Source organism: Leptodesmis sp. (assembly GCF_052746595.1).
Genome location: NZ_JBRAGO010000012.1, coordinates 1 through 57,671, shown reverse-complemented (window position 1 = coordinate 57,671; position 57,671 = coordinate 1). Strand labels below are relative to the sequence as shown.

General features: G+C 50.2%; 50 protein-coding genes and 1 pseudogene. 22 read left to right on the top strand and 29 right to left on the bottom strand.

What is annotated here, in order from left to right; translation table 11 throughout:
* Nucleotides 1-166: 166 nt before the first annotated feature.
* Complete coding sequence (gene dxs / locus ACUVQO_RS04460) at nt 167-2,077, top strand: 1-deoxy-D-xylulose-5-phosphate synthase (protein WP_445924690.1); 1,911 nt, start codon at nt 167-169, stop codon at nt 2,075-2,077.
* Between the two features lie 66 nt (nt 2,078-2,143).
* Here the strand turns inward: dxs and kaiC are convergent, their stop codons facing one another.
* The 3 genes from kaiC to ACUVQO_RS04445 all read right to left on the bottom strand — a co-directional run bounded on the left by kaiC (nt 2,144) and on the right by ACUVQO_RS04445 (nt 5,136).
* Nucleotides 2,144-3,694 (bottom strand): circadian clock protein KaiC, encoded by a 1,551-nt coding sequence (gene kaiC, locus ACUVQO_RS04455; RefSeq protein WP_445924689.1) that lies wholly within the window; start codon nt 3,692-3,694, stop codon nt 2,144-2,146.
* A gap of 156 nt (nt 3,695-3,850) precedes the next feature.
* Nucleotides 3,851-4,180: a circadian clock protein KaiB gene (gene kaiB / locus ACUVQO_RS04450; protein ID WP_445924688.1), complete on the bottom strand. Its 330-nt coding sequence runs from the start codon at nt 4,178-4,180 to the stop codon at nt 3,851-3,853.
* Entirely contained in the window at nt 4,177-5,136 is a 960-nt protein-coding gene (locus ACUVQO_RS04445; protein WP_445924687.1) for a circadian clock protein KaiA, read from the bottom strand. Before ACUVQO_RS04445 ends, kaiB begins: the two co-directional genes overlap by 4 nt.
* Nucleotides 5,137-5,500: 364 nt before the next feature.
* On the opposite strand from ACUVQO_RS04445, the gene ACUVQO_RS04440 reads away from it, so the two are divergent.
* Nucleotides 5,501-8,857, top strand: a complete 3,357-nt coding sequence (locus ACUVQO_RS04440; protein ID WP_445924686.1) for an ATP-binding protein — start codon at nt 5,501-5,503, stop codon at nt 8,855-8,857.
* Nucleotides 8,858-8,984: 127 nt separating this feature from the next.
* Here ACUVQO_RS04440 and trpD read toward each other — a convergent pair whose 3' ends face one another.
* Together trpD and ACUVQO_RS04430 are read right to left on the bottom strand one after the other, a co-directional pair.
* Entirely contained in the window at nt 8,985-10,082 is a 1,098-nt protein-coding gene (trpD, locus tag ACUVQO_RS04435) for an anthranilate phosphoribosyltransferase (protein WP_445924685.1), read from the bottom strand.
* A gap of 51 nt (nt 10,083-10,133) precedes the next feature.
* On the bottom strand, nt 10,134-10,559 hold the full coding sequence (locus ACUVQO_RS04430; protein ID WP_445924684.1) for a thiol-disulfide oxidoreductase DCC family protein: 426 nt from the start codon (nt 10,557-10,559) through the stop codon (nt 10,134-10,136).
* Between the two features lie 183 nt (nt 10,560-10,742).
* Between ACUVQO_RS04430 and ACUVQO_RS04425 the strand changes: the two genes are divergently transcribed.
* The 4 genes from ACUVQO_RS04425 to ACUVQO_RS04410 all read left to right on the top strand — a co-directional run bounded on the left by ACUVQO_RS04425 (nt 10,743) and on the right by ACUVQO_RS04410 (nt 12,596).
* Entirely contained in the window at nt 10,743-10,970 is a 228-nt protein-coding gene (locus ACUVQO_RS04425) for an NAD-binding protein (RefSeq protein WP_445924683.1), read from the top strand.
* A 9-nt stretch (nt 10,971-10,979) separates the two neighbouring features.
* Nucleotides 10,980-11,381: a hypothetical protein gene (locus ACUVQO_RS04420; protein ID WP_445924682.1), complete on the top strand. Its 402-nt coding sequence runs from the start codon at nt 10,980-10,982 to the stop codon at nt 11,379-11,381.
* A 110-nt stretch (nt 11,382-11,491) separates the two neighbouring features.
* Nucleotides 11,492-12,085: a tRNA-(ms[2]io[6]A)-hydroxylase gene (locus tag ACUVQO_RS04415; RefSeq protein WP_445924681.1), complete on the top strand. Its 594-nt coding sequence runs from the start codon at nt 11,492-11,494 to the stop codon at nt 12,083-12,085.
* 4 nt (nt 12,086-12,089) lie between these two features.
* On the top strand, nt 12,090-12,596 hold the full coding sequence (locus ACUVQO_RS04410; RefSeq protein WP_445924680.1) for a GNAT family N-acetyltransferase: 507 nt from the start codon (nt 12,090-12,092) through the stop codon (nt 12,594-12,596).
* A gap of 30 nt (nt 12,597-12,626) precedes the next feature.
* Here the strand turns inward: ACUVQO_RS04410 and cobS are convergent, their stop codons facing one another.
* The gene (gene cobS, locus ACUVQO_RS04405; protein WP_445924679.1) at nt 12,627-13,388 is read right to left on the bottom strand and encodes an adenosylcobinamide-GDP ribazoletransferase; all 762 of its coding nucleotides are present in this window, start codon (nt 13,386-13,388) and stop codon (nt 12,627-12,629) included.
* Between the two features lie 316 nt (nt 13,389-13,704).
* Here cobS and ACUVQO_RS04400 point away from each other — a divergent pair, with 316 nt between their 5' ends.
* The 4 genes from ACUVQO_RS04400 (at nt 13,705) to ACUVQO_RS04385 (ending at nt 15,979) form a co-directional block, all read left to right on the top strand.
* Nucleotides 13,705-14,163 (top strand): hypothetical protein, encoded by a 459-nt coding sequence (locus ACUVQO_RS04400; protein WP_445924678.1) that lies wholly within the window; start codon nt 13,705-13,707, stop codon nt 14,161-14,163.
* 587 nt (nt 14,164-14,750) lie between these two features.
* Nucleotides 14,751-15,005: a hypothetical protein gene (locus ACUVQO_RS04395; protein ID WP_445924677.1), complete on the top strand. Its 255-nt coding sequence runs from the start codon at nt 14,751-14,753 to the stop codon at nt 15,003-15,005.
* A gap of 53 nt (nt 15,006-15,058) precedes the next feature.
* Nucleotides 15,059-15,616, top strand: a complete 558-nt coding sequence (locus tag ACUVQO_RS04390; RefSeq protein ID WP_445924676.1) for a hypothetical protein — start codon at nt 15,059-15,061, stop codon at nt 15,614-15,616.
* Nucleotides 15,617-15,631: 15 nt separating this feature from the next.
* Nucleotides 15,632-15,979: a hypothetical protein gene (locus ACUVQO_RS04385; RefSeq protein WP_445924675.1), complete on the top strand. Its 348-nt coding sequence runs from the start codon at nt 15,632-15,634 to the stop codon at nt 15,977-15,979.
* A 107-nt stretch (nt 15,980-16,086) separates the two neighbouring features.
* Here ACUVQO_RS04385 and ACUVQO_RS04380 read toward each other — a convergent pair whose 3' ends face one another.
* Together ACUVQO_RS04380 and psbQ are read right to left on the bottom strand one after the other, a co-directional pair.
* Nucleotides 16,087-17,172, bottom strand: coding sequence for an NAD(P)/FAD-dependent oxidoreductase (locus tag ACUVQO_RS04380; RefSeq protein ID WP_445924674.1), 1,086 nt, complete (start codon nt 17,170-17,172; stop codon nt 16,087-16,089).
* Nucleotides 17,169-17,777: a photosystem II protein PsbQ gene (psbQ, locus tag ACUVQO_RS04375; protein WP_445924673.1), complete on the bottom strand. Its 609-nt coding sequence runs from the start codon at nt 17,775-17,777 to the stop codon at nt 17,169-17,171. Before psbQ ends, ACUVQO_RS04380 begins: the two co-directional genes overlap by 4 nt.
* Nucleotides 17,778-18,029: 252 nt before the next feature.
* On the opposite strand from psbQ, the gene ACUVQO_RS04370 reads away from it, so the two are divergent.
* Nucleotides 18,030-19,268 (top strand): extracellular solute-binding protein, encoded by a 1,239-nt coding sequence (locus tag ACUVQO_RS04370; protein WP_445924672.1) that lies wholly within the window; start codon nt 18,030-18,032, stop codon nt 19,266-19,268.
* Here ACUVQO_RS04370 and ACUVQO_RS04365 read toward each other — a convergent pair.
* On the bottom strand, nt 19,261-19,929 hold the full coding sequence (locus tag ACUVQO_RS04365) for a hypothetical protein (protein ID WP_445924671.1): 669 nt from the start codon (nt 19,927-19,929) through the stop codon (nt 19,261-19,263). The genes ACUVQO_RS04370 and ACUVQO_RS04365 overlap by 8 nt on opposite strands.
* A 191-nt stretch (nt 19,930-20,120) precedes the next feature.
* Nucleotides 20,121-20,333 (bottom strand): annotated as a pseudogene (locus ACUVQO_RS04360) (late competence development ComFB family protein); the annotation flags it as partial.
* 969 nt (nt 20,334-21,302) lie between these two features.
* Between ACUVQO_RS04360 and ACUVQO_RS04355 the strand changes: the two are divergent.
* Nucleotides 21,303-23,102, top strand: a complete 1,800-nt coding sequence (locus tag ACUVQO_RS04355; RefSeq protein ID WP_445924670.1) for a hypothetical protein — start codon at nt 21,303-21,305, stop codon at nt 23,100-23,102.
* 24 nt (nt 23,103-23,126) lie between these two features.
* Here ACUVQO_RS04355 and ACUVQO_RS04350 read toward each other — a convergent pair whose 3' ends face one another.
* The gene (locus ACUVQO_RS04350) at nt 23,127-24,326 is read right to left on the bottom strand and encodes a glycosyltransferase (RefSeq protein ID WP_445924669.1); all 1,200 of its coding nucleotides are present in this window, start codon (nt 24,324-24,326) and stop codon (nt 23,127-23,129) included.
* Between the two features lie 101 nt (nt 24,327-24,427).
* Here ACUVQO_RS04350 and ACUVQO_RS04345 point away from each other — a divergent pair, with 101 nt between their 5' ends.
* The 3 genes from ACUVQO_RS04345 (at nt 24,428) to ACUVQO_RS04335 (ending at nt 28,482) form a co-directional block, all read left to right on the top strand.
* Entirely contained in the window at nt 24,428-26,413 is a 1,986-nt protein-coding gene (locus ACUVQO_RS04345; RefSeq protein WP_445924668.1) for an Eco57I restriction-modification methylase domain-containing protein, read from the top strand.
* 246 nt (nt 26,414-26,659) lie between these two features.
* Nucleotides 26,660-27,400, top strand: a complete 741-nt coding sequence (locus tag ACUVQO_RS04340) for a response regulator transcription factor (RefSeq protein ID WP_445924667.1) — start codon at nt 26,660-26,662, stop codon at nt 27,398-27,400.
* Nucleotides 27,401-27,414: 14 nt separating this feature from the next.
* Entirely contained in the window at nt 27,415-28,482 is a 1,068-nt protein-coding gene (locus ACUVQO_RS04335) for a 1-acyl-sn-glycerol-3-phosphate acyltransferase (RefSeq protein WP_445924666.1), read from the top strand.
* 8 nt (nt 28,483-28,490) lie between these two features.
* Here ACUVQO_RS04335 and ACUVQO_RS04330 read toward each other — a convergent pair whose 3' ends face one another.
* Both ACUVQO_RS04330 and ACUVQO_RS04325 read right to left on the bottom strand, forming a co-directional pair.
* A complete protein-coding gene (locus tag ACUVQO_RS04330) occupies nt 28,491-30,221 on the bottom strand; it encodes an ABC1 kinase family protein (protein WP_445924665.1) in 1,731 nt (576 codons plus the stop codon).
* Nucleotides 30,222-30,663: 442 nt separating this feature from the next.
* Entirely contained in the window at nt 30,664-31,791 is a 1,128-nt protein-coding gene (locus ACUVQO_RS04325; RefSeq protein ID WP_445924664.1) for a DegT/DnrJ/EryC1/StrS family aminotransferase, read from the bottom strand.
* A gap of 108 nt (nt 31,792-31,899) precedes the next feature.
* Here ACUVQO_RS04325 and ACUVQO_RS04320 point away from each other — a divergent pair, with 108 nt between their 5' ends.
* Nucleotides 31,900-32,652, top strand: coding sequence for an ABC transporter permease (locus tag ACUVQO_RS04320; RefSeq protein WP_445924663.1), 753 nt, complete (start codon nt 31,900-31,902; stop codon nt 32,650-32,652).
* A gap of 4 nt (nt 32,653-32,656) precedes the next feature.
* Here ACUVQO_RS04320 and ACUVQO_RS04315 read toward each other — a convergent pair whose 3' ends face one another.
* The 4 genes from ACUVQO_RS04315 to ACUVQO_RS04300 form a co-directional block, all read right to left on the bottom strand.
* Complete coding sequence (locus ACUVQO_RS04315) at nt 32,657-33,010, bottom strand: DUF760 domain-containing protein (RefSeq protein ID WP_445924662.1); 354 nt, start codon at nt 33,008-33,010, stop codon at nt 32,657-32,659.
* Between the two features lie 150 nt (nt 33,011-33,160).
* Nucleotides 33,161-33,661: an SMC-Scp complex subunit ScpB gene (gene scpB, locus ACUVQO_RS04310; RefSeq protein ID WP_445924661.1), complete on the bottom strand. Its 501-nt coding sequence runs from the start codon at nt 33,659-33,661 to the stop codon at nt 33,161-33,163.
* A 116-nt stretch (nt 33,662-33,777) separates the two neighbouring features.
* The gene (locus ACUVQO_RS04305) at nt 33,778-34,692 is read right to left on the bottom strand and encodes an ABC transporter ATP-binding protein (protein WP_445924660.1); all 915 of its coding nucleotides are present in this window, start codon (nt 34,690-34,692) and stop codon (nt 33,778-33,780) included.
* Nucleotides 34,689-36,110: a cation:proton antiporter gene (locus ACUVQO_RS04300; protein WP_445924659.1), complete on the bottom strand. Its 1,422-nt coding sequence runs from the start codon at nt 36,108-36,110 to the stop codon at nt 34,689-34,691. The genes ACUVQO_RS04305 and ACUVQO_RS04300 overlap by 4 nt, the downstream gene beginning before the upstream one ends.
* Before the next feature lie 258 nt (nt 36,111-36,368).
* Here ACUVQO_RS04300 and ACUVQO_RS04295 point away from each other — a divergent pair, with 258 nt between their 5' ends.
* Both ACUVQO_RS04295 and ACUVQO_RS04290 read left to right on the top strand, forming a co-directional pair.
* The gene (locus ACUVQO_RS04295) at nt 36,369-37,772 is read left to right on the top strand and encodes a YdcF family protein (protein WP_445924658.1); all 1,404 of its coding nucleotides are present in this window, start codon (nt 36,369-36,371) and stop codon (nt 37,770-37,772) included.
* 104 nt (nt 37,773-37,876) lie between these two features.
* Complete coding sequence (locus ACUVQO_RS04290; protein WP_445924657.1) at nt 37,877-39,643, top strand: ABC transporter ATP-binding protein; 1,767 nt, start codon at nt 37,877-37,879, stop codon at nt 39,641-39,643.
* Between the two features lie 23 nt (nt 39,644-39,666).
* Here the strand turns inward: ACUVQO_RS04290 and ACUVQO_RS04285 are convergent, their stop codons facing one another.
* The 8 genes from ACUVQO_RS04285 to ACUVQO_RS04250 all read right to left on the bottom strand — a co-directional run bounded on the left by ACUVQO_RS04285 (nt 39,667) and on the right by ACUVQO_RS04250 (nt 48,155).
* Nucleotides 39,667-41,199, bottom strand: coding sequence for a site-2 protease family protein (locus ACUVQO_RS04285; protein ID WP_445924656.1), 1,533 nt, complete (start codon nt 41,197-41,199; stop codon nt 39,667-39,669).
* 298 nt (nt 41,200-41,497) lie between these two features.
* Nucleotides 41,498-42,328: a translation elongation factor Ts gene (gene tsf / locus ACUVQO_RS04280; RefSeq protein ID WP_445924655.1), complete on the bottom strand. Its 831-nt coding sequence runs from the start codon at nt 42,326-42,328 to the stop codon at nt 41,498-41,500.
* A 101-nt stretch (nt 42,329-42,429) separates the two neighbouring features.
* Entirely contained in the window at nt 42,430-43,218 is a 789-nt protein-coding gene (rpsB, locus tag ACUVQO_RS04275) for a 30S ribosomal protein S2 (RefSeq protein WP_445924654.1), read from the bottom strand.
* A gap of 269 nt (nt 43,219-43,487) precedes the next feature.
* The gene (locus ACUVQO_RS04270; protein WP_445924653.1) at nt 43,488-44,672 is read right to left on the bottom strand and encodes an LptF/LptG family permease; all 1,185 of its coding nucleotides are present in this window, start codon (nt 44,670-44,672) and stop codon (nt 43,488-43,490) included.
* A 60-nt stretch (nt 44,673-44,732) separates the two neighbouring features.
* Nucleotides 44,733-45,461 carry an LPS export ABC transporter ATP-binding protein gene (gene lptB, locus ACUVQO_RS04265; protein WP_445924652.1) on the bottom strand — a complete coding sequence of 243 codons (729 nt, stop codon included), beginning with the start codon at nt 45,459-45,461 and terminating at the stop codon, nt 44,733-44,735.
* Nucleotides 45,462-45,573: 112 nt separating this feature from the next.
* Complete coding sequence (locus ACUVQO_RS04260; RefSeq protein ID WP_445924651.1) at nt 45,574-46,167, bottom strand: LptA/OstA family protein; 594 nt, start codon at nt 46,165-46,167, stop codon at nt 45,574-45,576.
* Between the two features lie 172 nt (nt 46,168-46,339).
* Nucleotides 46,340-46,789 (bottom strand): DUF309 domain-containing protein, encoded by a 450-nt coding sequence (locus tag ACUVQO_RS04255; RefSeq protein WP_445924650.1) that lies wholly within the window; start codon nt 46,787-46,789, stop codon nt 46,340-46,342.
* Nucleotides 46,790-46,958: 169 nt separating this feature from the next.
* Nucleotides 46,959-48,155 (bottom strand): DUF58 domain-containing protein, encoded by a 1,197-nt coding sequence (locus ACUVQO_RS04250; RefSeq protein WP_445924649.1) that lies wholly within the window; start codon nt 48,153-48,155, stop codon nt 46,959-46,961.
* Between the two features lie 339 nt (nt 48,156-48,494).
* On the opposite strand from ACUVQO_RS04250, the gene ACUVQO_RS04245 reads away from it, so the two are divergent.
* Nucleotides 48,495-49,700: a type IV pilus twitching motility protein PilT gene (locus tag ACUVQO_RS04245; protein ID WP_445924648.1), complete on the top strand. Its 1,206-nt coding sequence runs from the start codon at nt 48,495-48,497 to the stop codon at nt 49,698-49,700.
* An 84-nt stretch (nt 49,701-49,784) separates the two neighbouring features.
* On the opposite strand, the gene ACUVQO_RS04240 is transcribed toward ACUVQO_RS04245, so the two are convergent.
* A complete protein-coding gene (locus tag ACUVQO_RS04240) occupies nt 49,785-50,996 on the bottom strand; it encodes a DUF4336 domain-containing protein (RefSeq protein ID WP_445924647.1) in 1,212 nt (403 codons plus the stop codon).
* A gap of 309 nt (nt 50,997-51,305) precedes the next feature.
* Between ACUVQO_RS04240 and gshA the strand changes: the two genes are divergently transcribed.
* Both gshA and groL read left to right on the top strand, forming a co-directional pair.
* The gene (gene gshA, locus ACUVQO_RS04235) at nt 51,306-52,442 is read left to right on the top strand and encodes a glutamate--cysteine ligase (protein WP_445924646.1); all 1,137 of its coding nucleotides are present in this window, start codon (nt 51,306-51,308) and stop codon (nt 52,440-52,442) included.
* An 88-nt stretch (nt 52,443-52,530) separates the two neighbouring features.
* Nucleotides 52,531-54,177, top strand: coding sequence for a chaperonin GroEL (gene groL / locus ACUVQO_RS04230; RefSeq protein WP_445924645.1), 1,647 nt, complete (start codon nt 52,531-52,533; stop codon nt 54,175-54,177).
* 83 nt (nt 54,178-54,260) lie between these two features.
* Here the strand turns inward: groL and ACUVQO_RS04225 are convergent, their stop codons facing one another.
* The 3 genes from ACUVQO_RS04225 to ACUVQO_RS04215 form a co-directional block, all read right to left on the bottom strand.
* On the bottom strand, nt 54,261-55,145 hold the full coding sequence (locus tag ACUVQO_RS04225) for a tRNA (5-methylaminomethyl-2-thiouridine)(34)-methyltransferase MnmD (RefSeq protein WP_445924644.1): 885 nt from the start codon (nt 55,143-55,145) through the stop codon (nt 54,261-54,263).
* Between the two features lie 96 nt (nt 55,146-55,241).
* Nucleotides 55,242-55,826: an endonuclease dU gene (locus ACUVQO_RS04220; protein WP_445924643.1), complete on the bottom strand. Its 585-nt coding sequence runs from the start codon at nt 55,824-55,826 to the stop codon at nt 55,242-55,244.
* 4 nt (nt 55,827-55,830) lie between these two features.
* The gene (locus tag ACUVQO_RS04215; protein WP_445924642.1) at nt 55,831-56,349 is read right to left on the bottom strand and encodes a hypothetical protein; all 519 of its coding nucleotides are present in this window, start codon (nt 56,347-56,349) and stop codon (nt 55,831-55,833) included.
* Between the two features lie 454 nt (nt 56,350-56,803).
* Here ACUVQO_RS04215 and ACUVQO_RS04210 point away from each other — a divergent pair, with 454 nt between their 5' ends.
* Nucleotides 56,804-57,622 (top strand): metallophosphoesterase family protein, encoded by an 819-nt coding sequence (locus ACUVQO_RS04210; RefSeq protein WP_445924641.1) that lies wholly within the window; start codon nt 56,804-56,806, stop codon nt 57,620-57,622.
* Nucleotides 57,623-57,671: the final 49 nt, after the last annotated feature.

The following is a 57,671-nucleotide window of genomic DNA, read 5'->3' as shown; positions in this document are numbered from 1 at the left end:
CGGGACTGAAACAAAGTTGCAGACGGGGACACGCTGACGATTGAGAGCAGTCACAATATCAAATCCCGGCCCACGGGACTGAAACGTTTGATTGACAAAGTGCAAATTAGTATGGACAGTGATAAGGGTAAACAAATTCACTGATATGCCATGAGGATATCCCGGTATGCATTTAAGTGAACTGACCCACCCTAATCAGTTACACGGTTTGTCCATTCATCAACTCCAGCAAATTGCTCGTCAAATCCGCGAAAAACATTTGGAGACCGTTGCAGCCACTGGTGGACACCTTGGTCCTGGCTTAGGAGTGGTAGAATTAACAATCGCTCTGTATCAAACACTCGATCTTGATCGTGACAAAGTTATCTGGGATGTTGGGCATCAGGCATACCCCCACAAGTTGCTGACCGGGCGTTATTCTCAATTTCACACCTTGCGGCAGAAAAATGGAATTGCAGGTTACCTAAAGCGCTGTGAAAGCAAGTTTGACCACTTTGGCGCTGGCCACGCTTCCACTAGCATCTCGGCAGCCCTGGGGATGGCTCTGGCCCGTGATATGCAGGGTGAAAAGTTTAAAGTTGTGGCTGTCATTGGTGATGGTGCCTTAACCGGAGGTATGGCTCTGGAAGCCATTAATCATGCAGGTCACCTGCCTAAAACCAACCTGCTAGTCGTGCTGAATGATAACGAAATGTCGATTTCTCCCAATGTGGGAGCGATTCCTCGCTATCTCAACAAACTCCGCCTCAGCCCCCCGGTACAGTTTCTGACCGATAATCTGGAAGAACAGTTTAAACACCTGCCTTTTGTGGGAGATTCCCTGGCTCCGGAGTTGGGGCGTGTGAAAGAAGGGATGAAACGGTTAGCCGTTCCCAAGGTCGGGGCTGTCTTTGAAGAGCTGGGATTTACCTACATTGGACCGATCGATGGTCACAATCTGGAGGAATTGATCAGCACCTTCCAGCAAGCTCATCAACATCCTGGCCCGGTGCTGGTGCATGTGGCCACTGTGAAGGGCAAAGGTTACGAAATTGCAGAACAAGATCAGGTGGGATACCATGCCCAGAATCCGTTTAACTTGGCCACTGGCAAAGCGATACCATCCAGCAAGCCCAAACCGCCCAGCTATTCTAAAGTGTTTGGTGAAACCCTCACCAAGATTGCCGAAAATAACCCCCGTGTCGTCGGCATCACCGCAGCAATGGCAACGGGTACAGGATTGGATATTCTTCAAAAACGAGTTCCTAATCAATACATTGATGTTGGGATTGCGGAACAACACGCAGTGACGCTAGCGGCAGGGTTGGCCTGTGAGGGAATGCGTCCGGTAGCCACCATTTACTCCACCTTCCTGCAACGCGCCTTTGATCAGATCGTTCACGACGTTTGTATCCAGAATCTCCCAGTGTTCTTTTGTATGGATCGGGCCGGAATCGTGGGAGCCGATGGGCCGACTCATCAGGGAATGTATGACATTGCTTATCTGCGCTGTATTCCCAATATGGTGCTGATGGCTCCCAAAGATGAGGCCGAACTGCAACGCATGGTGGCTACTGGCATTCAGTACACCGATGGCCCGATCGCCCTCCGTTATCCCAGAGGCAATGGCTATGGTGTGCCGTTGATGGAAGAAGGCTGGGAGCCGCTGCCGATTGGTAAGGGAGAACTATTACGCCACGGGGATGACATTCTACTGGTGGCCTATGGGTCGATGGTGTACCCCTCGATGCAGGTAGCCGAAATTCTCCATGAGCATGGGATTGGAGCAACAGTGGTCAACGCCCGGTTCGCTAAACCTCTGGATACCGACCTGATCCTGCCCCTAGCGGGAAAAATCGGTCGGGTGGTGACTTTTGAGGAAGGTTGCTTACCGGGAGGATTTGGCTCTGCGGTGGCAGAAGCTCTGCTGGATGCAGATATCATGGTGCCAGTAATCCGTATTGGAGTCCCCGATCAGTTAGTGGATCATGCTAGCCCGGATGAGTCCAAGGCGGATCTAGGATTGCTGCCTGACCAGATGGTCGATCGCATTTTGCAGAAGTATTTCAGCAAACAAGCCACTGCAGCGATCGCCTAATTTCTTAAAAAGCCAAAAGGCAGAGGGCAGAAAGATGGGATTCTAGTATCCTCTGCCCTCGTCTCGTTATTCCTTATCTCGTTGCACCGCTCGAACAATGCGGGACAGTTCCGATTTTTCATCCACAGAAATCCGGGTGGGAGAACCACTGATAATCCGTTCAAAGTTGCGGAAGGAGTCCCTAATTTCGGGGCCATGATCGCTAATCGTGTACTCCCGGATGCCCTTGTCATGCCAGGAACCACGCATCTTAAAGACATTAATGGCACGAGACATTTCACCACGAATTTCCACATACTGCAACATCAAAATTGTGTCGGTAATGGTGGAAATGTGAGAGTCCGTAATGGAGTGCGATCCCATGAATTGATCGGTGGTGTTGGTGAAGAAACCCGTAATTTCTTCTTGCTTGGCGAACCCCGTCACCCCAATAACAAACTGACGAAACGCGTTGTTACTGACCCCTCGGGCTAGAGCTGAGAGAGAATCAATCGCAATCCGGGACGGTTTAAACTCTGAAATTTCCTGCTTAATGATTTGCAGGTGATCTTCCAACCCTGCCGATTCCGGGTATGCACAAAGAATTTTCAGTAGCCCTTTTTGCTCCAGATCTTCAAAATCAATGCCCCAGGAGTAGGCATTCCGAGAAAGCTGGGCACGGGATTCTTCATAGGCAAACAGCATTGCCCGTTCACCCCGGTTGCAGCCTTCCTGCAGAAACTTGCTGACCAGTAAGGTTTTGCCCGTTCCTGTAGCTCCGGTTGCCAGGATGATGGAGTCTTTGAAAAAGCCACCGCCACACATTTCGTCTAGGGTTTTAACACCAGAAGATACCCGCACATTCGACGATCGCTGGGTCAGCCTCATGGCTCCTAACGGGAAGATGTTGATGCCTTGATTGGTAATCGTAAAGGGATATTCCCCTTTCATATGAGTAGTGCCACGCAGCTTGAGAATTTCGATCGTCCGGCGACGGCGTTCTCCTTCCAGCACATTACGGACGATCACCACATTATCCGAGACAAACTCTTCCACTCCGAAGCGAGCGACTGGGCCATATTCCTCTACCCGCTCCGTAGTCATGATAGTAGTGGCTCCGACCTGCTTCAAGCGAGCAACCAGGCGAAAGATCTCGCGCCTCACCACAGAAGCAGCATCGTACTGTTGAAATACGGCAGTCACTGAGTCGATCGATACTCGCTTGGCCTTATACTTACGGATAGCGTATTGGATACGTTCAATCAACGCAGAAAGGTCGAAGTTTCCCACAATATCCTGACCTTCGGGATCGGGCGAGGCATCCAGGATAAACAACTTCCCTTCATCTACGAACTTTTGTAAATCCCAACCAAGACTAAAGGCGTTTTTGATGATATCTGCCGGAGATTCTTCAAAGGTAACAAATACACTAGGTTCATCAAAATAAGTAATTCCGTTATAGAGAAATTGAATAGCCAGCAGGGTTTTTCCGGTACCCGAAGTACCACTCACTAGAGTTGTTCTGCCAACAGGTAATCCACCATGACTGATATCGTCAAATCCCTCAATCATGGTACGAATTTTGTGGACTCCGGATGCATTCATCCCTCCAACGGCGCTTGGGTTAAGTTGATTCATGGTGGTTAAATGACTACTAATTCTAGATTTAATAAAAAAAAGATGTATGAGAAATAAAGGATCAGGGCTGATTCAGAGGGGCTTTCAGTTACTTCAATTTCAGAGCCAAAGGTTCTCTGCTGAAGAAACACCCGTTTTCTGACTGCACTTAATTGATCAGTCAGACTCCTGCTGCATTGTATTTTCTTCGTCCCGCAACTCTTCATAGAGCAAATCAAGGCCAATCAATACCTTTTCTCGATCAGACAGATCTCCAATAATCTTACGGACTGGAGGGGGCAAAATTTTGGCCAGAGTCGGAGTTGCCAAGATTTTATCTTCTTCTGCGAGTTGAGGATTTTTCAAGACATCAATCACTTTCAGGGCATACACCCCTTGAAATTCTTCTTCAAGAATCGTGTTCAAGGTCTTTAAAGCCCGAATAGAGTTTGGTGTATTTCCAGCAACATAGAGTTTGAGGACGTAGATTTTTTTCAGAGGACTCATAGATTCTCGTCTTTAAGATTTCCTGGTATAGAACGTCGATACATTTCACATAGGTGAGCGATGACATCAATCAGGGTCAGGCGATAATCTAGCAGGATTTCCTCGCTACGACCCTCCAATTTTAGCTGCTTGGAAAACTCGTCCATGAGATTCATGTGAATCTCTACAATTTGTGCCGTGGGAATGTCAGCGAAAAAGGCCATATTTACGAAGTTGTCGATCTTTTGATTGAGGGTGCCGTCTTCCAGGAAGTAGCAAAGAACGATACTCCGATAGTCCTCCCTCAGCTTTTCCAGCAATTCCTGCTTTTCGTCGGCAGGAAGATGACGGAGAAAATTTTGCGGATTCCGTTTAAAGTACACGCCCAGGTATCCTAGCCGTTCTTTTAATTTCTCGCTCAATCGGTGCTGCTGCTGCTGCAAAGAAGTTCGCTCCGATTCCGAGCTAACTTCAGCGGTGGGTGTAGCCCTGGTAACATGACAGGCAGGAGACAAGTTGATAAAGCGAGCGATCGCCTGATCAACATAGTGGCTAATATTGTTTGACTCAGTAACAGGCATAGAAACTTCAGCAATGTGGTACGTAAAGAAGCTTTCTTCTGCCTCTGCAGGAGCTTGATCTGGCGGAGTGGCTGGACTCGCGCCGTCTGCTAGGATAATCGATTGATCGATTGAATTTTCCGAGGGAATAATTACAGCCGGAAGTAACGTCACATGGCGATATAACCAGTTCACCAGATAGGGCAGGTTATTGTCTCCTTGCAGGATCAGGCAATCCAGATGCTGCTTCTCTTGTTCAATAAATCTGCAAAATTCTTCATTAGAGCGGAGAATTGTGATTTGGTACTGGACTTCCGTGGTGGAATCAGCTTGCGGTGGGTGACTCAATGCGTCTGAAATCGCCTGAGCCAGAGTATCGGAAAACAGAAGAGCGCAAATTGAAAGTCGGGGATGCAAGGGTCGTTTGGGGAACGAAAGCAAAAAACAAGTGCAAGGATAGAACCAGGTGAAGCAGAAACCTTAATACTTTATTAAGGCCCAACTTTAATTAATTATAATCGTCTTCCGGTAGCCTCTAATTCCAGAGCCATAATTGGAAGTGTCAAACCAAGTCCAGCTAGAGAACGGTTGTTTTCCCATAACAGAAAATACGGCTCTGGATGTGGACAGGGTTTATTTTGGGATCATTTGTCAGAAGCCGTTTGCTGATTGCCACTCGTTCGCCTTTAAAACCAACATTGATAAAACCAACAGTTAGTTATAAAACCAACATTTAGTAGCCGTTCAGTACTTCAGTGCTGTTTCTCACAGCAGGTTGGGCATGATTGCAAGTAATCTCGTCCTCAAAGAATTCATCCAACCGATCCTTACCTGCCCAGGAAACATTAGCGTTAGGGACGTGTTGGATTTGATGACTCGCTATCCAAATCAGCCACTGGCATTGGTCAATGACCGCCAGGAGCCGCTAGGTCTGGTATCGCTTGGTCAGCTATTGAGCTATCTCAAAAGCCAGAAATGGTTTACCTCCAGGCGCTCTCAAATGGCGATCGCGGCTTTGCACACTCCCTTGCAGACCCTCTCCTCCATACTTCTGCAACCTCTGACGGCTGTACCCGCAAGCTGGACATTAGCTCAATTTCTGACTGAACTGCGATCGCAGCAGTCCATAAATTATGTGGCTGTGAACTCAGAGGGACAGTTATTAGGGCTACTAGATGGCTTTACGATTTTGCAACAGCTTGCCCTGCAAGAGTCAGAATCCGCGATCGCAATCCAGCCCGATCGTCAGATGACCTGTTCCCTGGTTCTCCCTGTACTGACTGAGAGAGAGCATCAGGCTTGTACCGTGCAGTTGGAGGACATCCTGCGGCAACGATGGCCCCAGAAAAGTGAGGCTAAGGAATCCTTACAGTTTTCCAATCCCCCCCATGGCTCTGTTGCATCGGCTTTACCATTAGTTTTATTTCATTCCTGGATAAAATTACTGGAGCATCTCCCCCTGCCTGTTATGCTACAAACCAGTAGCGGTCAGGTGCTGATGCAGAATTCTCGCTGGTGCCGTCTGGTTGGAGCCTTATCAGATCCAACCCATCTCCGGCAAGAAGCTGCACCTTGGCTGGAGGGAACAGAAGTCTCGCCTCCCAATGCCGCCGAGCCATCCCTGTGTCATATCGGTTCTACTCCAGACACCTGTGTTTGTGCCTGTGCCTTGAAAAACGGTCAGGAACAGGTCTTACAATTTGTCAAAATCTCCCTGGGTACCCTGCTGCCCGACTGGCGAGTGAACTCGTCTAGTGCAACTTTGGAAACTCAACGCCAGCCAGATATAGACCCCCATCTGGCGGCATCAACCTCTGCACGAGACAGCTTTCGATTAGCTACGTTAACCGCTAAAGAAACACCGAACTTGGACGAGGCTAAACCTGCCGGAGAACCACTCTGGTTGGTCTTAGCCCAGGATTTGACCGAACAACAGCAGTTGGCTAGGGAACTCACAGCTAAAAATGCTGATCTGGTACAACTCAATCGCCTCAAGGATGAGTTTCTGGCCTGTATCAGCCATGAACTGAAGACCCCTCTGACGGCTGTTTTAGGGCTATCTACACTGCTCAAAGACCAGACCCTGGGAGAACTGAATAATCGTCAAGTTCGCTATGCCCAATTGATTTACCAGAGCAGCCGTCACTTGATGGCCGTTGTGAATAACATTCTGGATCTCACCCGAATTGAAACTGGCCAGTTAGAACTGTTGTTTGAGCCAGTCAATATTCAAATCGTCTGCCAGCGAGCGTTTGAGCAAGCCAAGCAGGCTAGGATGATTGAGCACAAAATGGGTGAACCGTTGACAGAAGATGTATTAAATGCTCAGTTCACACTGGAGATTGAACCGGGTCTGGATATCCTGGTGGCAGATGAAGTCCGGTTGCGACAAATGCTGCTGAATTTGTTATCCAATGCCCTCAAATTTACTGAAATTGGCCATCCGATCGGCTTGAAGGTAAATCACTGGGGGGGCTGGATTGCCTTTACCGTCTGGGATACGGGGATTGGCATCGCGGCTGAAAAACAACACCTGGTTTTCCAAAAGTTTCAACAACTGGAAAATCCTCTGACTCGCCAGTTTGAAGGAGCCGGATTGGGGTTGGTGTTAACTCGCCGATTGGCCAGACTGCATGGAGGCGATGTCACCTTCCTTTCCCAGGAAGGCCAGGGCAGCCAATTCACGATCCTGCTCCCCCCAGTTCCCCCGGAGAAAACGCCTCTAGCTCCCACTAGAGAAGATCAGGAGGGAGCCGAAGTGGCTCACTGGACAGCCCGCTACCCTGGGGGACGGGTACCTCTGCACACCCAAACAGGTCTTTCTGGCAATAATCTTTCTGGAGAGCCGATCGCCCCCCTCAGAACAGCCTCCCCCAACCGCTTGGTCTTACTGGTAGAAACGGCTCCCCCCTGTATCGAACTGCTGACCGATCAGCTAACGGGATTAGGTTATCAGGTCGTTGTGGCCCGCTCTGGAACTGAAGCGATCGAGAAAGTTCGCCGTCTTCAACCCTGTGTGATTTTGCTGAATCCAATCCTGCCCCTGCTCTCCGGATGGGACGTACTGACGCTGCTTAAGTCAAAGCCTGATACTCAGCAGATTCCAGTCATCCTCACCGCGATGGGACGGGATGAACAACAGGGCGATCGGAATCAGGCAGATGGTTTTTTGAGTCTGCCTGTCTCTACCACCACTCTCCAACAAACCCTCCAGCAGGTTCTCGCCACAACGGTCAGTCTTCTGGCTACTCCTCGTGCTTCCGCCTATTCCACTATTCTCTACTTTCACTTTGACTTGATCGGCGAAACGGAAGTGTCTCCTGCAGCCCAGTTAACCCAGTTTTTGCAACAGCACCACTTCCGTATCCTGCAATCTGATGATCTGAGGCAGGCTGACCTACTGGCCCGAGTTTGGCAACCCAAAATAATCATGCTAGATCGCTCCCTCCCTGATCCCTCACTTTTTCTGCAGCAGTTTAAGGACTACCCTGGCTTAACCGCCCTACCTCTCGTGACTCTGGATGCAGAAACCACGCGATTAGCCAACCAGATTCCTGGCTTACAGGTCTTTCCCTGTTTAGCCCCTGATGTGTCCAGTCCTGCATTAACGGCAGGCGAATCCCTGGATTACTCAACCTTATTGCAAGTACTCCAGATTGCAGAGGGATGTATGCGACAGTCCCGGATTCTGGCGATCGATCCGGCGGCCCTGTCTGTTCAGCCAGAAGTAAAGAATCCTGCCCATCTGCCTGCTCAAACGCAGCAAGAGTTTCCCCAGGAATCAGAGTGGTTGCAGGCACTCATTCAATATTTGCAAACAGCTGGTTTTAGAGGGTTGCTGGGTCAATCCTGGCAGGACGTTCTGCAACAGGTGAAAGCTCAAAGTGTAGATTTACTGCTAGTTTGCTGGACAGACGCGGCACTACAAACCCTGGTCTTGGAGCGGCTATCTACGCTCAAAACCCAGGATCCCAGACCACCGATCCTGGTGTTGGATCATCGAGAATGCCAGGATACCCCCCTACCTGCTCTACCGTCGGTAATTGAGGAACTTGCGACCCAAATTCTCACCCCACCGATCGCCATGAGCGAGTTATTAGCTCAGATTCATCAAGCATTAGGCGAACAGCAGATGTAGCAGCAGTTAATCTCATTGCTGCTTGCCCTTGCAGGGAAGATGAATTGGTGGACGACTTAAACCAAGTCCAGCTAGGGAAAGGTCGTTTTTCGATCAGAGAAACTACGGTTCTGAACTTGGACAAGGTTTATTTCAGGAAGGCCACCAGTTGTTCCAATTTTTCCCAGGCAGCACCACTGTTTAAAATTTCTTTAGCTAAAGAAATTCCTTTCAGGTAGGGATTTGGCAGATCAGGGAGTGCTTCACCAACCTGAAGGGCCAGGGCGGCATTGAAGGCGACAACATCCTGCTGGGCACGGGTTCCTTTTCCTTGCAGAACTGCTTTCAAAATGTCTGCATTGTGCTGCACATCCCCACCAGCGATCGCACTTAGTGGGGCAGGCTCCAGTCCCAGTTCCGTAGGATAGAGGGTGGCCGTGTGTACCTGACCTGCGGCTAAGACGGCCATATCAGTGGCATCGCCAAGACCCGCTTCATCCAACTGTTCTCGACCATGCAGTACGATCGCTCGTTGAGTGCCAAGTTGATTCAAAGCCTGGGCGATCGTTGCCAGCAAGGCAGAATCAAAGACCCCAATCACCTGGCCAGTCGGACGCATCGGATTTACCAACGGCCCCAGGAAGTTAAACACAGTACGAACTCCCAACGTTCGCCGCATAGGAGCCACCACCTTCAAGGCAGGATGCCAACCCGGTGCAAACAAAAATGTAATGCCAATCGCCTCCACTGCCGCCTGAATCTTTTCTGCTGGAGCCGTCAGATTCACCCCCAGGGCTTCTAGCACATCTGCGGAGCCGACCCGACTGGAGGCCGATCGATTCCCATGTTTAGCAACAGGAATTCCCGCTGCCGCTGCGATAAAGGCAACTGCGGTGGAAATATTGAACGTTCCAGCCCCATCTCCTCCCGTACCACAGGTATCGATCAGGGGGGTGGGGAGTGGGCAGTGGGCAGTGGGAAGACAGGAGGCTTGCTGCTGCAGTACTCTTGCCATCCCCGCTAATTCTTCTGCCGATACCCCTTTGGCCTGAATCGCTGCCAGGATTGCTCCAGATAGAACTGGCGGCACTTTCTCGGTCAGCCACCCCTGCATCAATTTTGCAGCCTGATCGGGGGCAAGAGAGTGACGATCCAGCAGCTGCTTAAGTAACTCAGACCAAATTGTTGGATCCTCCAGCGAGGAGGCGTCAAGAACAATCTCAGACGTTGATGCGCTTTGTACCACAGGTCGAAGGGAAACTAGGAGATAGAAAGCATCCTATCAGAGAGTGGGGGACTAGGAGACCCTTGATCCCATGCGGCAATTTTCAGCGTCACAAACAGGATATTGAGAATGATACGTACGGTCGCGTTTGCCAAACAGGGTATAGCGATTGTCACGCATCTGTTCATAAATGCGATCGCCACTCCACTTCAGACCCGGTAAAGCCCGGTACGCGGCAACAAATAGATTTCCAGCAGGTAGCAAGTTGCCAATTTCCTCAGCCGCCGCACTTCCCTGCCAGCGCCGTTCTGGACGATCAGCATCTAATAGAATCATGCCGCGTTCACAATCCTGAGCCGTAATTTGGAACTGGCCCAAAGCCTTTTCATCTTGCATCGGAATATAGAGAAATCGCTGTCCCCGATCAAAGGTTTCCAGCCATTGCACCAGCGTGACACAGAGATTGCAGTTGCCATCATAAATAACGTAATAACTCATAATAAATAGCGTTTCAGCCAGGAACTCTCTTCTATGGTAAACAGGCTACTCGTGTTTGCGGCTACAGTTCGTTGGCAATGACTGATCGAGAATAATGGTTTACCAGAATAGCGGTTTAAGCAAAGCGTGGGCGATCGGGGAATCTGATGGGAGTGTTTGTGGCTGATTCAGATGTCTCTAGACATGAAATCTAAAATTATTGTTTGTGGCCTGGATTCTACAGGACACAAGGTTTTTCGGTTGTTAAAACAACATGGTGCGTATGTCATTGGTATCCACAACCGTCCCCTTGCAGGAGAAGGAGACGATGTGATTATTGGCGATTTACAGGCGGCTGAGACATTACTGGAGGCGGGGATCCGGGAAGCCCAAACGCTGATTCTGGCCACCAGTGAAGATGGAGTGAATTGAAGTGTGCTAATGCAGGCCAGAGTGCTGAATCCTCGCATTCGGATTATCAATCGCCTGTTTAATACCAGTCTAGGAGAACAGTTGGATGCTATGCTGCCCGACCATATCACCATGAGTGTGGCAGCATTGTCAGCTCCTATCTTTGCCTTTTCAGCCCTGGGTAATGTAGCGATCGGCCAACTGAAACTGTTTAACCAAACCTGGCCAATTCATCAAATTCATATTGATGAATCCCACCCCTGGCGAGGGCGACCGTTAAGCGAGTTGTGGGAAGATCGCGATCGCATGTTGATTTATTACCTGCCCGCCAATGGACACCTGGATTTGGTGAGTGGAGTCATTCAGGGATTATCGTTGCAGGTGGGAGACTGCTTGATCATCGGCACGAAACCCACAGTTCGTATCGGCTAGAGCAACTTTGGCAGGCCACTCCCTCACTGTTTATGCGATCGATGTAGAATCAATCTTTGCTGGATTACCCTGAAATAGAGAGTGGGGAATAAAAAGCAGGGAAGGAAAGAATGACGGCTGGTACTCCGATTAAGTTTCTCAAGCAACCAACCTCAGAAGCCTGGATTGAGCAGGCATTGGCAAATCTGAATACAATTTTGCTGGATCACTCCCACTGTGAGCGCAAAGCGGCTGGAGTTGCCATTAATCTGATGTTTCGCTATCCCTCGAATACCAAACTGGTGCGATCGTTGACGGCGATCGCGCAGGAAGAACTGGAACACTTTGATCAGGTAAACCAGATCCTGGAGCAACGGGGCATTCCTCTTGGGCCACTGGCCGCACCTCCCTATGGAGCCAGTTTAAATAAACAAATTCGGCCCCAGGAACCCGATCGTCTGCTGGATTCTCTCTTGATTTCCGGTCTGATTGAGGCCCGCAGCCATGAGCGATTGGGACTGCTAGCCAGTCATTGTCCCGATCAGGAATTGACCCGCTTCTATCGTGGCTTAATGGCTTCGGAAGCCCGCCATTATGGCATCTACTGGCTGCTGGCAACGACCTATTACGACCGGGATGTGGTCAATCAACGGTTGCAAGAACTGGCCATCGTGGAAAGTGAGTTATTAGCCACCCTACATCCAGAACCCAGAATCCACAGCTAGGGATATGCAGCACTACTATCAAACGTTTTTGATTCGGGACTGGCAACCGGACGATCGTGAACCGGCAGCAGCAGTCATTCATTCTGTCCTGACAGAGTACGGGCTGGCCTGGGAACCAGAAGGAGCTGACCAGGATGTGTTGAACGTGGAAGCCTGCTACCTGAAACGGCAGGGAGAGTTCTGGGTGATTGAGCAGCAGGGAAATCTGGTAGGCACAGGAGCCTATTATCCGATTCACCGGGGATATAAAGCGGTCGAAATTCGCAAGATGTATCTACGGCCAGAAGTTCGGGGGCAGGGATTAGGACGATTTCTGCTGCGCCAGTTGGAAACGGCGATCGCGGCCCACGGCTTTGCTGAAATTTGGGTTGAAACGGCCAGTGCCCTGAAGGAAGCCGTAGTTCTCTATGAAACCAGTGGCTACGAACCAGCAACGAGAGTGGAGACGGCCCGGTGCGATCGAGTATATGTCAAGCGGATCGGGAAATCACAGAGGACAAAGGACAGATGACCAAGGACAACAGAACAGCCCCAAATCCCCTCACCTCAGTAGCACAGTTGCCAAAACCAATACCAGGGCTTCCGTCCATTCAACGATCGCCCCGTAGGTATCCCCTGTTTGACCACCCAGCTTGTAATTGAACCAGGCTCCTGTCAGCAGGGCGATCGTACTGCCACTCAGGGCCATTGCGACTGCCGATTGCCAACTGATAACATGGAACCCTACCAGTAAACCACTCCACCCCAAAAGCAGCAACAATGAAGGAACCGCTTCCCACAGGGAATGAATGGCAGCTTTGTGGAAGGCTCCTTTACCTTCTGGTTTGAGGTAGGGATCACGAGCGATCGCCACCAGTTGTCCCCAGCGGCCCCAGCCTGCGGCTCCCACCAGAGCAAACCAGCGGTCAGAGTCCAGACTGACCAGAGCGGTGGTTTTGAGAAGCAGAATGGCGATCGCGGCCATTACCCCAAAGGCTCCCGTTCGGCTATCGGCCATCACCTCCAACCGGCGTTGGGGATCCAGCACGGCCAGTCCATCTGCGGTATCCATTGCGCCATCCAGATGCAGGCCACCTGTAATTGTCAGCCAGAGCAGAACCAGGATGGCACTTCGTACCAGGATTGGCATTCCTGCCACCTGTAAGATTTGATCGATCGCCCCTAGCGCACCACCGATTCCCAGGCCAATTCCAGGTGCCCAACGAGCAATTCCGTGAAAATTGAGAGGCAGCCGTTGCGGAACAGGTACGCATGTATAAAAGGCCAGGGCACCTAAACCTGTTAAAACGAGCGATCGCAACATTTTCGTTATGGAAGTTTAATCTTCCTACCTTGCTTAAAAGTTGGCAAGCTACATTTAGTGGAAAGAATTTGAAGATATAACCAGATGTAGAGGAAGTTTAAAATCTAGCATTTGACCGACTAATTTCAATTGATCTCGCTGCGGCCAGCCAAAAATCTTGGAGTAAAATTAGTTCATGCGCCATCAACCCCTGCCCCTCACACTATTGCTCCTTACTACATCCTTATTCCTACGTCAACGGCCAGTTTTTTTAATGACCTTGGCTGGGTTTAATGCTCAAGTTTCAGGCTTGTTTTAGTTCAGAGGCTATCTCTCCATGAGTTATGAACACCTTCCTGGCAGTAAGCGATCGATCGCTCCCTGCATTATTGATGCTGGCACAATCGTCAACAAGCAGGATATGCATAGACTTCTTACTGACTTAGGGCGAGTGCGCTACGTACATACCCAGGATGGGATCCTGACCAGTCAGGGAGAGGGTTATATTCTCGAAGTGTTTGCAGATCCCCAGCGTTCTACTCTGGTAGCCAATCATGCCCTCTACTTGAATGTTCATAGTTTTGACTGTTTAGAACTGGGGCAATCTCCTGATCATCAACCCTATTTTGATTTGATTCAGGATAGTCGCACGCTCCGTCTCATTCCCCTATCTAATCCCTTATTGGATCAGCATCAGCGAGAACTCAATGTCGCTGCACTTGAAGCAGTTGTTGCAGAAGTCTTATCTGCGAATTGGGATGTTCAGATTGATGACGATGAGCAGTTCTCTTTCTGAATAGACCGTAAAACTCCTGATTAATTGACAAAACTCACATCCCCTCATTTCTGCCCCTTCTCCCCGTAGAAGAAGGGGCAGCCAATTCAGATTTGGCTCCCGCTCTTGTATGTACAAGGTAGCTCCTGTGGGAAAAGGTAGTTCGGGCGGTAGTTTAACCAGATCTATTCATTGGCAAGTATTTATACCTTTAAGTTATCGACTTTTGTCAAGAATTCATGAAGGTAATATTTTTTACTTAGACGATAGGTAGTATCAAATTTCATCAGGATTCTATCCCCCCTAAGAATGATGACAGTCTTAAGCTTTTCTATCTAAACGAAAGACTGACTTAGAGGATAGTTTACAGTTGCTTCTACTCTGTAAGTAAAATTTTTGGCTTCGACTCGATTGCAATGTCAGTACCTTCTCTTTTCGATACAGCGCCCCCGATTTTTTTGGAGGGCAGCGCTTTAGAGCGTTCACTTCCGTCATCCGAATACTTTTCTAATCCAGGTTTTGATCGGGCTCATTCAATTTCTATCAACCAGCCACTTCAGTTTGGGGCTTCTGGCTTTTCCTGGTGCTCCTGTTCGGCTGCTACCCATTTGCATACAGCACCACCAACTGCTCAATATGCCCGACCGGAGCCACCTGTAGCTAATCTTGTGATTCCGGCAACAGATTCTACTCTTGTCAGTGATCCCAACAGTTCTGAAAGTAGCAAATCTGAAACCGATCGCCTCTCTACTCCTGAGGTTGAATTTTCTGCCAGTGCTTCTTATACTTCTGACCCAATCACCATTAGCCAGTTATCCTTTAGTTTTCGAGAGGGGCGAGTGGAACCTTCCAAATTCAACTGAATCAGGCTCCAACTTCCAACGTTACCCTCACTTTCACAGGCGGAGATTTTTTAGTGGTGGATGCAGACGGCGATCTGCGCAACGGCACTCAAATCAGTCTCACGATTATCCCAGAAACCTGGCAACAGGCCCGCACTGTCTGGTTTATTGCAGAAGCTGATTCTGCAAGTACCGATCGCACCTCCGGCAATACGATTTGTTATTCCCTCAGTGGCGGACTTACGTTCAACGGTGTATATGACCTGGGGACGATCGCTAATACTTATGCACCGGATCCCACTCGCTTCAACATTGACCTGGACTTCCGCAACGATTTCCTGGGCTTCTGGACTCCGGAACGACAGGCGATCGCCCAGAAAGCTGCCAATGATTGGGCAAATTGGATTGCCGATTGCTGGAGCGGTTTGCAGCTGAATGACGCCATTCAGTTGATAGACAACGGCTTCCCTAGCCAATCGACTTTCATGACCAAACGGTATGTTGACGATGTAGTGGTATTTGTCAATGCCATCAGTTCAGGTGGACTGATCGGGGGGTATGGTGGCCCAGAATATGAATTTGGTGGCTGGATCACACCCAATGGCACGGGATCTATGCCACGAGTGGGATAGATTGCGATCGACACTTTGGTGAGCGACACTTATCTCTACAATGCCGTTTTACATGAGCTAGGCCATGTCCTGGGATTAGTGGGTATGAACTGGACTGGATATCTGCAAGAGGACTTGAGTACCCCACAAACAGCAGTCTTCAAGGGCTACTATGCCACCATAGCCAATGGTGGTAACCCCATCCCCTTACAATCCCAGGATGGCCCCAATCCCGTTACCGGCACCTACAACTACTACCATCCTGCGTCTCAGGTGTTTTCCGTAATGTCCTATGGTTGGCTCTATTCAGTGAGTAGCCCAACAGCGATCGACTATGCGATGCTGGCCGACAGCGGCTATCACATCTATGGCATTAATGCTTAGGGAACTTCTAGAAACCCGAAAATCTGTGGGGACAGGTTTAGCCAGAGATTCTAACACTCAACCAGAATTTGCAGACACAATCTGTCCCTAATAGGCATCTGCCAGGATCACAATTTAGCTGCGTCTAAAATCAGATCTTTTACTTTTTTCGCTGTAGCAGGAGCGAGTAAGACTCCGTTGCGGTAGTGTCCTGAAGCTAGAATTACATGAGAATAGCCAGAAAGCCTTTCAATAATTGGGGCAGGGCGACCTTCGGGACGAGGGCGTAGTCCCTGCCAATGGTGCAACCGGGTCGCCTGGTGCAGAGCGGGACAGAAGGCAATCGCTTGCTGCATCATCTGTTCCAGGGCAACGGGATCGGGGATTGGGGAGGGGGAATCCACAGGGGGAAATTCGACGGTGGCACCAATCCAATATTCGTCATTTCCCAGGGGCACCAAATGCACATCCTGACCAGTAATCACAGGTTGTAAAGTGGGATAGCCCAACGGCTGGGGAACTTTGACTCGCACCGCCTGTCCCAATACAGGTCGAATATCTACCGTTTGCTGAAGCTGGGTAGTCAGGGGAGTGGAACCCAATCCGGCTGCGATGACTAACCAATCCGTATCCAGGGAACCTCTGGGGGTGTAAAGCTGCAGGCCATCGGGCTGAATTCCGGTGACAGGTGTATCAAACTGGCAGCTAACGCCATTGTGTTGAGCCGCTTCAATCAGAGCCAGAGTAATGGCTGTAGGATCAACTTGTCGATCGGATGGAGAATAGACCGCCCCAATAATGCCGTCCAGGTTGAGTTGGGGGTAATGGGTAGCGAGGTAAGCCCGATCGCCAATCTCCAGTTGCCACCCCTGGGATGCCCGTAAGGAGGCCAGCGATCGCCATGCATCTAGGTCGTCACCCTCGCAGCAAAGGCGCAGAATGCCCTGGCGGTTAAACAGAATCCTACGTCCGGTAATTGCTTCCAGTTGAGGCACCCATGCGTTGTACTGCTGAATGCTCAACAACCGCATCTGTAAGTTGTTCCCTTTGGGCTTCTGGCTGATGGCTCCCATCAACACTCCCAAAGCCGCTCTACTACAGGCTTGAGCCGGTTGTTGAGCATCCAGCACGGTCACCTTTAGCCCAGAAACCTGGCTAAGCTCAAAGGCGATCGCCGCTCCAACAATACCGCATCCAACTACCGTAACCCTCATTCCTCACCTGCTGGAGCCAGTTCTTCTTCTACCACAGATTCAGTGGCTTCCGGTTCGGCAACAGGCGGCGGGGCTTCTTCCTTGGGGGCAAACAGTTTCAGCCGAGGCTTCTCAGGTTCGGGTTTGGCGACTGCCGCAGGCTTGGAGCGGGCCGCTTCGGGAACTAAGGCCAGAAAGGCATCAAAGTCTTTAACCGTATTGGCATATTTCCGAATAGCGACCTGATAGTTCTTGTCTTGGGCAGCCTGATCGATCGCAATCAGATCATCAAAAACCGTCTTTGCCAGCGTCTGAGCACTCTTTTGAGCATCAGGTAGAAGAGTGCGGGAGAGATTCAGCATCTGAATTCGCAATTCTCCTAGCGGACCACGGATAAAGTTCCGGGTAAAAGTCCAATCTTTGCGTGTAATTAGGGGAGCCAGTTCCGGCAGGCGATCGCGCATCGTTTGCAGATCTGCAGCATAAGCCTGAATTTGCTCCAGTTGCTCCGCCGTATAGGTAGGAGGCTGCTTCACTTTTTTGGCCGCCTCTGCATGACCCACATTGAGCAGAAATGCCGTTACTAGAGCTAGGAGGCAAACCACAACAGACCGATAGTTCAACATAATGCTAATTCACTAACTGTGATAGGTTTCTCTATATGCAGCAGATAAAGTAATGGCTGAAGGAAAAGGCAATTGGCCAGGGCCAACTGGGAAAAAGCTACTTGAAAGCATGAGAATTCGACTCGTAAAGTAATGTATCTCAAAATCTGTTTGAACGTCCGCCTGGATCAGCAAATTACATCAGTTTCTTTGCAGTAAAAAGCCGAAAGACTGACCACTCAATTATGATCAATGGAGCGATGATAAATATCCATGGTGGAACGGGAACAGTTTGGGCAGATCAATCGCAGATCGCTGCTGGTGGGAATGGTGAGTTGGGCCATCGGTCAGGGGCTACTGGGATGTAGCCAACAAAAGTCTATACCGTTGACGATTGAGATGCTGCGGGGCTCGATTCCTTCGCAACTCCTGCAACGGTTTCGCCACCAGATGGGAAAGTCAACACCGTCCGTTGCCCTCAATGTTGTGTCTGAAGCGCAACTACAGATCCTGTTTTCCCAACTGCAAAGCTGGCAGCAATCCGGCCAACAACCCCAACCAGCCTCATTCGGATTCTGGTTCGAGCAAGTTCCCTTTCTGGGTAAAGGGAAAACAGGAATTCCAGATTTGGTGACATTGGGTGATTTTTGGTTATCGAATGCGGTGAAGCAGGGGTTACTGCAACCCTTTAGTGAAAGCGATCGTGCTGGATTAAGGAGTTGGTCTCAGTTGGTTAACAATCCCAAATTATCAGAAGTCCTGCTGCGAAACGACCAGGGACAGGTGGATGCCAAGGGACAGGTGTGGGGCATTCCCTATCGTTTAAGCAGTACGGTGATTGCTTACCGTCGGGACATTCTGCAGCAACGTGGATTGCCACCCCCAACCGACTGGCAGGATTTATGGCGACCTGAGTTTCGGGGACGTATTTCCCTGCTGAACCAACCCCGTGAGGTCATTGGGTTAGCCCTGAAGAAATTGGGCCACTCCTACAACACTGAGGACTTAGCCGTAGTTCCCGATCTAAAGTCAACGTTGCAAGCTTTGAATCAGCAGGCCAAGTTTTACAGTTCGGATGCCTATTTGCAGCCTTTGATGCTGGACGACACCTGGATTGCGGTCGGTTGGTCACTGGATGTACTGCCGTTGGGCGATCGCCTGTCTAAAATTGCGGCGGTGATTCCCCCATCAGGGACGGCCTTATCTGCTGACTTGTGGGTACGCCCGCAAACTGCTGTAGCGAAACTATCCGCTCCCGCTCTCGCCTGGTTGGACTTTTGGTGGCAACCAGAGATTGCAGCTCAATTGTCTTTGCGAACCTGGAGCATTTCCCCCGCCTTACTGGGCAAGCCTTTAGATCAACTGCCAGAGGACTTAAGAGGTAATCCGCTGATTTTCCCAGAGGGCAAAGTTTTGCAGGCCAGTGAATTTCTCAAGCCCTTGCCAGAAAAATCGTTGCAGCAATATCAACAGTTTTGGACTGAGATGCGATCGCCTGTTGCGGCTACTTGATGGGCGTAAAGTTTCTTCTCAAAAATGAACTTGTCCCCGTCTCAATGGCCATAGTGCAACTGAGTTGATCGGCGATGGGGCTGCGAGAATAATTCATCATTTCGGGTTGCGGCAAGGAACTTTCGGAAAGCTCCGTCGATAGTTGCAGTAGATGCAGATCCAGCTTACTGAAGTCACAGGTAAAAGCGGCCACGATCGTCGCTTGACTATCAAATACTCGAATGTTGTAGCCATACCCACGGACGATCGTACTGAAGCGGTTCACAAACTCATAACGCTGCAGATAATCCAGCACTCCCCAAAACTGCCGATCCACCATCAGGTCAACCCGTCCTGCCTGCCCTTGCTGAATCGGATAAGCCAACCAATCAATAATCAACTCCTTGCCAAATTGTTGATTCAACTCCTCGGTATTGGCAACAACTTGTTCCTGTACCCACCAGAGGCTGGGAATAGTAAGATGGGTCGGAGAAATTGTGTTGGAGGTCACTACTCCCGGTGGAGTTTGGCCAGGTTGGAAGACTTTCACATCTAAAGGAGGCTGACTGGGCAGGGAATTATTAATCAGCGGCGGTGTTCTCTCTGGCTCGGCAGCCAGCGATCGTTCTGGCCCACTCAGCCCACTCTCCCAGCAGCCCAGAAGCAGCACTGGAAGCAACATCCATGGCTTCCTTTGCGGCCAAAGCTTTACAACTGCAGGTTGTGATCCGATCTGCTTTGTCATTCCTACAGCATATAACGGCTATCCTGCCATTCGTGACTTTCTGCCAGAGACGTACCCCGCTTGTGCCAGGTAATCTCGCCACGAGCCGTGCGGATCAGAGTGTGCTCAACTTCATCGACTAGATTAGCCTAGGACAGATCCTCTGACCCCAGCAGTTCCTTCAATCCTCTCAGGGCATCCTGTGGCCCCCGATCGACTTCCAGTCTCAGCGGTGGGGAACTTCGCAACGGATCGCGCTGAATGGCGGCTAGTGCTTGACGGACCGTCAGAGCAATTTGGGGTTGCATTTCCTTCATCGCCCGTAAACGCTGTTGTTGTAACCCTTTCTGGCTGGTAGCATAGAGAGGTGGTAATCAATTTAGGGCGTAGGCGATCGCTTCAGATTTATTGACGTAGTGGGCAATTTTGCGCGGTAGTTGCTTTTGTTGTTTATCAACTTCTTCAGCAACCAGCACTTCCATCACGTTCAAATACGTTTGGGCAGGCTATACGATACTCATAATTAAAAGTCAGTGGGTTAAACAGGAACAGAAGTAAAAAAGCTGAAAATCACCGCAGTACAGCTTTCAGGCACCCTATTGAAATTGTACGCAAACAGATCACGGGCGATGCATTTAATTGCACTGGATTTAAGCCTTGCCCAAGTCCAGAATCAGAGCTTCTCTGATCGGAAAATAACCGTTCTCTGGCTGAACTTGGTTTAATTTCACAGCTTCATTTCATCTGCAAAAATGATTCGCTCCCTCCTCAATCAGCTTGATCGCGGTACATTTCGCCTGGCAAGTGGCGTAATCTTTGATTAAAGCGCTTCTATCACGTTCGTTAAGTCAAGCTTTTTTTGATACCGTTGATCGCGCGATCGCTTGTTTCAGTTACCTTGGCGACTGAAGTCGCGGCTCTACGCAAAAAACCTGCCGGCGCAGGTTGCTGAAAACCTTGATGATTTCATTGAGCCTGCATCAGCAGATTTTGTTAGTGTAGCCGCGGTTTTAACCATTGGATACTTTGCAAACGCCCTCTTAAAGGATTTGTCAGAAATTGTGTGAGAAAAGTGCCATTCTAAATTTCAGCTTATACAATGATGCAACGCTCTAGAAGCCAATGGTTTGGCCTGCTTACCAACCTTTATGATCTGTGCTTAATCCAGAGCCTGGACAGAGTTGCCAGCAGCTTTGCCACTTCTAGCCAGGACGCTTCTCAAGTCATCAGGGCATCCTTATCACTTCCTCCCAACCATTGAGAGTATGTCAAGCCGAGGAATCGACCGATTTTATCCCCAACTATCCTTAACAGGTTTTCGCAGAACAGTGATGCGTAGTCGCATTGGTTCCCGATTAATTCAGGGAACTAAGCGGCTGGGTGTCCCACTGCTTTGGGTCGGTGTGATTGCCTTCTGTGGAGGAACGGGGTATTCCGCTTTTTGTTGGTTAGCTGCTCCAGCGGGTAATACTGGCTGTGATCGTCTCTGGCTGTTCTCTCCAGATGAAGACAAGTTATTTTGCGCCGAGCAAGCCGCCCGGTCGAAGAAGGTCGATCAGCTTCTAGCAGGACTGCGGCTAGTGGACGGCTGGCCTTCTGACCATCCTCTGCACCAGGAGGTTGCCAAACTGCAGCAGGAATGGACTCAGGCTCTTTTGGCGATCGCGGCACAGAAAGCCTCTAATAATGATTTAAAGGGGGCCATTGAACTCGCCCAACAGGTTTCTGCCAATAATCCTCTTTACAAAGAGGCCCAAAAAAATATTTCCGATTGGGAAAATAATTTGCAACAGGTGAAAGCGATCGAGTCCGATTTGCGAGTGGCGCTTTGGAGTAGAGATTGGACAAAGGCAGAAGCTCTGTTGAAACAACTGCCTGCGCAGAAAAACGATTACTTACAACGCCAGGTGAGTCGATGGGAGGAGCAAATTGCTACCGAACAAATTGCTTACCAACAGTTTGAGCAAGTGCGGCAACTGGTCACTCCTGATCCTGCAAACCCGCAAGGCAGGATTGAAGAGGATGCCACTAAGATCGGGGAAGCAATTCGGATGGCAATGCAAATTTGCCCCAATCAATACAGTCGGATCGATATTCAAAACTCGATCGAGCGCTGGAGTTGGTTGCTGGCAGAAAAAGCCAGAACTCGTCTGAAGCAGGGAGATGTAGAGGCCGCGATCGCGGCAATTCAAGGGATTCCTGACCATATCTCCCTCCCCAATGATCTGAATCAGCTGCTCTGGTTTGCCCGTGCTCGTACCTTAGCCACCAATTCACCACCCCAAATTCCCACTCAAGCTGACCTATGGACTGTCCTGACAACACTCGCAGCCATACGCCAAATTCCAGCCAATAGCCCGTTTCACACTCAGGTACAGTCTTATCTACCCCAGCTTGAAGCCCGGTTACAGGATATGACCCAACTAACTCTGGCGCGAGCGGTTAGTAGTGTGCAGCAACTTCCTACCCTGATGCTGGCAACGCAAATGGCTCAAACTATTACGCCCGATCGGCCTCACCGCATTTACGGCCAATCCCTGATTGCGGAATGGAGGCAGGCCATGGAACGGGCAGAAGATCGTCCTTACCTCTACAGGGCCCAACAACTGGCGGCTTCAGGAACGATTCCAGATCTGCAGGCGGCGATCGCTCAGGCCAGCCAGATTTCGCTGGGACGAGCCTTACGCCCAGATGCTCAAGCGGCTATTTTCACCTGGCAACAAAAGATTCAAACCATTGAAGATCGACCAGTGCTGGAGCAAGCGCGATCGCTGGCAAAACAGGGCAAGCTGCCAGCCGCAATCGCATCAGCCCAACAAATTGCTGCTGGCCGGGCACTGTACCCAGAAGCTCAAGCGGCCATTCAAACCTGGACAGTCACTCTGCAAACAGCGGAGGATCAGCCCATTCTGAAACAGGCGAATACTCTTGCTGATCAGGGTGATCTGGGGGCCGCACTGGATCTGGCCTATCAAATTGCTCCCGGACGAGCGCTCTACGATCAGGCCCAAACCGCAATTTCCCGCTGGTCTGCCCAACTTGAAACTACCCGTCGGTCGCGACGATCGGCCTGGTTTGATGATACTGACCGCCGCGATCGCTCCTACCCCTCTCCTTTCCATCGCCGCTAATAGAGCCGTTTCCCCGGAACGTCTTTATCTCGTCAGCACTCTTCCCCGCCAGGTCCATCCCCAACCCGTTTCCGTTTTAATCAAGGAAGCAATAAAAATAGCTGCTACCAGGAGTCCTCCCACTCCCATCGGCCACGGGAAATGTAAAGGGATGGCAGAAACCCGTTGAATATCCTGGCAAAGGCGGTACTGATTCAGGAAGCAGGCCAGGATCAGGCCCATCGCCAGTCCATCTACGCCATTCAGACCAACAACGATCGCTTTGATCAATAGCAACGTCCCTCCTAACCAGGGCAACGCAAACACGCAGAAGATGATAAATGCCGAGTAAAGAGTCAGGCGGCTATTGCGTTGACATCCCAGATGCCAGTTTTTCGTCCAGCCTTCCCATAAAGCGGCTCCCGTAGGATACATCTGCAAGGAAGCTAATCTATGGCCCAAAGCATAGTACAGCTTTAAACTAAAGTCCTTAATCCGCCGTCCCAGTTCCACATCCTCTACGACCCGATCAGCCACAGCCCGATGGCCACCAATGCGATCGTAGGCCGAGCGACGAAACAGCATGAAGGGGCCAACAGCAAAAATGGTGTCAGATTTGGGATCATTGACCTGCTCAAAGGGCATGGAAGTGACCAGGAGGCTGGCAATTATGGGTTGAGCTAACCATTCGGTAAAACAGCCACAGATGATCGCCGGCCAGCACGTCAGCAGATCAATGGCTTCTGCTTCCATCACCGCGATCGCAGTCTCGATCGCTCCTGGCTGCAAGCGAACATCTGCATCCAGAAATAGCAAAAAGTCTCCTGTTGCTTTTTCAGCCGCCTGAGCGCAGGCCCAGTTTTTCCCTATCCAGCGCTGATCTCCAGGCCGGGGTTGCCCCTTGAGGATTTGTAATCGGGGATCACGCTGTTCAGCTTGGAGGGCTTGGGCGATCGCCAGGGTGTCATCTGTCGATTGATCATCCACTACCCAAACCTGAAGCTGCTCAGCGGGTGCTGGGGTACTATCTAATACCGCGCTCACACAGTCCCGAATATTACTCGCCTCGTTGTAAGCCGGAATGATCACAGTCACAGTCTGCAGCAACGGCTTTACTGGCCTGCAAGGGGAAGGGAGTTGGGGAGCGGCGATCGCAGCGGCCCGAAACCGACTGGCGTACACCAGTCCTACTCCCAGAGCCAACAATAACAGCAGGGTAGTTAACCAGAAAAAAATAAAGAACATTACTAAAATGAGCGTGCAATAGCCTAATGGGACTGACTTTGCCAGGCGTAGGACGAGGCAAGTCCGTGATATGTCTTCCTATCTGATCTTAAATTGACTGCATGATGACCTTTCTCACCGATTCTGCCGACATTACCAGGATGCATTTCTCTTCAGACGTGCATCTCAAGCAGCGTAGCGTCCTGGGCCAGTTTTTGACTCCTGCTCCGCTAGCTCGGTTGATGGCAGCACAATTTAGTAACTTAACAGGCCATATCCACCTGCTAGATCCAGGAGCCGGAGTTGGAGCATTAACGGCGGCTTTTGTGGAGCGAGTCTTGGCTAACTGCGATCGCGTGAAAAGCTGCTGCATCACAGCCTATGAAGTTGAACCAGCCTTTCTGCCTGCTCTTCAACAATGTCTGATGGAATGCTGTGCAGCTTTGGAAAGTAAAGGCATTCAGGCCAGTTATTGCCTGTACGAAAAGAGCTTTATCGCAGCTTTGGCTGAGATGAATCTGCCACTTTTAGTCCAGTCATCGACAAACTTTACCCACGCGATTCTGAATCCGCCTTATAAAAAAATCCATAGCCAATCCATTGAAAAGAAAATTCTTGCAAAGCTCGGAATTGAAACCGTTAACCTGTATAGTGCATTCGTTTGGCTGGCCATGTTACAGCTTGCCGAAGGTGGAGAATTAGTTGCTATCACCCCCCGAAGTTTTTGTAATGGAGCTTATTTTCGTCCGTTTCGTAAAGCTTTTCTTGCAAGCATGGCTCTGCAAAAAATTCACATTTTTGAGAGCCGTTCAGTCGCTTTTGCTGAAGATGGGGTATTGCAAGAAAATATTATTTTCCAGGCTATCAAAACGAGCGATCGACCTGACCAGATAGAGATCACCAGCCACTGTGGGATGGAGTTACATGATTGTTCAGAATTAAGCTACGTTCCCTATGGGGTGGTCGTTGCAGCGGAGGATGCTGAAGCTTTTATGCATATCTCAACGAACCTCCTAGACGCGGCTGTACGAGTACAAATGGATCAATTTCCGGCAACGCTGGGGGAAATGGGTCTGGAAGTTTCAACTGGCCCCGTCGTTGATTTTCGGCTTAAATCCTCATTGAGAACCCAGTTAGATGAACGAAGCGTTCCTTTGCTTTATCCAGAGTCCCTGCAAGCAGGAGAAATTGGATTTCCACCCCGTCAGCCTCGCAAGCCGATCGCGATCGAACGCAACTCAGAAACGAGTAAATGGTTAGTTCCATCGAACTGGTATGTTTTAACTAAAAGATTTTCAGCGAAAGAAGAGAAACGCCGCATCGTAGCCGCTGTATATTCTCCTTTAGATGTGCCAGCCTTAGGCATAGAAAATCATTTGAACTACTACCATGCTCAAGGGAAAGACCTGGATCCTGACCTGGCTTATGGGCTGGCCGCATTTCTCAATTCAACGTTATTTGATATTTGCTTCCGTCAATTCAGTGGACATACCCAGGTAAATGCCACCGATTTACGAAGAGTGAAATATCCCAGTAAAAATGACTTAATTCGGTTAGGTCGTCGAGTTGGTCAGGCTAGCTTAAGCCAAGAGCAACTGGATCAGGCTGTTCATGAAACTCTGTCAATTATGAGTGAAGCAATCAACGCAGTGCAGGCCAGTCACCGAATTCAGGAGGCGATCGCGATTCTGAAAGCGATCGCCGCGCCCAGAGAGCAACAGAATGAATGTTCCGCCCTGTGTTTACTGGCATTGGCAGACATTCGACCTGGCACACCCTGGGATCAGGCCACCGTACCAAAACGTCGAATTACAGAAATGATGGATTGGTTTCGGGAGCATTATGGTAAGCAGTACGCACCGAATACCCGCGAAACCGTTCGGCGGCAGACTATGCACCAGTTTGTGCAAATGGGAATTGTAGTTAAGAATCCGGATCAGCCCGATCGGCCAATCAACAGTCCCCAGTGGTGTTATCAACTTCACGAACAGGCATTGTTCCTGCTGCAATCCTATGGCTCGCAGCACTGGGAAGAAGGTTGCCGCAACTATGCCACTTCAGTAAAAAATTTATTGCGAAACAGAAACCTGATCATACCGACATTCTAATCACCTGATTGATTTCAATGGGGAGAGGTTCCTTGGCCCCTATGAAGGCTCAAGCTTCACAGTCTTTAACAAAGAGATTGCAGGGGAAGACATATTTGTGCAAAATCAGACAAATCTTTCCTAAGAAATATGACAAAACTAACTTGATTAGTTACGTTTCGGTTTCTTGCCTATAATCCTTACAAGGATATTCGTAATTCCTAGCTTTTCTTAGTAAACTGCAGTAAAACACTACCTTTTTTAATGATGCCTCGGATACTTGTCATCGATGATGACCCCGCAATCTCCGAACTGGTCGCTGTGAATTTAGAAATGGCTGGTTATGATGTCAGTCAGGCACCGGATGGCGTCAAGGGACAGGCTATGGCTCTGCAATTGCAACCAGATCTGATTATGTTAGATCTGATGCTGCCTAAGGTAGATGGGTTTACCGTTTGCCAGCGTCTCCGGCGAGACGATCGCACCGCCGACATTCCAGTCTTGATGTTAACTGCTTTGGGGCAAACTCAGGATAAAGTAGATGGGTTTAATGCCGGAGCAGATGATTACCTGACTAAACCGTTTGAGGTGGAGGAAATGCTGGCTCGGGTGCGGGCGTTGCTACGCCGTACCGATCGCATTCCTCAGGCCGCCAAGCATAGCGAAATCCTCAACTATGGGCCTCTGACCCTGGTGCCAGAGCGGTTTGAAGCCATCTGGTTTGATAAGACTGTCAAGCTGACTCACCTGGAGTTTGAACTGCTGCACTGTCTCCTGCAACGACATGGGCAAACCGTTTCCCCCAGCGAAATTCTCAAAGAGGTTTGGGGATACGATCCCAATGACGATATCGAAACAATTCGGGTACATGTTCGTCATTTAAGAACAAAACTGGAACCGGATCCCCGTCATCCTCGATACATCAAAACGGTCTATGGTGCGGGGTACTGTCTGGAGCTACCCGCCACTGGACAGGATGGGGGCACTCAAGAATCATTAGCTGGCTAGAGTTGCGCCGATCTGTGCAAATTTCTACTGCTCGTGAAAAAGTCCCTGCATTTAGCTATCAATTTGGCTGGTTTGACTGGTTCTGCCTCTGGTACCCTCCAGCCTGGTTGATTTTGTTTAACCGCCATTGGCAACATTACAAACCTGATCCGGATAGATGGAATAGCTTAGAGTACTTGCTGTTTCTGATTCCAGGGGGGTTTTACGTGGCCCTTCTGCTACGCTGGCTCCGACTCTGGCTGGTACGGAAAGTCTTGCGGCAACCTGATCGCACTGATCAGGACCTGTCACCAGATCCAATCTATCAAGCAGCCTTTCGCCAGGAGATCATCAGGCCGATCGTGCACCATTACTTTCGGGGCACATTATGTCAGGTTGAGAATTTGCCCCCCAGTGGCCCCGTCATTATTGCCATGAATCACGCCGGGATGTGCTTTCCCTGGGATTTTGTGAGTCTTGCTTTTTTACTGGGAGAACATCGGAACTGGTTTGTACAGCCCTTGGCTCATCCCTTATTTTTTGATCATCCCTGGTTGAAGTGGTGGCTACCCAAAGGATGGGCACAAGTCTTGGGAGGTATCCGGGCAGAACGAGAAAGCTTTGAAATGGCTTTAGATTACTCTAGTTCTCCCCATCGTCAAAACCAGGAATTTGCTCTCCTCTATGCTCCTGAAGGCTGGCGAGGACTGGCTAAGGGTTGGCACCAACGCCATGAGTTCGCCAGCTTTGATTCTAGTTTTGTGCAGTTAAGCGTTCGTCATCAAGTGCCTATCGTGCCTGTTGTTTGTGTCGGCAGTGAATGGCTGCATCCGTTTACAAGCAATGTTAATTGGTTGGCACGCTGTTTCAAGATGCCAATGTTTCCTTTTTCTCCCTTAATCCCAATTTTTGTGCTGTTTCCTTCAATGGGAGTTTGGGCTGTCCGTACCCAATTGAGGTACTATGTGCAGCCGCTCTGGCAACCCTGGAACCATGCCAATTTAGAAAAAACCCAAATTAGACAATCTGTATTACATCGGCTGGCCGGAGACTTGCGATCGCAGATGCAAGTTACTTTGAACCAGCTATTAAAACAGATGTAGGATCCTGGCTAAGATCGACGACTTCCTGGAATGATGGCAGTACCAGCTAGCGGTGTAAACTCGACCAGCGCAGCTAATGCAGCATTAAACAGGCGGGCCGGTTGCAGTTCGTCCTTAATTAAGTTCCAGAGACGTTGAACTTCTTCAGTATGCAGGCGATCGTCCTCTGTCAGCGCGATCACCAGTTGCTGTCTTAAGTACTTGCCTTCGTCGGATAGTAAATATTGCAGTCCTAATTGGGCTGAGGGCAGCAGGTCAAAGTTACCTTTTGTGCGAGCTACGGCAATCAGGTTTTCTAATCGATGCCACTGGAATCGGCCCCCCTTGAACAAAACTTCCAGCAGTCGGCGACGAATCTCCGGAGATTCTCCTGTTAGCAACCGTTTCGCCACGTAGGGTAGGGCCACCTCCACAATCCTGAAATTGGGATTAATGGTGAGGGCAATTCCTTCTTGCGTCACCAGGGAACGAATGATCAGGGCAAACTTGGCTGGAACCCGGAATGGATAGTCGTACATCAACTCCGAGAAGCGATCGGTGATCGTCTTAAAGTTGAAATCTCGCACACTTTCCCCGATCGCTGAAGAAAATACTTCTTCCAGGGCTGGAATAATCGGCTGAATATCTACATCCGAGGTCAAAAAGCCCAGTTTAACGAAATCCTTAGCCAGATCATCGTAATCCCGGTTAATCAAGTGAACAACGGCATCTACCAAGTTCTCTTTGGTGGTTTCATCCAACTGATCCATCATGCCAAAGTCGATATAAGCCATTTGAGCACGCAGTGGCTCAGTCGGCACTTTACTATCGACAGGACATTGGGGAGCCATAGCAAACAGGTTGCCAGGGTGCGGGTCGGCGTGGAAAAAGCCATGTTCCAGCAATTGCTGTAAACCTGCAGTGACCCCAATTTCAATCAGGTCATCCTTCGCCAGACCCGCCTCCCGAATTCGTTCGGTATCCGTTAGCTTGAAGCCGTGGATCCACTCCAGGGTTAAGACTCGCTGACTGCTGTAGCGCCAGTAGATGGCAGGTACTTTCACCCGTGGATCGCCCCGGAAGTTGGTAGCAAACTTTTCAGCGTTTCGCCCCTCATTCAGGTAATCCACTTCCTCAAATAGTTTGTTGCCAAATTCATCCACAATCAGCGTCAGGTCATGACCCAGGTTCAGGGGTAGCCAGGGCGACATCCAGCTTGCAGCCCAACGCATCAGATACAGATCCAGGGTCAGGACGGGCATCAGGTTAGGCCGTTGTACTTTAACCGCCACTTCCTCGCCACTAAACAATCTGGCCCGATAGACCTGACCTAAACTGGCCGCCGCCACAGGTTCTAGCGAGATCTGACGGTAACTCTCCTCCAGGGGGCGGTTTAATTCCCGCTCAATAATGCTAAAGGCAATGTGGTTAGGAAACGGTGGAAGCTGATCCTGCAACTTGGTCAGTTCTTCCAGAAAATCTTTCCTGACCAGATCGGGTCGAGTAGATAGCGCCTGTCCAACTTTGATGAAGGTTGGCCCCAGACTGATTAGCGTTCTGCGAAGTTGGTCGGCTCGTTTTAATTTGTTTTGCTCCTCCAGATTTTGTAGCCTGTCAAACTGCAGGCCTAAGAAGAAACTCAGGAAGGAGAAGACAATTCGTAGAGTTCGCCAGATTGTTAGCCAGGGGCGGAGGCGATAATATTGGGCGATCGCACAAGCGTCATACCGTCTTAACCGTTCAAGGGGGTGCTGTCCCACCGTTTCATTAACCTCTCGAATAAAGGAAATGAACAAACCGTGAAGGTTGGGAGCAACTCAACGCTTAAGCGGCAAAACGGGCTGTGCGGAATCGCTCGACAAACCCTCTAAAGCTCAAACCAAGTTCAGCTAGAAACCTAAAACATACCCATAAAAGAAAAGATATGGAGATATGGCTCTGACTTGGATAAGGTTTAAAACAATCAGACTGATACAATTCCCATCTGCTTGACATTACAGATGGTTAATATCGTTTCATTAACTATAGTATAGAAAACTACAAACTTTTCGCACACCCATTTTGTCCTGGGCTGTGTTAGTAAACGTACAGCAAAAACAGGATAGGCTCAGCGAGGGGATTTCGTCGATCTGTTCAAGATCCACAAAGGTTAAAGAAATATTAAGTTTTTCAATGTTTTGCTTTGGCCTACTTAATGCTTTTTCAAACCAAACAATCCTTGAGACTATAAGCGACCTGTTCTTGCTGTTCCAGGGTTATTTCAGGGAACATGGGCAGCGATAACACCTGTTGGGAGGCTTGCTCAGCCAGGGGCAGTTGTCCTGGCTGGTAGCCCAGTTCCCGGTAAGCAGGTTGTAGGTGTAGCGGTAGGGGATAGTAAACCATTGAGGCCACGCCTTTCTCCTGAAGCTGCGATCGCACTCTGTCTCTAGCCGCTCCAGCATCACTCTCGCCCGTCACTCGAATTGTGTACTGATTCCAGACACTTTTGCTGCCAGCCATCTCTTGAGGTCGTGTAATGTTCGGAATGGGGCTGAGGAGATGCTGATAGCGATCGGCCACGTCCCGTCGTTGTTGGTTCCATTGATCCAGGTGGCGCAGCTTGATTTGTAGAATTGCTGCCTGCACCGCATCCAATCGGCTGTTAACCCCTAGTTCTTCGTAATAGTAAGCCCCCTGCCGACCGTGATCTCGCAGACGACGTAACCGCTCTGCGATCGCCGGGTCGTTCGTCGTGATTGCTCCCCCATCTCCACAAGCCCCCAAATTTTTGGTGGGATAGAAGCTGAAACAGCCAATATGACCAATGCTACCGACTTTTTGACCTTCCCACTCGGCTCCCGTAGATTGGGCACAGTCCTCAACAATCAACAGGTTATAGGTCTGAGCGATCGCCATCAGCCGCGTCATGTTCATGGGTAGACCAAACAAATGTACAGGAATGATCGCCCGCGTGTGTCCTGTAATCGCGGCTTCTATCTGATCCAGATCAAGGTTAAACGTAGCTAGATCAATATCTACGAAGACAGGGGTTGCTCCGACGGCGCTGATGACTTCTGCGGTGGCAACAAAGGTAAATGGGGTGGTAATCACCTCATCTCCGGATCCAATTCCCAGTGCTCTTAAGGCCAGGTAAAGGGCATCGGTACCAGAATTACAGGCAATGCATTCCGAAGTGCCAATGTATTCAGCAAATTGACTTTCAAAATCTGCCACCCAGGAACCACCAATGTAACGCCCAGAAGCCAAGACCTCTAGCGCTGCTGCATTCATCTCTGCGCCAATTAGCTTGTACTGTTCAGACAGGTCAAAAGGAGGAATTCTGTTCACTCACACACACCGTAAGTAATGATTACTACTAGAACCTGATTATGCCTGGAAAAGACAACATCAATCCAAAATCGCAAATCCAAAATCCAAAATTCGATGAACTCACCTTTGCAATTAATTTGGGCCTTGGGGCTAATGGCGATCGCGATTGCGCTTTCAGTCTGGCAAAAGCTGGGGCTGGAAGGGAGGCTGGCTCTGGCAATGGGACGAACAGTGCTGCAACTCTCCGTTGTGGGGTACGTGCTGGCGATCGTGTTTGAGTTTAAAAATCCACTGCTAGTCCTACTGGTGGTGGGGGTGATGCTGGTGGTGGCGACGATCGTGGCCCGCAACCGCATTAGTCAAAAAATTCCCCGTCTGATTCCTCTGGTGGGCGGCTCTATTCTAACGGCTACCGCCCTGACACTGCTGTATACCAACCTGTTGGTATTGCAGCCCCCAACCTGGTATGACCCTCAGTATTTGATTCCCCTGGCTGGAATTGTGCTGGGAAATGCGATGAATGGGGCAGCGATCGCAGGAGAACGGCTGGTTAGTACATTAAATTCTAGTCAGCTTGAAATTGAAACTCACTTAAGCCTAGGAGCGACTCCCCAACAAGCCGTAGCTCAGTATCGTCGAGAGGCCATCAAAGCAGGACTGATCCCCACCATCAATACCATGATGGTCGTTGGCCTTGTCACCTTACCCGGCATCATGACTGGACAATTGTTGAGCGGTGTGAATCCGCTCATTGCTGCTACTTACCAGGCCATTATTATCTTTATGCTAGCCTGTGCCACCTTAATAACCACCTTACTGGTGACCACTGGCCTCTGCCGCCAGCATTTCAACCAGTTTGCTCAACTCCAGTTATGGTAATGGCTTACTCGTCATCTAGTTCATTTTGGAGAGAAAGGGATCCAGTCAGGAGATTCTCCATCTCCATCCGCTGTTCCATCTGGCGCAAGAAGTAGCCCGTCATCATGGCGGATACCAGTAACCCAGCTAAATTTTCCCGATCGGTGGTGATCTTGACGTTGAATGCTTCGGAGGGCAGCATGCCTACCAATCCTTGCACGTTGTGGGAAATTATCTGCTTTACATTCGGACTTACAGATTTCGCAACCTGGGCCAGAACCTCCGGCGACTGCAGCTGAAGGTACTTGAGTAGGGGGTTGGTCTCTCCTACCTCCGGTTCAGAGTTGAGAAAGTTTGTACTGTCAGAGTTAAAGATCATTGGCAATCTAATAGGGTACTTAGCCTATTGTGACACTTTCGTCTTAGGGTTGCCTAAGTAGTTTGTCGAGATTTTTGAGGATCGGAGAGCAGGGATTGGTAGAGACACTTTGGCGGAACGTCTCTAGAAGGAACTCGGAATCTTGATTCTTTATGCTTTCGGTTCGAGATACTGGTTGAGTTCTATCGCCTGATCTTGATGAATTTGAAAGTATTGGTGAAATTTATCGGTAACCTGGAGCCAGTAGGAGCGGCCATCAGACTGGCGGCGTTTGCGGACGAAGCCTAGCTCTACCAATTCCTGAACATGCTGATAGGCGTTTGATCCCCGGATTTCCACCAGATCAGTTTGGGCAATTTTGCCTTTCAGGGCGATCGCGGCCAGGGTTCGCAGCGCACCAACTCCCAAATCGGCAGGCAGGAGTTCCTGAATCAGGTGGTGAAACGTTTCCCGCAACTGCAAGGCATACCCATTGGATGTTTCCACAATTTCTAGAGCGCTGTCTCGATGCGCGTAATCAGTCATCAATTCAATTAACCCTTCTTCTACGGCAGCCCGATCGCACTTGGCATACTCCGCCAGTTCTGAAACCGTCAGTGGTTGGGCTTTCAGATACAGAATCGCTTCAATCGTGCAAGCAAGAGAAGGCATGGATAGCGTTGAGAGTGAAGAGTGAAGAGTCGAGAGTTAAAAGTTTTGAATTGTCATTCGCCCCTTGTCTGTTGTCCCCTACCAATGAGCGATTGCCAATGGCTAATGACTGATTTTCAATCTAAATTCCGCCCGGTCAACTCAACAAAAATATCTTCTAAATTAGATGGTCTGACCATCTGGCCGGTTTTATCGGGCTGCTGGTTCAGGTAGGCGTTGGCGGCTTCCAGGGTGGGGAAAAACTGGTATTCCCAGGGCGCAGCTCCACTAACCCCTTGGGGATCACCCAATTGCTTGATCACCAGGCCTTCTCCATGTTTTTGACGCAACTGTTGCAGGGTGCCGAGTTCAATTAACTGCCCATTATCCATGATGCCGATGCGTCCGGGTTCACCACTGCCAAAACCGCCACAGAGATACTCAACCTCGTCCATGTAATGGGTGGTGAGCAGGATAGTCATGCCCTGCGTGTTCAGATCGCGAATGATTTCCCAGAGACGGCGACGAGTTTGGGGATCCAGGCCCACGGTGGGTTCATCGAGAAACAGGATCTCCGGACGATGAAGTAAAGCTCTGGCAATTTGCAGGCGACGTTTCATGCCGCCAGACAGAGTTTTAGCGGCATCATTGCGACGATCGCTCAGTTCCACATAATCCAACCAGCGATCGATTTCCTGTTGGCGCTGAGGATTGGGGATGTGGTGCAGGCGACCATGAAATTCCATATTTTCCCAGACGGTCAGGTCGCTGTCCACACTCAGTTGTTGTAGCACTACGCCAATTCGCCGCTTCACCTGTTGGGGACTGCGAACTACATCGTACCCGGCAACTAGAATCTGTCCTTGAGACGGTCGAGTCAGGGTAGTGAGCATCCGAATTGTGGTGGATTTTCCGGCTCCATTTGGCCCCAGTAAGCCGAAAATCTCTCCCGCTTTGATGTCAAACGATAGATTATTGACCACTGGGGCTTTAGTAAAGGTTTTGTATACGTTTTGAAGGGAAACCGCGATCGTCATAACAGGTAAGGTCAATCTGAATTATCGCCAATGGAAGCAGCAGGTTTTTCTGCAACATCACCTTGCTCGGTAAACACAATCCGGAGAAAGGGGGGAGCCAGGAATGTTGTGAGAATCACCATCACAATAATCGCAGCTTCCAGAGGTTTAGACAGCACTCCACTGGCAGATCCTACGGCAGCAAACACTAAGCCCACCTCACCTCTGGGAATCATCCCTACACCGATCGCCAATCGGTTAATCCCCGGTTTGCCGAATACAGTCAGACCCGTTACCACCTTACCGACGATCGCCACTAGAATCAGGAAAGAAGCTATAATCAGCCCTTCCCGGTTTTCTCGCACAAAAGGATTTAAGACACTCACATCTGTGCGAGCACCCACGACAATGAAGAAGACTGGCACCAGAATATCGGCGATCGGTACCACCTGTTTGATCAAATCTTCTCGCTTGTCCGTTTCTGCCAGAATCAGTCCAGCGGCAAAGGCTCCCAAAATAGCTTCTAACTGAATTACATCAGCAATATAAGCTAGCAAAAACGCGATCGTCAGGGCTGGAATCAAAACCTTGCCCCGGGTTTGCAACCGCTCCATTAGAGACATCAGCAAGGGATTCAACAACCGACCTAACCAGATCGATCCCACCAGAAACACGCCTGCACTCACGATCAGGTAAATCACATTGCCGACTTGCACCTGTCCCTCACGAGCTAGACTGGCCACTACCGCGAGCACGATAATGCCCAACACATCATCCAGAACAGCGGCTCCGATAATAATCTGGCCTTCACCAGAGGTTAGCTTTTGAATTTCAGCTAGCACTTTTGCCGTAATACCAATACTGGTCGCCGTGAGGGCCGCTCCAGCAAAAATTGCAGGCACTACGGGTGTATGAAAGAACCAGAGGAGACCTCCCGTTCCTAACACAAAGGGTGTGATGACTCCTACCACCGCTACAACCATCGCCTGGGGGCCAACCCGGATTAACTCTTTCAGATTCGATTCCAGGCCAATCTCGAACAGTAAGATCACTACACCCAGTTCCGCCAGTACAGAAATGACCTCACTCTGAGCCGTGAAGACGGATGTCAGAGATTCAGGAGTCAGGGTGGATGTGGTTTGCAGCAAGTGCATTAACAAAGAGCCGCTGCCATCCTCACCACCTTCGGGAAAGACGAGCAGGTCTAAGGCCGAAACGCCAATCAGAACACCACCGACCAGTTCTCCCAGCACAGGCGGCAGGTCAATTCGGGCACAGAGTTCTCCTCCCAACTTACTGGCCAGGTAAATCATGACCAGACTGAGCAACACGCCAGCCAGGATTAATGGCCCATTCGCGGCTTCATTAGCAGGTTGGTTGGCCGTTGCCAGCAAAGGTAGCAGGTAGGTTGGTGAATGCAGGAGTAGCAGGTTTGGGAAATCAACCCAGGTCATAAGGCTTACCAGTGGTTCTGTAAAATTCCATTTCTTGATTGTATAGACTTCGTTACAAGGTGAAGCCGGAATTAGAGCGATCGCCCCCTTCCGTCCAGTCTAAAATGGCGTAGCTTTGCCAGAAATCACGGCAAAGGAGGATCTAAACCTTGTCCAAGTCCAGAATTGTAGTTTCTCTGATCGGAAAACGACTGTTCTCGAGCTGGACTTGGTTTAAAACTACACTTGTTCCATCGATAACCAGAGCAGAACCCTTTCATGGTCTTACTCCTTACCGATATCTTTCTGCTACTAACCCAGGTCTTTCTCTGGCTGATCGTGGGGTTGGTGATCTGGTTCTTTCTGCAAAGGGTTTTGTCCAAGCAATTTCTTGGCATTCTGGTGCTGCTGCTATTCCTGTTTGTGATTCTGACGGCCTTTTACCAGGGAGGCATCAACCAGCCCGGAAGTGTTCTGGAAATTCTCTGGCGAGTTATTTCTTATCCCCTGACTCCCTTTGGTTTGGGATTTATTCTGTTGTTGCTGCTGCTGACAGGATTTGTCAAGCTAGGCAAATGGACAAAATATATTATTCAGGGAATATTGATTTTGCTCCTGTTGGGTAGTATTCCATTCATTGCCTATTTTCTAGCTCAGGAACTGGAGATGGAGGCGATCGAGCTAATCAACCCGCTTCCCCCACTCGATGCAGATGCCCGTCAGGTGATTGTGCTGTTAGGGCGAAATACAACCCGCTTCCAACTCAGACCCCGTCGGGAATCCGTTCCTATTCCCGCCCCAACCAGTCCTGCGGATTGTCAGCCTCCCTGCCGCCTACCGGAAACCCCTCCCAAAGTTGCTCGTCCAGTTAGCGAAGTCCAATATCAGGTACTCAGTCAGTTACCTGTGCAAATGACGGCTCATGGGAACCGAATTGTTTATGCGGCAAAACTATATCAGGAATCTACTGGACGCAATCCGCTGATCATGATCAGTGCAGGTCGCCGCTACGATCGCAAAAAACACGAAGGAGAAACCTGGGAAGAAATTTCTGAGGCTCAAGATATTCAAACCATGTTGACTCAAACCTTTGGAATTCCTGACAATGCCATAATTCAAGATCGAGAAGAGTACAATATCCGCAGTAGTGCCGTCAATGTGCAAAAATTGCTGCGCGATCAGGGAATTAATTACGGCAGGCAATTAATCCTGGTTGCCTCTGCTCTGAATATGAACCGGGCCGCACTGACCTTTGAAGAAGTATTTAGCGAGGATTGTATCGTTGTACGCCCGACGGATTTTCTTACCGTTCCCAGCCCCGATCGACTGAGAGGCATTTTGCAGGGACGTGATCTGGTAGAACGGGATTTTCAAGTCACAGACATTCTCCCATCGGCAGAAGCCTTTTATATCAGTTCCCAGGCATATCAGGAATATCTCAATTCGTTCTATTATTTCCTGCGCCGCTGGATCCGGCCCTTCAGATCCCGTGGAGAGATTCAGACCTGCCCCACAACTCCCAATCAGACTCCTTCCCTCACTCCTGCTCCTCCTGCTACGACTACGCCAATTCCGATCCCCACGCTTACCCCTACCCCTGGTTCCACTCCGATTCCTACACCAATTCCAATTCCCACTGGCACTCCCACCGCCCCTACTTCTACCTCTGAAGAATTGCAGTAAGGTTTTCTCTGCCTCTAGAGGGATAACTCAACTCTCCTCAATCGCCCTAGGCCTTAATTCGATTAGGATGGTAAGGCCTCCTATTGAACGGTGATTAACGACGAATGGCTCGACCCTCTCGGTTACGGAAGTTAGGGGAGTATCTGCGGCCCCACTGGCGTAAAGCAGTCCTGGGAATTGGTGCATTGTTCATTGTGAATTTGTTGGGTATGTATATCCCACTGCAAATTCGAGATGCGATCGATCGCCTCCAGGCTTCCTTTGACTTCAACCAGGTGCTGTATTACGTGATCCTGGTGCTGGTACTGGCCTCTATCATGTGGGTGATGCGAATGGCCTCCCGAATCTGGCTGTTTGGGGTGGGTCGCCAGGTAGAGTTTGATCTAAAACAGACGATCTTTAATCACCTGCTGACGCTGGAACCTTCCTACTTCGCGATCAATACTGTGGGAGATTTGATCAACCGGGCCACCAGCGATGTGGATAACATTCGACGACTGCTGGGATTTGCGGTGCTGAGTTTGGCCAACATGCTGTTTGCCTATGGCCTGACGTTGCCTGTGATGCTGGCAATCGACTGGAAACTGAGTCTGCTCTCGCTGGCCGTGTATCCGTTGATGATGATCGTAGTAGTGCTGTCCAGTAATCAATTGCGCCAGCAGCAACAAGATGTGCAGGAAGAATTATCCAACATCAGCGAATTGATCCAGGAAGACATGAGCGGCATTTCCCTGGTCAAAATTTACGCCCAGGAAGAAAACGAACGACGAGCCTTTCATCGCCTGAATCACCAATTACTGGATGCCAATCTTACCCTGGCAAAAACTCGTACCATTTTGTTTTCCTCACTGCGAGGACTGGCCAGCATCAGCCTGTTGATTGTCCTCTGGTTTGGCATGGGATCGATCAATCAGGGATCAATTACTGTTGGCGATTTTGTCGCCTTGTTGCTGTATGTGGAACGGTTGGTGTTTCCGACCGCATTACTGGGATTTACGATTACCGCTTATCAACGGGGTGAAGTCAGCATTGATCGGATTGAAACCATTTTGACAGTACAACCGAAAATTGCCGATGCTCCCGACGCGATTGCCCTCCCCCGATCGCAGGTGCAGGGAAAAATCACCGCTCGTCAGCTAACCTTTGCCTATCCTTCGCTGAATGGTAATGCCCCCCCCCATCCTGCCTTGGATCATCTCCAGTTCACCATCTATCCCCAGGAAACGATCGCAATTGTGGGGCCGATCGGTGCTGGGAAATCTACCCTGGCCAACGCCTTGCCTCGCTTGCTAGAAATTGCTCCCGGTCAACTTTTTCTGGATGAGTACGACATCACGACCCTGCGCTTAGAGGATTTGCGCGGTGCGATCGCCTACGTGCCTCAAGAGAGCTTCCTGTTCAGCACCAGCATTCGCAACAACATCCGCTATGGTGCTCCCCAGGCTACAGATGAACTGGTGATTCGAGCGGCGCAACAGGCCCAAATCCACGATGAAATTCTGAATTTTCCCCAGCAGTACGATACGTTAGTGGGCGAACGGGGGATTACCCTATCCGGTGGCCAACGTCAACGAACTGCCCTGGCTCGTGCCCTGCTGGTTGATGCCCCAATTTTGATTCTGGATGATGCCCTCTCCAGCGTCGATAACCAGACCGCCACCCAAATCCTGAAGAATTTATCCCAGGGCACCGATCGCAAAACGGTTCTCTTCATCTCTCACCAGATGTCTGCCGCTGCCACAACCGATCGGATTTTGGTAATGGATCAGGGGCGGATTGTAGAATCAGGCACCCACGAAGATCTGCTGACCCAGGGAGGACTATACCAGTCCCTGTGGGAACAGCAGAAGTTTGAAGCGGCTCTGGAGTGAGGGAAATAGTGGGTATCAAGTATTCACATACCAATTCCTAAGCGTCCTGCCAGACTGGGAGTTAAGGGCAGAAGCGTCACCACCATCAAAAATAAGGCCAGCAATCCTAAGGCGGCTCTGGCATCGTCCGGCTCAGTCAATTCATTCAAGCTGGGACGTTCCAGGTCGCGCTGTAAAAACAGGATGAGAATCGCCCAGTACAAAGCCAAAGGATTGACCAGGGAAGCCAGTCCTAACAGAATCAGGGTACCGATCGTCGTCCGGGCAGCAATCTTGCGACCATAAATCGCCTGCACAATCCGGCCTCCATCTAGTTGACCTGCAGGCATCAGATTCAGGGCAGTAATTACCAGTCCCAACCAGCCCAGCACAACTAAAGGATGCACATCCACTAGAGGCTGTTGCAAAGACTCCTTTAAGACGACACGGGCCAAAGTTCCCACCAGAATCGAACCTTGTAAAAATTGAGAAGGTAATTGAAACAAACTCCCTTGATGGGATAGCAGTAATCCACTGATCAGCATTACTAGGGAAACGGCTCCCCCTGCAGCGGGGCCAGCAAAAGCCACATCGAACAATACACTCCGGTTGGGCAAGACTGACTCAAAGCGAGTCAGAGCACCGAAGGAACCAATCTGGATCGTGGGAATGAAAAACGGCCAACTCAGGCGCACCTGATGCCGACTGGCCATGATCCAATGACCAATTTCATGAGCTGCCAGAATTGCAATGATGCCTGCCGCCAGAGGTACAGCTTCTGGGAGACGATTTGCAGCCGCAAGGACATCAAACCCTAGCATGAAGCCCGCACTTTCCAGGCAAGACCCGATCGTCACAACCAGTAGCACCACCGCTAGAATTTTCTGAACCAGGGTCATGGGTTGCGGATCTCGGCTGCTAGGTAAGACGATGATCACAGGTTTTTTATCCTGGTTCTCAACGAGGAACAGCCGATAGCGATCGCCCAATCGTTCTTTCAAACTGGTCGATAGGCGGGTGTAGGCTTCCTCTGGGTCGCTGCGCAGGTTGCCCCGGAAGATGGCCCCTTCCTGATAGGGTATGGTTTCAGTGGCAAAAAAGGTATCAATTCCGAAAATACCTTGAATAGCCTTCAGGTCTTCGGTAGGGATGGGAACCACTTCCGGTTCTTCTGTACTAGAGGAAGTGGGAAGTGGGGACTGGGGAGCGAGGGTAGATTCAGGGGATTTGGCTTCTGAAGGGGGAGCGTCTGACGATGAAGATTGGGATTCGGCGATCGCGGCAGCCCGCCGGGATTGTAAAGTGGCTTCTTTGAGCGATCGTACCTGATTGCCCAGAAGGATATAGGCGATCGTTGAGATGACCAGCAGCAACAGGATTATCACCAGATTTAGCATCAATCCTGCTGCCGCCAGGCCAAACACAATCAGCCAGGGAATCATCAGGACTACGGACTGTAACCAGGCTAAAATTCCTAACTTGCCAAAGGGTTTTGCCCGAAAAAAACCCCAGGCTAAGATGCCAATCCCAAAGGCTACCGTCAATATCGTCAAATCTTCAGTCGGTGAAGTAAACATTCCAGTCCCTCGCTAGAGCAGCGCTGATTTTTGGGGCAAAAGTACTGCAATACTCTAAATCTACCTGAATCAGGGCATCTCCGTACCCAGCAATAAATAAGGCAGCCCAGAAGACTGCCCGTCAATTAATTCAAACTCTTAATTCAAACTTTCGCAGGTTGACTGAGTTGACGTACGCAGTTCAACTTTTCTAAAGCGTTGGATTTCATGGTTTAACCCAACCTACATAGGTTTGCTGCTTCATTCGTAACTGAATGACAAAACCTGTCCCTACAAGAGTTTTGTGAGGTCGGCAGAATTATTTCTTGCCCTTCTTGCCGTCTTTCTTGGCATCCTTCTTGAAGCCTTTCTTGTCGGCCTTCGATTCCTCTTTGGGGGCTTCCGTAGCTACGGCTGTTGCGGCTGGGGCTGCTGGAAGTTCGGCGGCTGGAGCAGGTTCCGCTGCCTTTGGTGCTTCTTCCTGCTGCGGAGTTGCTACTCCCATTTGAGCCGCCACTTCTGCCGCAAAATCGGTTTCTTCCTTTTCAATGCCTTCACCCAGATTGAACCGGACGAAACGGCGCACCTGAATGTTTTCACCCAGTTTGGCAACGTGCTGCTTCACCAGTTCCTCAACCGTAATGGTAGAGTCCTTAATGTAAGGCTGATCCAGCAAGCACATTTCCTTCAGGCGCTTGTCAATCCGTCCCTGAACAATTTTTTCTTTGATGTTGTCTGGTTTACCAGCCAGGTCATCCTTGCCCATTTCGATCGCCTTTTCTTTTTCGGCCACCTCAGCAGGAATGTCGCTCACCTTCACGTATTCCACATTGGGACAGGCAGCAACCTGTTTGGCAATGTTGCTAACCAGCGCCTTGAAGTCTTCATTTCGAGCTACAAAGTCCGTCTGACAGTTGACTTCCACCAGCACCCCAATCCGGCCACCGATGTGAATGTAACTGTCTACCAGACCTTCGGCTGCAACCTTGCCAGCCTTCTTGTCGGCTGAAGCAATACCTTTCTTCCGCAACCATTCGATCGCTTTTTCAATGTTGCCCTCATTTTCTTGCAGGGCTTTCTTACAATCCATCATCCCTGCGCCCGTTTTGTCGCGCAGTTCCTTGACAGCCTTTGCTGAAATATCCGCCATGTGCCCTTGCTCCTAACTGTGGAAAGTCTTGGATTTCAAGTTTTAAGTTTTAAGTAATCAATAACAACTTAAAACTCAAAACTTAAAACTTATCACTATTACTATTCTTCCGTGTCTTCGTCGTCTTCGATATAGGAATCGCTATCGTCGTAGTCGTATTCCTCTTCTGCGCCCTCGTAATCTTCGTAATCGTCCTCAGTTTCAAGCTGACCATGACGACCCTCGTAGATTGCATCGGCCAGCCTACCCAAGATGAGCTTAATGGAACGAATCGCATCATCGTTGGCAGGAATGGGAACATCGACCACATCAGGATCGCAGTTGGTATCCAGAAGGGACACGATCGGAATTCCCAGCTTCTGGCATTCCTGAACCGCGTTGTATTCTCGACGTTGATCCACAATCACTACCACGTCGGGGATTTTCCGCATGGCTTTGATCCCGCCCAGGTACTTCTGCAGTTTCTCCAGCTCTCGCCGCAGCATGGACGCTTCTTTTTTGGGCAACAGGTCAAGTGCCCCTGTTTCTTCCCGGCGTTCCAGTTCTTTCAACCGCTCGACACGGGTTTTGATAGTTGCCCAGTTGGTGAGCATTCCCCCCAGCCAGCGCTGGTTGACGTAGTAAGCTCCGCAGCGGCTGGCTTCCTGAGCCACAATCCCGGCAGCCTGACGCTTGGTGCCGATGAACAAAAACTTCTTGCCTTGCTCCGAGGCGTTGCGAACGTAGTTGTAAGCCTCATCCATCAACTTGGCGGTTTGCACCAGGTCGATAATATGAACCCCATTGCGAGCCGTATAAATGTAGGGATCCATTTTGGGGTTCCAGCGGCGGGTTTGGTGCCCAAAGTGAACCCCTGACTCCAGTAATTGAGCCAACGAAACAACTGGCATATTTGATCTGATCTCCTTTTCGGGTTAATCCTCCATCCAGGTTGCGCAGGACATAAGGGGTTGCGTTTTGAGTTGCTTTTGAGTTGGGCAACTGCGATCGCAAACCTCAACCGTCCAATTCACCCGAAATCCTGGATGTGTAGTGTTTAGACAGCTTTTTTAGGCTAACACAAAATGATCGATTCTAAGCATCGTTCGTGCAGACCCTGGCAGTTCTAGCCGATGAGCGTTTGGGCTGGCAATTTAGGGATCAGTGGAAAATAGCCCACTTAACGATTCAGGCGAATCAGGAGAAAGAGTCCGGCGGAGAGGGCGGCGATCGTTGGCAACCACCCAGCAAAGAAAGCGTTGAACACTCCGAACTGGTATAGAGCTTGTCCCAAGATAATCAATAAGTAATAGGAGACGATGATGATTAAGCTGATACCAAAGCCAGCAGCTCGACTGGTGCGTTGAGGGCGGACTCCCATCGTAGCGCCGACAATCCCAAAGGCGAGACAGGCAAACGGCAGGGAAAGCCTCTGTTGCAGCCGTAAGCGCATCTTGCGAACTTCCCGCTGGTTGCCACTCTGTTCAATCAGTTGCAGATAATCTTGAATTTCCCAGACGTTCATCTCGTCGGCATCGCGGGAGGTTTTAGCGATATCCAGAGGAGCGCGGGGCAGTTTGAGTTGCTGTTGCTCAAAGCGCACAATGTTGCGGTAGGAACCATCAGGAGCAACCAGATAAATAGTGCCATTGAAGAAATCCCAGGTTTTCTGCTCAGCGTTCCACATAGCTGATTCTGAAGCCACAATCTGATTGAGGCCATCCCGAGAGAAGTCAAGAATGGTTAGCCCTTTCATCCGCTGTCCATCAAATTCACGAGCATAGAAGGTTCTAGAAAGGACATCTTCTCTCCGTCCGTCGGATTGTTTAACTTTTCTAAACTCCTGATATAAGATATTTTTCTCTGTAAATGAAGGCCTATTTTTGTTAATGGCCTGTTCCAGAATCTGAGAAGCCTGGTAGTTAGCGGCTGGAACGACGGCTTCGTTAAAGGCAAAGGTAATGGCCGTAACAATTAAGCCGATCGCGATCGCCGGAGCCACCAGTCGGTAAACACTCACACCACAACTCCGCAGCGCAATCAACTCACTATCGCTGGAGAGCCGTCCATACACCATCAAGCAAGACAGCAGCATAGACATGGGAAAGGCCAGACCAATAAAGTAGGGTAGTTTCAGGAACAGGATTTGTAAGGCAATACTGAGGGGCAAACCAGACTCTGTAACTCGCCGCAATAGATCCAGCAACACGCCAATGGACAAGCCGATCGACGTAAAAGCCACGACTCCAAAGGTGAACGGCATAATCAACTCTGCGGCGATGTAGCGATCCATCAAAGACAGACCGGGAAGCCAGTTGAGAGGATTAAAGGGAGGCTTTTCGAAGGTAGAGGTGCCTGTGGCCATGGGAGATTGGGGATCAGGGATGAGGGATTGGGGATTGGGGGTCAGGGGTTGGGGATTAGGTTAGATTTGGAAGCGATCGCCCAGGTAATACTGTCTGACGAGAGGGTTACTATAGAGTTCTTCGGAACTGCCGGAAGCGAGAATTTGGCCGTCGCGCATGATGTAGGAACGATCAGTGATGGCGAGAGTTTCGCGGACATTGTGATCAGTAATCAGGATGCCCAGGTTGCGATCACGGAGTTGGGAGACAATTTGTTGGATGTCGGCGACAGCGATTGGATCAACTCCAGCAAATGGTTCGTCCAGTAACAAGAACTTCGGGCCTTCAATGCCTGCGGCCAGTGCTCTGGCCAATTCTGTGCGGCGACGCTCTCCACCAGACACTCGAATTCCCAGGGTATTGGCAACTTTCTCTAAACGAAATTCTTTGAGTAGAAACTCCGATCGCTTTGCCCATTCCTGCTGGGGCACTTGAGTTTGCTCCATAACTAACAGAATATTTTCGCGGACAGTGAGATGGCGAAAGACACTAGGTTCCTGTGCTAGATAACCAATTCCTAGTCGTGCTCGTTTATGAAAAGGAACGGAAGTAATTTCAGTATCGTTGAGCCAAACCCGTCCTTGATTCGGTTTCTCCAGTCCTGTGGCAATGTAAAAGGTTGTTGTTTTACCCGCTCCATTGGGGCCAAGTAGCCCAACAATTTCCCCCTGTGCAACCGAAAGACTGACCCGACTGACCACTACCCGCGGCCCATAGGACTTGTGAATATTTTCCAGAGCAATTTTCAACAGTCTACTCCTCGCTAGCAGCCTGTCAACCTAATGTTGACGAGTCCTATACAAGCCACTGAATCATCTTATCAGCCTCCTATACTCTACCTCACCCAGAGGGATGAAAATCCTAAGGACTGGTAGCAGGAGTAGTCGGGGCGCTGAACTCGGATTGCCCAAAAGGATTGGCTGGAGGGGTAACAGGAGTAGGAGAAGCGACTGGGGAGGGAGACGGAGCGGGATTATCCTGGACTTGATAAATGGCTTCCACCTGTTTCGGAGCCTGGGGAAGGGCGACAAATCGTCCTTCATCAATCAAGTAAGTAATGGTTTCGCCTCGCAAACTATTTCCTTGTTGCAGAACGTAAACGTTGCCACTCAGGACAATCCGGCGCTCTCGGCTGAAATATTGAGCCTGGGCTGCAGTAGCTTGAATTTGTCTGGCAGGATAATAAATCTGCACGTTGCCGCGAGCCGTAATCACTCCAGTTTTAGAGTTGGCTTCCTGAACGTCCGATCGCAGCGTTAATGGTCGTTGTACCGTAGCAGGTTGCTGTGTTTGAGCCTGAGCTGTACTGAACTGCGTAGGTGACGAGCCAGCAAAACCCACAACCAGCAGGGAGGCAACAAACGCTGTAGGTGCGATCGCCAAGGTTCCCAAGCGATTAAAAAATAATTTTGGCAGTAGAGACAAATCAGTCATGGAGCGAGCAAAGAGATTCACAAGACAGTCATAGCATAGAAAATAGCAAGCACCTTAGGAGAACGTTGGAAAAGTATTCGGCGGTTAAAACCGCAACTACACCAACAAAGTCTGCTGACGCAGACCCAATACAATCAAGGTTTTCAATAACCTGCATCAGCAGGTTTGCTTTGTATAGCCGCGACTTCAGTCGCTAGGGTGACTTAAATCTTTGCAGGATGGGAAGCTGTAAGGTTGGTAAGGTTTCAGACGGAGGAAGGGGGGGGTGAGTTCCGGAGTTCCCCAACCCCAGTTGCCTAATCACATCATTCATCTGATCTGGTTGATCTGGCCCCATTTGTTGCAGATGCTGATGTAACTGGGAGGTTTGCCATAGAAAATTTTCAAGATCCAGATCGGCATACCCAAGTTCATAGGAACGCAGACGGTTCATGCCCTCTCCCATGAGAGTCACGCAGCCTCGCCAGTTCCCGTTACTGAGATGGTAGAGAGCCACCGCGATCTGCAAAATCCCCTGATAGAAATTCTTTTTGCTCTGAGGAGCTTCAATCCATATTGCTTCCAGCGTGTCATGACAGGCATAAAACTGCCCTTGGTTAAATTGCTCAACCCCCTGCCAAAACTCTAAGGGAATGTCATCCATAAAGCTGTATTTCTGGGTTTGATACTGGGATAGAAGTCAGGTAGTGGGTTGAGATAGTCTCAGACCTCCATCAGACTTAGGGATTTGCCGTTAAATCATGTACTGGCTGTAGGATGTATTCGGCGTTAGCTGTAACGCATCGCAGGGATTTTATTTTCGCACAAGCCCCTTAGCCTGGCATTGCTTGAAGCTGAAGTTGCAAAGGTTGCTTGTCATGAATGAGCAAGCCGACCCCTGGAAAGTTTTGAGAAACCGTACTCTGGGACGTTCCTGATTGTCCTGGCCAGAGAATCCAGCGGCTACCGGGTGGAAGGAATTGCAAACTGGCCGGATTTTGGGTCAGCCACAGGAGCGAACAGGAAGGCAGGGAATAGGTCTGGGACTGCTCTCCAGCCTGAACAGCAGCCAGCGCTTCTAGAATGACTTGATTGCCATGAATTAACCCGGTTGTAGCTGTCCAAAGCTGGACATGGAGGTTCTGGCGGCAGGCATAGAAATAGAGGGAGGCCGCTGCAATCACCGCCTGTTCGAATTCGTCTACCGTTGCATTGTCTCCCGTTGGCTCGATTTCGGATGTGGAAATCCAGGCCCGATCGCTGTCCAGCGCAATGATTAATTCCTGACCTCCGGTAAATACTTCTAATTCTCTGACTCGCAAATCACCATAGCGAGCGCTTGTCCGCCAGTGTACCAGACGAATCGGATCGCCCCAGCGGTAAGGACGCAAAGATCGGGTCAATCCCTCGGTGGCAGCCTGGGTGCGACGATCGCTGTTCATCAACAAACTCTGATCCCGTCCCATTTGATCAATCAGGGGACACTGAAGCAGGGGCAATACCGTAGGGTAGACGATCGCCGTTGCTTTGGCCACTCGCGATCGACGACACCAGAACAGCCCCAGGGGAGCCCCTGTTCTTAAATCAACCTGCTGCCAGCGATAAATGCCCCGTTTTGCCGCTAGGTAGCTGCCGATCCAGTGATGTGTGCTGTGGGCCGGAATGATCTCAATAGCGTGTTGGGCAGTTGAACCCAACGATGCCGGCAGATAATCCTGAATTTGCAACAGAGATTTAGGCTGGGAACTGTGGTTTTCGATGACCAGTTCCACCATTACCTGATCACCCGCACTGACCGGATGGATGGGCACTCGCCACACCGAGAGCGAGCGCAGCATCCGTTCCGGTAACAGGGCCGCGATCGCCAGCAAGGCAATTCCCACCCCGCTGATGACATAGAGCCAACCAGATAGAGTGTTGGTTGCTGCAATAAAGAAAAAGAGGGACAGCCCACCCAGAAGCCAGCCACTATAGGCAGGAGTGACCCAGTGAGTTTCTAACCAGGCTGCTATCCGCTGACTCAGTCTCATAGATGAATAAAATTCCCCACGCTCAAGGTTCCCAAATATAAGAACTCTTTACAAAAACTTTAACTTTTCTCTTTTTTGTAAAAAAGCAGGTGAAAACCTTAAAACTGTAGGCGACGAAAGATCAGAACTCTTACGCAGACAAACCGATCCAATAGGTGGAATTAAAATAAAGCCCTTATAATAATGTGATTAATTTGATTAATTTCATCAGCATCTTAGGTCGGGCCAGCGCCCTATCTCAACGCTAGTTTTCCCATAATTCTACTGACAGTCTACTGACAATTCCTTCGCTGCTAGAGCTTAATAACTTTTCCGATGCGTGATTCCAGGGAGGCACCCATGACCAGTTCCGCCACACCTCGACACAATGAAGGCTCAATGCCCGTGCCTCCTCCGCCTCCGGCACCTACCCCAGCGGTAGTAGCTAAACCGAGAAATACAATTGAGCAAATGGTACGGGATGCCTTTACCCGTCAGGCTTCTGATATTCATATTCGAGTTGGTGAAGTTCCCAGATATCGAATTCAGGGTCAAATGGTACAACTGCGCGATCAGGTAAAGGTTACGCCGCAGCTATTTGAGCAATATCTGGCGGAAATTCTGACTCCTCACCAGCGCCAGTTATTTGCCGCTAATAAGGAGTTGGATACAGCCATTTTTTATCCTGGCCTGGTTCGTTGCCGGGTGAATTGTTTTGACTCCCTCACGGGCGGCGCGATCGTGCTCCGCTTAATTTCTCTGGAAGTTCCTTCCATTGATGGGCTGGGGTTACCCGAAGTACTGAAGTACCTCTCGGGTCAATCCCAGGGGTTGATTCTGGTTACAGGCCCGACCGGATCCGGGAAATCGACTACGCTGGCGGCCATGATCCGGCACATGAATGAGACGAGCACCCGCCATGTCGTGACGATCGAAGATCCAATTGAATATGTCCACACTTCTAACAAGTGTTTGATCAGCCAGCGGGAAGTGGGATTGCATACACTGGAATTCCAGAGTGCGCTGCGATCGGTGTTACGGGAAGACCCGGATGTGATTCTAATCGGGGAAATGCGCGATCGCATCACGGTCGATACAGCCCTGAAAGCAGCGCAAACGGGGCACTTGGTTTTGGGAACCCTGCATACCCGCAATGCCATCAACGCGCTCAACCGTCTGCTGAACATTTACAACCCGGATGAGCAGCCCGCCATGCGGATCCAGATTACGGAATCCCTGATTGCAGTTGTGGCGCAAATGCTGATTCCGACAACGGATGGACGACGTACAGCGGCTCATGAAATTCTGATCAACACGCCTGCAATGGCCGATTACCTGCTGAAGGGGAATGAGGCAGAAGCCTTCCAGTTGATGGAAACCGGAGCCAACGAAGGGATGCAGGTGATGAATCAGGTGCTCTGCGATTTGGTGCTGTTGGGCAAGATCAGTCCAGATGAAGCGGTGAAAGCCTCTCCCGATGCTGGCGATCTCCGTCGTCGAGTCCGGAATGAAGGTTATGATCCCTCTCGCTCCTCGAATCGAGAATTTCTCCACAATACCCCGTAGCTTTGTAGGATGAGTTGGGTGATCGCCGTACCGCATTCCAGGTCGCTTATGGCTGGAAAATCTGGGTTACGCGATGCTAACACACTACTGCTTGTATTTAGCGGGTGTGGCGATGCCATAGCGGATTAAGGTGGCTTCCAGTTCTTTCAGAAAGGCAAAGTCTTGCTCTGTCAGGGGAAAGGGCTGGCTATGGACATCAGATGCTTCCTCCAGAAAGGCAAAGGCTTGCCGAAATTCAGCAGGGGTAGCAGCAATGGGGGCCTCGAAATGGCAGGGAATGATCTGGTGAAAATCCCACTGGGCCACCCGATCGCACCATTCCAGAACCTGCTGGGGAGCCTGAACCAGAATCAGAATTTGCAGAATCGGAGCCACAAAAGGACGGCCCTGTCCCCGCAAGGCTTCAAAGGATTGATGCCAGTTTTCCTGCCAGCGCCACGGCATGAAGCCCAAGTAGGCTTTGAGGGAGCGATCGCTGGCCCGTAGCAAATTCTGCAACGATTGCTTCAAGCTCAGACGTTCTACCGTACTGGGACGAAAATAGATGGCAAATAGGGCAATCCGCTGCCATCCTTGGCGGCGATTTTCAGGCGTATCGACGATCGGTTCCAGCGCTGAGTCACGGGCATGAAACAGCAACGGATAGGGATCCAGTTGCACGATCGCAGGCGGTTCCTCTGGAATGGACAGAATGGAGTCGGTCAGCAGTAAGGTGTGCGATCGGCGATGAAACAGGGCTACTTCTGCAAAGGATCCACGTCCCAGATTGATATCCAGTACTGCGTAGTCAAATTCATTGGCAAACGGAACCTGATGGTTGTCTTCCGGTAATTCTTGGGTTCGTTTAGCCGGAAATCCCAGCCAACGGAGCGGCAGATTAAACGGGTAGCTCCACTGATGGGGAGCAACATAGACCTGAGCCTGGGGAAACCGACGGGCAAATGGCCCCACGAAGACTTTGTGTTCCAACCCCGAACTGGTGGGCAAAATGATGTATTTCACAGGCCCATATTTGGCAACTAGGGCTTCTACTTCGCGGAGGCATTCCCGGGTAGAAGCGATCGGCGCATACACCAGCAATCCCCCAGCTTCCAGTCGGATCACTGTCATGCGAATCGGCACGACGGCATATAGCAGACCTTGCAATTGGTCAAAGCTCCAGATCCAGTCTTCTACAATTTCCCGGCAAACCGTCCGCCGTTTACCATGGGGATAGAGGGGCACCAGAGGCCAGAAGGGCCATGACCAATCTCTAGCCCGATGCAGCGGGTGAGGTGAATGTTTGTGTCGTTTCATATCCAACAAATATGGCCGATTACTTTGCTTACCGCTTTTTAGCATTGAGGTTACAACCAGCCAATAATTTTTTGATCCATTAGCACCAGACATTGATCCACTTCAACAGTATCTCGTTAAAGTGTTCAACAGTATTGGGTTTCAATTTGCACAATTCATTGGCGTACATCCCTTGAATTGAGTGAAAGGCGATGATCTTCGACTTGCTGCCAGTACCTTACCGAGAAAGCAACATTTTGATAGACCTCGACGTTTCCCTTTTCCCCCATACTGGAAAAGAACAGCCGCTATCTTCAGGGAGGAAAAGCCGTGCTATCCAAAGGATTTGAAGTTGAGATCTATACTTGTACCCCTGAGGGCGATGTTGTTGGACTGTCCGACAAAATTGTGGCGGCATTAGATGGGTTTGTACGCGAACCCGATAGCCGCAATGTGGAATACACAACGCCCCCCTGCTATCGGTATGAACGATTATTGTGCGATCTGCTACAACCCCGCTACCGTCTGCGCCAGTACCTGAAAGAATTAGGTGACTATACGCTCAGTCCTGGCAGCACGATCGCCCTGGGAGATGCCCATCAGTTTTACCGTTCTGATCCCGGCAATCCTTACCACACCTATATTGAGCAAACCTACGGCACCAAGGTTGTCACGGCGAGCATTCACATTAACGTGGGTATCAGCAACCCGGAGGTATTAATCCAAGCCTGCCGTCTGGTGCGGGTGGAAGCTCCGTTATATCTGGCGCTGAGTGCCGCTTCCCCATTTTTAGCGGAACAGGTGACGGGATCTCATTCCACCCGCTGGCGTATGTTCCCCAAAACGCCTCAGTATGTTCCCCTGTTTGACAGTCACACCCACTTTATTCGCTGGACAGAGGAACAATTGGCGTTAGGCACAATGCAAAATGTTCGTCATCTGTGGTCATCGGTGCGGCCCAACGGCGATCGTCGTCCCTATAGTTTGAACCGCCTGGAACTGCGAATCTGTGATTTAGTAGTTGATCCGGTAGCCCTATTGGCTATTACTGCGCTGCTAGAGGCCCGCCTCTTGCAAATGATGGCGCTGCCATCCCTGGACCCGTTGATCCTGAGTGAATTGTCCAGTGAAGAACTGGTGGCCCTGACGGATGCCAACGAAATCGCTGTGGCAAAACAAAGCCTGGATGCGGAATTACACCACTGGAAAGATGGCAGTCCAATCTTAGCTAGAGACTGGATTGAGCAGCTTTATCAGGAGGTCTGGCCGATCGCCAGGCAACAGGGCTTTAGCTGTTTCTTACCTCCCGCGAAGAAAATATTGCGGGATGGCAACGAAGCCCAACGGTGGCTCAAGGCCTATAACCAGGGCATGACCATCCGGCAAGTTATGCAGCAGGGTATTCAAGACACCCTGGCTCTGGAAGTAGCCCTCCGGGATGCGATCTGTCAGCCGCTCGTCGCTTAAGGAATCGATGGTTCTTGAGTAAGGAAATTTTTTAGCACTCCTAGTCTTTGAGTGCTAAATTCAATGTGGACATCTGTGCGTGTAGATTATGGCTAAGATTGTTGTTTTTGATGAAGAATCTCGGCAGGCGTTAGAACGTGGCGTGAATGCCCTGGCCGATGCGGTGCGGGTTACTCTTGGGCCTAGAGGTCGCAATGTGCTGTTAGAAAAGAAATTTGGCGCACCTCAGATTGTGAATGATGGGATCACGATCGCCAAAGAAATTGAACTGGAAGATCCGCTGGAAAACACGGGTGCACGACTGATTCAAGAGGTCGCCTCGAAGACGAAAGATATGGCTGGAGACGGAACAACCACTGCTACCGTACTGGCTCAAGCCATGATTCACGAAGGACTGAAAAACGTGGCGGCGGGGACGAATCCGGTGGCGCTGCGGCGGGGGATTGAGAAAGCGGTGGCGAAACTGCTGGATGAAATTAAGGCGATCGCCAGACCCGTAGAAGGGAATGAAATTGCTCAGGTAGCAACAGTTTCTTCCGGCAACGATGAAGAAGTCGGAGCCATGATTGCAGCAGCAATGGATAAAGTGGGACGCGACGGCGTAATCACCGTAGAAGAATCCAAGTCTCTGGCAACGGAACTGGAAATTGTTGAAGGGATGCAGATCGATCGCGGCTACATCTCCCCCTACTTTGTCACCGATGCAGAACGCATGATTGCCGAATATGAAAACATGCTGATTCTGCTGACTGACAAGAAAATTACCTCGATTCAAGATCTGGTGCCCGTACTGGAGCGTGTGGCTCGTGCAGGTCAACCTCTATTGGTGATGGCAGAAGATATTGAAGGGGAAGCTCTGGCTACGTTAGTGGTGAACCGACTGCGGGGCGTACTGTCCGTTGTAGCCGTGAAAGCACCAGGATTTGGCGAACGTCGGAAAGCTATGCTGCAAGATATTGCAGTTCTAACAGGTGGCCAGGTCGTGTCAGAAGAAATTGGCCTCAGCCTGGATACAGTGACGCTGGATATGCTGGGCAAGGCGCGTAAGGTCACGATTACTAAGGATGCAACGACGATCGTTTCGGCGCAAGAAAACTCTACCGATATCGAAAAGCGCATCGCTCAACTGCGGCAAGAATTAGAACGCTCTGACTCGGAATACGATAAAGAGAAGCTGCAAGAGCGAATCGCCAAGTTATCAGGCGGTGTAGCGGTGATCAAAGTGGGAGCCGCCACCGAAACTGAATTGAAAGATCGCAAACTGCGGATTGAAGATGCCCTGAATGCTACCAAGGCTGCTGTGGAAGAAGGGATTGTTCCCGGTGGGGGAGTCACTCTGATTCACCTGGCTCCCAAGGTGGAGGAAATTAAGAGCAGTTTGTCCCTTGAAGAACAAATTGGCGCTGACATTGTGGTCAAGTCCCTGGCAGCTCCCTTGTGTCAGATTGCCGACAATGCTGGGGTCGAAGGTTCCGTAATTGTGGAAAAAGTGCGGAGCATGGATTTCAACACGGGTTATAACGCTCTCACCAACCAGTTTGAAAATATGGTGACGGCAGGCATTGTCGACCCCGCGAAAGTTGTGCGATCGGCATTGCAAGATGCGGGTTCGATCGCAGGTATGGTGCTCACCACCGAAGCCCTGATTGTCGAAAAACCTGAGAAGAAACCTCCAATGCCTGCTGACGGTGGTATGGGCGGCATGGGCGGTATGGGTGGCATGGGTATGATGTAAGCCCAACCGTTGTAGGGGCGGGTTTGGCAAATAACCTTGCTGTCTTGCTCTCAATCAATGGCAAAACTCGCCCTTACAGTCCGTTAATGAATATCCCAGCGCCGCCGCCAACTAGAGGTAGATTCTCGATTGGACTGCTGTTGCTCCTGGTGATGGCGTTGGTGAATTACCTCTGCACTATCCCTTAAGCTGGGATCGCGGTAAGGGATAGCAGCACGAGTCTTTAAATGTTCCTGCTCCATCTGAGACAGGGGATGCAAAGTGGTCGCATCAAAACTGCCGACCGTTCCCTGTGACCACTCGTGGGGAAGGTGAACTGGCCCCAACGGAATTGTTCCAATCTGTAATCCTGCAGCTAGCATGGCCGATCGCACCGCCGCCGATCGGGAATAGGTCGCCAATTTGCCCGTTGGTGCTAAACAACGGCTGACGAGCTGGAAAAACTCCACCGTCCAGAGTTGGGGACACCGACGCGGCGAAAACGGATCGAAAAAAATTGCATCTGCTTGAAAGTTCTGTTGACAGAGCATTTGAAGGGTTTGACGGGCATCTCCGATCAACAACGTTGCGGTCAGGTAAGCATCCTGATCGTGATGGTGCTGGGCAATTTCCTTCAACACCTTCTGGACTTGTGGCGACCAGATTTCAATTAGGGGAGGGGCGATCGCAGCGCGTGGAACCGTTTCGTCTAACTCCAGTCCAACCACCGTTACCTGACACTGCGGATTGACACTCCAAATCATTTCCAGAGCCGCGGCTGTATTGTATCCCAATCCATAACACACATCCAGCAGGCAGAGACAATCCCCTTGCGCTCTGGCAGCCAGATCAGTGGCCTGAGCAAATTTTTGAAACGCTTCTCCTTTAGCGCCATACCGACTGTGAAACGCTTCTCCAAACTCCTCCGAGAAAAAGGTAAAAGAACCGTCTTCGGTCAATTGAGGAACCCACCTTTTTGCATCAATCATTCAAGGACAATCCCATTCATTCAATGCCATCGTTTTGGCCGACAGGTTTTCAGTGTTCAGCCCACACACCATACTGTCTGATTTTAGGAAATCGCCCTAAGCCTGACGGCCACTTTCACCTTTGACAACAGCAGATGTGATCAGATGAGCCACTCGTAACGCTTCGGGAACATTGCCACAGTCAGTCAATCGTCTTAATGCTTTCGCGACGATCTCTGGCTGGCTCCCCGACACCTGAAAGTAAAACGGGGGATCCTTGTAAATCAACCCCGCCTGCTGGATCAAAGCCAGTCGCTGCTCCGGATTGGGGAGACGACGAATCGCATATTCCACGGCTTGCATATTGGGGTATCTGCGCATCACGGTGACGCAGGGGCGTTGCAGTTTTTCTGCCAACAGGGGCAGATTCACAATATTGAATCCGGCCAGAGAAATGCCATCCAGCAGCACCAGATGGACTTGAGCCAGAAATTTGCTGGGCAGCAACAAATCGCAAAGCACCTCGGTGGCATCCCAGCCATCGGGAGTTACCTGCCCCCAGACCATGCCTTCAAATCGGGTTCCGGCACAGACCACACCAGCCACAGGAACTGGATGATTGGCACAACGGATAAAGGGCGCATCATCAAAACCAATGACCCGAATGGTGCGGTTCTGCTCCAGCAGGGTTTTTAGATTCATCCACTCAAGCAGGCAGATTGGCAAAGATGTGATTCACCAGTTGTTTGGTTTTGTCATCCAGCTGATGCCAGTCTACGTCCCCGGTTTCATCAAACAGGCTGGGATCAATGGCTACACTGTCACCGATCGCCTCGTCAACGACATGAGACGTACCACTGACAGAATCATAGTCCTGAAAACAAATCCGATAACACAGATCCCACAAATCAAGGCTGATCTGACGATCGCCCCTGGAAAGACGTAATTGATAGCCCGGAAAAGGAGTGGGCAGTTGGGCCAACGATTGGGTAATGTCATCCACTTCTGCCGGAGACGCAGTTTCTAATTGCGATCGCAAGTTAGCCACCAGCATCTTATCGGTTTCACTGGTTCCCTCCGGCCACATCTGGATATCCTCATAGTCTCCCCGCCAATTGGACTGTTCCAGTTGCTGAGTGATGTTCGCGATCAGTCGGATAAATGCAGGCTGCATCAGCACCTCTGCCTGCTGCCACACAGTCCGATTGGGAATTTTGGGAGTCATGATGGTCCTTCAAGTTGGTGAGTGAACCCCTATCCGGACTCTAGACGATAGCGGTCAATCTATGGGTCGCACTTCATGTCTCTTTACGTGGCAGTGATTGTAAGCGATCGCCCTGACACTTTATTACAAAAACTTTACTTTTGGTAAACGATCGCATATCTGGCATTCTGGTAGGTTGCTTATCAGTCATTGATCGTTGAGGAGCGACTGTTCACCACTGTTCACCAAGGACAAATGGCAAATGCCCAGGGACATTTTAATCAGCGTTTATTTCCACCGACCTGTTTAGTCCTGAATCACTTAATGCGGCTTACATCGATGCTGTAGCCATTAAAGCCTGAGTGAAGTTTCTCCATCAGACTGTAAGGTTTAAGACAGTCAATGGGAGCGGCTCAGAGAATGAGGGCATAATGAACATAAGTGTTCAGAAGCACTGTGGTAACAGTATCATTTGATGCACGGCCATTACGCATCTGGCTTACAGCCGTTTAAGGGGCACAGCGATCGCATGGGGGAATTACATCATCGTCGCATCATCATTGGCGACGTTCATGGGCATTACCAGGGACTGATGGCGCTTTTAGAGGCGATCGCGCCCAGTAAAGCAGATCAGGTCTACTTTTTGGGAGATTTGATCGATCGCGGTCCAGATAGTGCTCAAGTGGTTCAGTTTGTGCAACAAAACCATCACCAGTGTATCTTGGGCAACCACGAACAGTTAATGATTGATGCCTTTCCCAGCGGACGGCCTTTTACTCCGGCTTTACAGGCATGGTTATACAGCGGCGGTCGAGCCACAATAGCCAGCTACGGAGATACCAGTAAGCTGTTAGATCACCTGGATTGGTTGAAAACATTGCCAACCTATCTGGATTTGGGCGACTTGTGGCTGGTTCATGCTGGAGTGCATCCCCTGCTTCCCCTGGAGGTCCAGTCCAGTCAGGAATTTTGCTGGATTCGGGACGAGTTTCACAGCATTTCTCGCCCCTACTTTCCCGACAAGCTGATTATTACCGGGCATACCATTACCTTCACCTTACCTAAAGTGGCTCCTGGAGAGTTGGCTCAGGGCCGTGGTTGGTTAGATATTGATACTGGAGCTTATCATCCCAAAAGTGGCTGGCTAACGGGACTCGATGTCAACAATCGGATGGTTTATCAGGTGAATGTCTTTACCCAAACCCTGAGAACTATGCAACTGGATGAAGCCGTGAGGCCGATCGAACCTGCTCAAGTGCTGGCCTATCGTCAGACCATGCTAAATCGCATTTAACTATTGAGGGGTTCGGGGAGCTATAAGTCCCGCGCTGTATGCGAAGCCT

Excerpts from the sequence above, each read along its gene's own strand:
- ACUVQO_RS04240 (WP_445924647.1), bottom strand. The coding sequence starts at position 50,996 with ATGAAACGACACAAACATTCACCTCACCCGCTGCATCGGGCTAGAGAT.
- ACUVQO_RS04255 (WP_445924650.1), bottom strand. The coding sequence starts at position 46,789 with ATGGATGACATTCCCTTAGAGTTTTGGCAGGGGGTTGAGCAATTTAAC.
- ACUVQO_RS04300 (WP_445924659.1), bottom strand. The coding sequence starts at position 36,110 with ATGACCTGGGTTGATTTCCCAAACCTGCTACTCCTGCATTCACCAACC.
- ACUVQO_RS04425 (WP_445924683.1), top strand. The coding sequence starts at position 10,743 with ATGAAATCTAAAATTATTGTTTGTGGCCTGGATTCTACAGGACACAAG.
- ACUVQO_RS04290 (WP_445924657.1), top strand. The coding sequence starts at position 37,877 with ATGGCTCGACCCTCTCGGTTACGGAAGTTAGGGGAGTATCTGCGGCCC.
- ACUVQO_RS04285 (WP_445924656.1), bottom strand. The coding sequence starts at position 41,199 with ATGTTTACTTCACCGACTGAAGATTTGACGATATTGACGGTAGCCTTT.
- ACUVQO_RS04215 (WP_445924642.1), bottom strand. The coding sequence starts at position 56,349 with ATGACTCCCAAAATTCCCAATCGGACTGTGTGGCAGCAGGCAGAGGTG.
- kaiB (WP_445924688.1), bottom strand. The coding sequence starts at position 4,180 with ATGAGTCCTCTGAAAAAAATCTACGTCCTCAAACTCTATGTTGCTGGA.
- ACUVQO_RS04370 (WP_445924672.1), top strand. The coding sequence starts at position 18,030 with ATGGTGGAACGGGAACAGTTTGGGCAGATCAATCGCAGATCGCTGCTG.
- cobS (WP_445924679.1), bottom strand. The coding sequence starts at position 13,388 with ATGTTGCGATCGCTCGTTTTAACAGGTTTAGGTGCCCTGGCCTTTTAT.
- kaiC (WP_445924689.1), bottom strand. The coding sequence starts at position 3,694 with ATGAATCAACTTAACCCAAGCGCCGTTGGAGGGATGAATGCATCCGGA.
- ACUVQO_RS04250 (WP_445924649.1), bottom strand. The coding sequence starts at position 48,155 with ATGAGACTGAGTCAGCGGATAGCAGCCTGGTTAGAAACTCACTGGGTC.
- ACUVQO_RS04315 (WP_445924662.1), bottom strand. The coding sequence starts at position 33,010 with ATGATCTTTAACTCTGACAGTACAAACTTTCTCAACTCTGAACCGGAG.
- ACUVQO_RS04410 (WP_445924680.1), top strand. The coding sequence starts at position 12,090 with ATGCAGCACTACTATCAAACGTTTTTGATTCGGGACTGGCAACCGGAC.
- ACUVQO_RS04400 (WP_445924678.1), top strand. The coding sequence starts at position 13,705 with ATGAGTTATGAACACCTTCCTGGCAGTAAGCGATCGATCGCTCCCTGC.
- ACUVQO_RS04295 (WP_445924658.1), top strand. The coding sequence starts at position 36,369 with ATGGTCTTACTCCTTACCGATATCTTTCTGCTACTAACCCAGGTCTTT.
- ACUVQO_RS04355 (WP_445924670.1), top strand. The coding sequence starts at position 21,303 with ATGCGTAGTCGCATTGGTTCCCGATTAATTCAGGGAACTAAGCGGCTG.
- tsf (WP_445924655.1), bottom strand. The coding sequence starts at position 42,328 with ATGGCGGATATTTCAGCAAAGGCTGTCAAGGAACTGCGCGACAAAACG.
- ACUVQO_RS04225 (WP_445924644.1), bottom strand. The coding sequence starts at position 55,145 with ATGATTGATGCAAAAAGGTGGGTTCCTCAATTGACCGAAGACGGTTCT.
- ACUVQO_RS04365 (WP_445924671.1), bottom strand. The coding sequence starts at position 19,929 with ATGTTGCTTCCAGTGCTGCTTCTGGGCTGCTGGGAGAGTGGGCTGAGT.
- ACUVQO_RS04220 (WP_445924643.1), bottom strand. The coding sequence starts at position 55,826 with ATGAATCTAAAAACCCTGCTGGAGCAGAACCGCACCATTCGGGTCATT.
- ACUVQO_RS04430 (WP_445924684.1), bottom strand. The coding sequence starts at position 10,559 with ATGAGTTATTACGTTATTTATGATGGCAACTGCAATCTCTGTGTCACG.
- ACUVQO_RS04210 (WP_445924641.1), top strand. The coding sequence starts at position 56,804 with ATGCACGGCCATTACGCATCTGGCTTACAGCCGTTTAAGGGGCACAGC.
- ACUVQO_RS04415 (WP_445924681.1), top strand. The coding sequence starts at position 11,492 with ATGACGGCTGGTACTCCGATTAAGTTTCTCAAGCAACCAACCTCAGAA.
- ACUVQO_RS04270 (WP_445924653.1), bottom strand. The coding sequence starts at position 44,672 with ATGGCCACAGGCACCTCTACCTTCGAAAAGCCTCCCTTTAATCCTCTC.
- scpB (WP_445924661.1), bottom strand. The coding sequence starts at position 33,661 with ATGCCTTCTCTTGCTTGCACGATTGAAGCGATTCTGTATCTGAAAGCC.
- groL (WP_445924645.1), top strand. The coding sequence starts at position 52,531 with ATGGCTAAGATTGTTGTTTTTGATGAAGAATCTCGGCAGGCGTTAGAA.
- ACUVQO_RS04420 (WP_445924682.1), top strand. The coding sequence starts at position 10,980 with ATGCAGGCCAGAGTGCTGAATCCTCGCATTCGGATTATCAATCGCCTG.
- ACUVQO_RS04245 (WP_445924648.1), top strand. The coding sequence starts at position 48,495 with ATGACCAGTTCCGCCACACCTCGACACAATGAAGGCTCAATGCCCGTG.
- dxs (WP_445924690.1), top strand. The coding sequence starts at position 167 with ATGCATTTAAGTGAACTGACCCACCCTAATCAGTTACACGGTTTGTCC.
- ACUVQO_RS04345 (WP_445924668.1), top strand. The coding sequence starts at position 24,428 with ATGATGACCTTTCTCACCGATTCTGCCGACATTACCAGGATGCATTTC.
- psbQ (WP_445924673.1), bottom strand. The coding sequence starts at position 17,777 with ATGTTGAACTATCGGTCTGTTGTGGTTTGCCTCCTAGCTCTAGTAACG.
- ACUVQO_RS04380 (WP_445924674.1), bottom strand. The coding sequence starts at position 17,172 with ATGAGGGTTACGGTAGTTGGATGCGGTATTGTTGGAGCGGCGATCGCC.
- ACUVQO_RS04350 (WP_445924669.1), bottom strand. The coding sequence starts at position 24,326 with ATGTTCTTTATTTTTTTCTGGTTAACTACCCTGCTGTTATTGTTGGCT.
- ACUVQO_RS04440 (WP_445924686.1), top strand. The coding sequence starts at position 5,501 with ATGATTGCAAGTAATCTCGTCCTCAAAGAATTCATCCAACCGATCCTT.
- ACUVQO_RS04340 (WP_445924667.1), top strand. The coding sequence starts at position 26,660 with ATGCCTCGGATACTTGTCATCGATGATGACCCCGCAATCTCCGAACTG.
- rpsB (WP_445924654.1), bottom strand. The coding sequence starts at position 43,218 with ATGCCAGTTGTTTCGTTGGCTCAATTACTGGAGTCAGGGGTTCACTTT.